Consider the following 57,671-nt stretch of genomic DNA (forward strand, 5'->3'; position numbering starts at 1 on the left):
ATGTCGCCTGCATTTCGTGAATCTCGGCGAGCAGCGACTCGGGATCGTCAACGTCGAGGGCGTCGGCTATCTTCTGCAGTTGGGAGGGATACGGCACAAACCTTCCGGTCTCGATCCAGGCGATGGTTCCCGCCTGCATGCCGGTTGCGCGGGCGAGATCCGAGCGGTTCATACCACGTGCTTCCCGATATTTCGAAAGCGCCGTCGGTGTCATTTCGCGCATCTTTTTTCCTTTCGACTCATACTTGCCATTGCGCTTGTACAGATACCATGGTAGAGTGATACGTAACCTAATACAAGGGTGTTTTACGGTTACACGCGACTTATTACGTTTGAGGTTACACGGTGGAAGAATCCAAGACACAGAATAATGAGCTTCCGGAATTCAACGATTACGTTGAACCCGAAGAGGTTCTTTTACGGCGCGTCGCGAACATCTATAACGACTTCAAACCCGTTCTGTGGAAGACGGGCAAGGTCGAGCTCCTGCGCGATGACGACGGAAACGTAATCGGGTTCTACCATTTTTGGAAGCCCTGGGCTCATGGGATTGATGTAAAGAGCTACCGCGACAGCCTGCCTCCCGAGATATTCAACCATCAACTCAAAGAGCTCGACGTTGATGACCCGGAAGCCGTTGCCGAGTTCATGACCGAATACGGAATGATATTCGATAGCTGGGCGGGCAACATTAGCGAGATGGCGCAGTACAACAGGTTCGTAAACGTTGAAAGCTACGGCCGCCCCTCGGTTGAGAGCATCGACGCAATGGCCAGGATCGAAGGTTCTTGGATTACGCCGAGGGCATGGTATACGGAAAACCGCTATAACACGAAGATGCTGTGGGAAGCCGAATACAAGAGAATGCGTGCCTGCGCGGAAAGCGACGACTGGTCTTCATTCGAGCCGAAGCAGTTTCTCGTGTCGTATGGCGAGGTCAAAGAGAATATCGGCTTGGTCTTCGAGATGGTTAAGCTTGCCAAGGCGGCATCTCAATACGAAGAAGAAGATCCGCTCGCCGAGGCGCTAGGGATCGATCGGAGCGGTCTTTTTGACGAGATCCTGTACCTCGACGAAATGCTCAATGGTCTCTTGCATGTATATCATCCCAAGGTTGGGTTCCAATACATACTTGACGGTGTACCGGGTAACCCGACATACCACTGCGATTTGTTTGATATCCACGATAGCGAAGGAGCGATGTCAGCGTCGTTTATGAACGCAGTCGCCCTGCAAATCCGCGACTTCAACATCCACCTGAGCGACGCGCATCAATGTGCTGAGTGCGGTGAAATTTTCATCGTTAAGCAAACCGCTCGTGCGACGAAGCGCGCCCATTCCGACAGCAAGTTCTGCTGTGATAAGTGCAAGAACAAGAACACCCAGCGCCGGCATCGCGAATCTGCCGGATACAAACAGAAGCAAGCGAAGAAGAAGGCTTCTATGAAGAAGCCCTCGAAAGACGACGCCACTCCCGCCCAATAGGGCGTGATGGATACATATTCCCTGTTCAAGTTGCGTATTGCCGGAAAGGAAGGTGATAAGAAATGGCAAATAATAGAGGAGATGGCAGCATCTACCAGGCTAAAGACAAGAATGGTAAGCCCATTCCGAACTGCTGGCGCATCAGCGTCTCATTCGGCAGCGCAGGCGGCGACCGTCAACGCGTGCAGTGCACCGTGCGCGGAACCAAGGCAGAGGCTAAGAAGAAGCGCGATGAGATCCGCCGTCAGCACGAGGAGGGTCTCGCAATCGACGCCGGCAAGGTAACGGTCTCGGAGTTCATCGAGACGTGGCTCGAAGCGCGCCAGACCACTGGCAAGGTCAGCGAGTTCACCATCAAGAACTACCACGCAAGGCTCAAGACCATCGAGCCCTACATCGGCAAGAAGAAGCTCAACAAGGTGACCGCCGCCGAGATCGAGCGCGCCTATGCTCAGCTCAAGGCGAAGAAGAGCCTGTCGGACACCACGCTCAACAAGCTCCATATCCTCCTGAAGTCGGTCTTCGAGAAGGCGTGCGACTACGACCTCATCCTGCGCAACCCGTGCAACAAGGTCGAGTCTCCCAGCGTCGATAAGCCTGACCGCAAGTCCCTCACCCAGGAAGAAGGCGCAACGCTCCTGCACAAGCTCGACCTGGAGGAGGCGCGCATCATCCAGGAAATGGACGAGAAGGAGGAGCGCCAGGTGAAGAAGGGCAACCAGTTCGGCCGCAGCTCGATTCGCGGCCTGGCCAACCTCGGCTTCACCATCGGCACGCGCATAGCGTTGGCAACCGGCCTCCACCGTGGCGAGGTCTTCGGCCTCACGTGGAAGAACGTGAACCTGCGGCAGAACACGATTACCGTAGCCCAAACGCTCACCAAAGAAGGCGAGATTAAAGATCCCAAGACCGGTGCCGGAAGGCGCACCATAAGCATCGACGAGAGCACGGCAGCCCACCTCAGGATGTGGCGCAAGCGCCAGCGCGAAGAGCTCGCGAAGCTGGCAATCAAGCTCGGAGACGCCACGCCCGTGTGCTGCAGCGAACGCGGCGAGTGGGTCAACCTCGCGAACTTCGAGCGTTGGTGGCGTTCCTTCCGCGATGACGCAGGTTTCGAAGGGCTTCGTTTTCACGAACTGCGTCACAGTCAGGCCACGTTGCTCCTGGCAAACGGAACCGACCTCAAGACGGTCCAGGACCGCATGGGCCACGCCAACGGCGCAATCACCTTGAACTGGTATGCGCACGCCATCCCCGAGAACGACCAGAAGGCAGCGCAGCTTGTTGGAAACCTCTTCGGGACGCCTTCGAAGCGGACACAACGCGGACAATCGAAAATCATCAACCTCGTCGAAAACTCTCCGCACGCAGAGACTTTTCGCGAAAAACCCGATGCGGTTGGCTTAGCTTTGGCTTAGCCGCCGCGATTCCTGGCCTCGGAGAAGCAAAAAGGCCAGCCACATAACGGGCTGACCAGGAGTTTCGTGGCGGGATGTACGAGACTTGAACTCGCGACCTCCGACGTGACAGGCCGGCGCTCTAACCAACTGAGCTAACACCCCGTTTCCGCCCCTTGCGAAGCAGCTTGCTTATAGTAACCAACCTTAAGCCTGAGCGCAAGAACCAATTTCCTGCTCACGAAAACCCGACAAGTCGCCTACTCGGCCCGCTGCGCGATGCGCATGAGCGACACCACATGAAGGCGCGTATCGGACCTTGCGGCACCGAGGTCGGTGTTCACCAAACCGTCTTCGGCTCCGTCAAGCATGGCGTTGACCAGCACGTCCGGTCGAAGCGACCCAGAAGGTTTGGCCTCCAGGGTGAATAGCATCTCGTTCCCGTTCTTCTCGAGGGCGCCCACCAAGAAGTCCGCCGGACGCAGCTGTTTCTCCTTCTTCTTGCGGATGACCGTAATCGAATCAGGCACTTGCAGGCCATCCACAGGACCGTCGAACACGGCCCGATAGGTGCCGAACGGATACGCGACGCTTGCAGCCTTCACCTCTCGTGTGATGTATTCCACCGATTCGGGCATCAGGTCGTATGGGCTCGCGTCCTGCAGGCGCCTGAGCGCCTCGTCTGGGTCGACGTATTCCGTCATGGTGACGTCGAAGATCTCGTGGTCGCCGCCCACGCCAACAGGAAGCGCAGCTCCGAAAGCCAGCTTCATATGGGGCGAGAAGCCCTGCGTGACGGCAAATGGCAGATCGGCACGGCGAACCGCTCGTTCCAACGCGCGCGCCACCTCGAGATGCGACAGCATGACAAGACGGCCCCGCATGGCATATGTCACGCGGATCTTGAATTCGCCTTCCATCATGAGCGCACCCCCTGCAACTGGATCTTGGAACCCAGGCCCATGCACACGCCGCACACCGTGCAGTGCTCATAGGTGCAATCCGGCGTGGTTTTGGCTTCGTCGGCAAGCTGGCGTTCCCGCTGGAAATACCGTGTCTGTATGCCCAAGGAAAGATGCGCCCAGGGCGGAATGTAATCAGTGTCGTAGGTGCGCTGCGCGGTGCCTTCGAAATCAACGCCGCACTCGGCACACGCTTCCTTCCACGCATCCAAGGAGAACTTCTCGGTCCACGCGTCGAAGTGCTCGCCTTTTCGCCAAGCCGCCTCAACGACATCGGCTACTTCCCTACCGCCGCGGCTCATCATGGCTTCCACCTGCGAGACATCGGGCGCGTGCCAATGGATGTCGATTGCACGGTACTTGACGGAGTTTCGAAGCAAGTTGATGCGGCGGATTGCCTCTTCGGGCGCAATCTGGCCGTCCCACTGAAACGGCGTCTGGGCCTTCGGCACGAACAGGGCGCATGATGCGCTCATGCGGATGTTGCCGCGCTGCCCTTCCGGCGTTGCCTGTTTGGCCACGTCATACGCTCGCTGCACCAGGCTGGCGATGCCTTTTATGTCGTCGTCGGTCTCCGTAGGAAGGCCGATCATGAAATAGAGCTTGCAGCGGCGCCATCCGGCTTCAAACGAAGCCCTTACAGCTGTGAACAGGTCCTCTTCCGTAACATTCTTGTTGATGACGTCGCGAAGACGCTGCGTGCCGGCCTCAGGGGCGAAAGTGAGTCCACCGCGCTTGCCGCCTGCCACAAGTTCGGCCATGTCCACGCCGAAGGAGTCCAGGCGCTGGCTCGGGATGCTCACGGAGATGCCCGTGCCTTCGAACGTCCTGTTCAAGCGGCGAAGGATATCCTCGATCTGGCTGTGGTCCGTGGTTGAAAGCGAGGTCAGGCTCACTTCGTCGTATCCCGTTTCGGAAAGGCCGCGGATTGCGGCGGCGACAATGTTGTCAGCCGAACGTTCGCGCACCGGACGGTACATCATGCCCGCCTGGCAGAAACGACAGCCGCGGGTGCAGCCGCGTAGAATCTCGATGTTCAAACGGTCGTGAATGAGCTCCGCGTAAGGTACGACCTGAGGCTCGTAGGCATCCGACGTGGCGAAACCCTCCCAGATCCGCTTCTCGATGACGGTTGGGATGTCGTCGTATTTCGGGACGATCCAGCTGCCGCGCTCCTGGGCTTCCGCTTCCGACACCACATCATAAAGAGAAGGCACGTACACGCCCGGCACCTTCGCCATGGCATGCAGCATATCGGCCCGGGACACGCCTTGGGCCAGCATGTCGCGGTGCATTCGCAGGAGCTCAGGCAGTACCTCCTCGCCTTCGCCGAGCATCAGCACGTCGAAAAACGGGGCGTAGGGCTCCGCGTTCAGCACACAGGGGCCGCCGCCCATGACGAGCGGATCGTTTTCTGTGCGGTTTTCAGTCCGAAGCGGAATTCCCGCCAGATCGAGCAGCTGCAGCACGTTGGTGGCGGCCAGCTCATGAGGAAGTGTGATACCCACAGCATCGAATTCGGCGATGGGCGCACAGCTTTCCATAGAGAACGCCGGAATGCCCGCCGCGCGCATGGCGTCCGCCATGTCGTCGGCAGGCACGTAGGCGCGTTCAGCCGCCATGCCTTCCACCAGGTTGACTCGGTTGCACAGGATGCGTACCGCCTGGTTGGCCTGGCCCAGCTCGTAAGTATCGGGATACACCATGCAGAAGCGGTATGCAGCGTCGGGCTTGTAGGTGCAGCCCCACTCATGATTCAAATAACGGGTAGGCCGCTCGATGGACCGGCCTGACTCGCGCAGCAGGCGCTCCACCTGCGGCCACAAATCGGTTGTCACTTAGTTGCCTCTCTTTTCCGGATTGGCAGCGTATTCGATGGAATCCAAAACGGACATGGCAACGGCGCGGACCGCTTCGACAGATTTGTCAGGAGCCTGCCTGACCACATCGACGGCCTTGTCCACGGCTGCCTTGCGGGCCTTGTTCCCCAAATCCGCGACGGCCGCCTTGAAGCCCCGTCCCGCCCGGGTGGACTCGACGGTTGCCATGGCCTTGTCTTTTGCGGTTGCCAGCGTGTTCATCAAGCCGGACACGGACCCGCCACCTTCGAAGTACTCGATGGCAGCCATACCCATGGCCTGCGTTCCGCCGTAGCCAACGGCGGCCTTGACGGCCCAGCCCAATGCTGGAACCGCCGTGCATATCTGCCGTGCGGCGGCGCGGCATGCGAATCCTCCAGCCACCACGGCGACCAATTCCTTCACACGTTCGCGGGTAAGCTCCTGGCCATATGCGGCGGCAATCTGGATGACCATCTTGGCCTGGTTCGCAGTCATGATGGGCATGTCGGCGCCGGGGATGAACACGACGAAGCCGACGCCGGCGTTTTGCAAAGCCGTCGCGTTGATGGCTTCACGCGAAAGCGGTTTGCGCACGAAATCGAAGGCCTGGGCGAAGGCGAGTTTCTTCTGCGGGAAGGCTGCAACCACCCATTCGCCCATACGGTAAGCAAGTTCCTTCTCCAAGGTCTTGTCCAAGATGTACGGTTCGAAGGAATGCTCCTTCATCGGGTCGTAATCCCCCACCGTCGCATCGACGCCGTCCTTGCTGGACACGGTCATGGTTTCCGGCAGCATCAGGATGTCGCCGTCATTGATGACCGGAGCGATCAGGTCGCCCTGGGGAATGTCGGTATCGTTCTCCTCAGCGATGCCCTTCACGGTTTCGGGCATGGTGGTTACGATCAAGGTGGGAATGCCCGCGAAGCGCAGGTCCTCGGCGATCTGGCCCACTTGGAAGGTGGGGCCTGCGGCGATGACCGCCATATCGCTTCTCGGATCGTACATGGCACGCCCGTCGCGGAAGTAGTTCACGGACACGCGGGCCTGCGGCGATGCACTGGCGAAACGGGACCGCACGAAGGCAATCAAGTCGTCGGGCGCGGCATCGTCCAGCAGCACCGAAACGCTCAACGGCACAGAACGTGCCGCCTCGACATCGGCGGTTTCCCGAATCAATGCCGAAACATCAACCGGCAGTTTCATACGAACACCTCACGAAATCCCAAGCGCCGCGGCGCGTTGTTGCCTTACACGTCCTGCTTGCTGCCCTTATGGGCGTAGACCGACCATACGACGCCGAGCAAGATGAAGTTCACCATCATGAACGATGTGCCGTAGCTCATGAACGGAAGCGGGATGCCTGTAATCGGCATAAGGCCGATGTCCATCCCGATGTTCTCAAGGATCTGGAACAGCCACATGCCGACAACGCACATTACGATGATAGTACCATGCAAATCGCCGGCATTGCGTGCAATGCTTATACATATGAAGATAAGGGCCAGATACAGCGCCAGAAGGAGCAGGGAACCGAAGAACCCGAACTGCTCGGCCAGCACGCAGAAGATGAAGTCGGTGGCCGACTCAGGCACGAAACCCAGGCTCGACTGCGTCGCGTTCATGTAGCCCTTGCCGAATAGACCGCCGGAGCCGATGGCGATCATGGCCTGCTGCAGGTTGTAACCGCTGCCCGAAGTGTCGGCCTCGGGGTCCAAGAACACCAGCAGGCGGTTGCGTTGGTACTGCTTGAGCAGCTTGTATTCGCCGGTGGAGTTTTTGATGAGCTCGTCGATGCCGAACATCACGGCGACCAGCATAACGCAAACGGCCAAGGTGATGAGCAGGTACCGCGTTTTCGCTCCGCCGATGACCAGCGCCACAGCGTCGATGAACAGGTATACCAGGCCCGTGCCCAGGTCGGGCTGGGTCATGATGCACAAAAACGGTATGGCCATGATGCCCAACACCTTCATGTATTCCCTGGGGTCGTCCAGGTTGGCACCGTAGCGGGCCATCAGGCTTGCATCCAGCAGGATGACCGTGACCTTGGCGAACTCGCCTGGCTGCAGCTGCATGCCCACATTGATCCAACTGGTGGCGCCGTGGCTGGTCACGCCGATGACAGGCAGGTGGGGCGACATGATAAGGACCACGTTCACGATCAACAGCATGATGGTGTAGCCCGCAAGCATCCGATAGTCGAACATGCGCACGATGAGCATGACCACGATGCCCATGGCGATGCCGACCAGCTGATGCGAGAAGGAGTAGTCCGAGTTGCTGGCCACAGCCGCATAGACCACCACCAGGCCGTAGCCCACAAGCGCCGTGACAATAAGAAGCAACGGTACTGGCACCGTACCGGTCTTCTTGGAGCCGCTTGGATTGGCGTGCTTCTGCGTCTGGGCACCAGACGGGCTGTCCACAGGCGTGCGCAGGAATGAAATCTGGTTGAAATCGGCCATGTTACTCACCACGCTCGCCGCTGTTCGTCGGAACGTATGCATGCCACGAGGTCACTTCGGGAATCACCGGCACGTCGTCGGTCAGTTCTCCGTCGCCGAACTTCAGGCAGGCGTCCATGACCTCCAAAGCCACAGGCACGCCTGCATCCACGCCGAAGCCGCCGTCCTCGATGACGCAGGTAACCACATACTTCGGGTTGTCGTAAGGCGCGTATACGGCGAACCAGGAATATGCGTCCCGGCCGTTGCCGGCCTCGCCGGAGCCGGTCTTGCACGCAGCCTGATAGCCGTATTCCTCAATCATCTTGGGTATGTCGCCGTCCTCCAACGCCACGCCCCGAAGCGCGTCGCGGATGGTGTCCATGACTTTGTCGTCGATGAGGCTCGTATCCAGGTCACGGGAAGAGCGTTCGCCTTCAAGGACGATTTCGCCTTCAGAGTTGCGGACCTCTTTGAGCAGGTTCGGCGTGAAAAGTTTGCCTGTGGCAATGCCGCCGTAAGCGACGGCAAGCTGGATGGGCGTGATGAGCACGTTGCCCTGTCCAATGGCCGTGTTGGTCATATCGCCAGGAACCCACTGGGCCTCTTCGGGCTGGTTGGAGTAGTACTCCTTCTTCCATTCCGGAGTAGGAACGACACCGGTGGCTTCGCCCGACAGCGGAATGCCGGTGGCCTGGCTGAATCCGAACAGTTTCACATATTCCTGCATGGCTGCGTCGCCGATTTCGTTCCGAGCGTAGTAGAACTGGGCCGCAATGTCGTAGAACACCACGTCGCAGGAATACACGATGCCTTCGCGGAAATTCAGGTATCCGTGGCCGTCGGTGTCCCAGCACTTCTGGGCGTAGTCGTCGCCGAAGCCCGTCCACTCGCCCGTGCAGTTCCATCCGGACCCTTCGGTCACGAAGCCGTAGTGGATGGCGGCAGCACCCGTAAACGACTTGAATGTGGAAGCAGCGGGGTAGGTGCCAGCTATGGCGCGGTTCATGAGCGGGCGATAACCGTCGTCGTCGTTGTAGCGGTCCCAGTCATCCTGCGAGATGCCGCCGATGAAGTTGGCAGGATTGAAGTTGGGGAAGTTGGCAAGGCACACCACATCGCCGTTGCTCAGGTCCATGCCCACGACCGCACCGGCCGTGCCGATGCCGTCACCGATGGTGCCGTAGGGTGCGATCAGCTTCGCCATGGCCTGCTCGGCCACAGCCTGAACCCGCGCAGAGATGGTGAGGTACACGTCGTTGCCCTGGGTGGGCCTGGTCTCGCTTTTCACCTCATGGACCGTGCCGTCCACGTCGGCCACCACGACCCTTTCGCCATGTGTTCCCGAAAGCAGGCTTTCATATGTGGCCTCTATGCCGGACTTGCCCACCTCGTCACCGCTCTGGTAGTCGGAGCCTTCCGGGGCGTTGTCCAGCTCTTCCTGCGACACGGTGCCCGCGTATCCCAGCAGCTGGCAGGCCAGCGCCTCGTACGGATACACACGGTGCGGACGGTCCTCGATGGAGATGCCGTTGAAGGCGTCGGGGTGTTCGGCGATGTAGGCAACGTCGCGTTCGCGCGGAGACGACGTGACCACGCGCTGGGCCTGGGCTCCGTTTGTGGAGTCCTGGATGCGCTGGCGAATCACGTTGTACGGAAGGCCGAGCAGCGCCGACAAGCGGACGATGACGTCGTGTTGGGACGCCACGTCGGCATCGGCGAGGATGGTCGCGTTGATCTGGTTTCTGACCAGTTCGATCCCTTCAGTATCGAAGATTCGCCCGCGTGATGCAGGGGTCTTGATGGTGGTGAGCAGGTTGTCCTGGGAGTCGGAAAGATACTTCTCCGAGTTCAAGACCTGCATGCTCCACAGCTTGGTGCCCAACGACCCGAAAATGGCTGCGATAAGCACGTACATGGCCATGAACCGCGGCCTGATGCGGTCATACGGCGAATGCCCCGTGCTCGTGCCCGAGGCGTTGTTGGTCTTGGTGCTCGAGCCGCCGCCCATGTCCAAGGGGGTCGCCGACCCGATGGAAGACACGTCGTCGCGTACGGAAACGGAACCGCGCCCGCGCATGCTGCGCACGACGAGCACCGTCACGACAATGACTATGGCAATGGCAAGGGCTATAAGCGCAGCAATCAGCATGGGCTACCCCAAGCGGAGGTTGGTCGACTGCGGAGTCGGATGGATGGTCGTGGTCGAGCCGAACACGCGCATGCAGATGGGCAGCACGATGAGCACCATAGCCGAATCGAACAGGGCGCAAGGCACGGACCTTTGGATAAGCGCGTCAAGCAACGACACATCGGAGCTCAGGGCCGTGTAAGCCATCGCCATGACAATCTCCACGAACATGGCCGTCAGGATGGACACGACCATGGGGATGAGCAGCGTGTCGTTGTTGAACGCCTCGAAGGCTTTGCTCGAAACGAAGGATGCGATCAGCAGCAACGCGGCAGTAAGGCCCAGATGCCCGTTGCAGAACAGGTCATACGCCAGACCCATGATGAACGCTAACCAGACGGAGCGGTTATCGCTGCGCAGCATGGAGACCACAACCACGTACACCATGATGATGTTTGGCTGTGCCCCGAAAATGGATATGTTGGGCGACACCACGATCTGTAGCACGATCGAGATGAGAGCGCCGATGATGATCTTGAATGTATCGGCCATGATCGCTTACGCCCCTTCCCCATCTGCTACGACTTCGTCGGAGCCTTCGGCCTCAAGGTCAGTCTCTCCGACTTCCGCCATCGACAGTATGATGCTCACTTCTTCAAGCGACCCCGTGCTTGCAAAGGGCGCTACGATGATGGTGCGGTCCGATGTGCCCGAAGACGCGTCGACATTCAGCACCGTTCCCACAGGCAAACCCGCATAGTAGGTTCCACCCATGCCGCTGGTCATGACCACATCGCCCACTTCAACGTTGACGGAGGGGTCGACGTTTTCCAGATAGAGAAGCCCCTCGAGCGAACCGCTGACGACGCCGGTTCCGCGGCTGGACTGCAACATGACGGAAACGCCGCTGGCCGGGTCGTCGAGCAAACGGATTTCGCAGGTCACAGGCGTGACGTCGATAACCTGCCCGATAAGCCCGCCCGGGCCGATGACGGGCATGCCCGCTTCGAGACCCTGCTTCGTGCCCACGTTGACCGTAATGACCCTGTCCCAGGCGTTCGGCACCGCGCCGATAATGCGCCCGGTGACCAGGTTGAAGGAATACATGTCTTGTAGCTCCAGCAGCCCCTGCAGGCGCTCGGCCTCGAGACGGTACTCTTCGGCTTCCGCCAACGCAGCGCGCAGCTCGGCGTTCTCCTGCTGAAGCTCCGTCAGGGATGAGGCATCTGCACGCGCGTCGGCGATGCTTTCGCCCGCCGCCTGTTCGGCCGAGCCAATAGCGCCGTTCATGTACGCGAAGGGGGTGGACGCCACCGCGAACACGTCTTGTACGTTATGCAGGATGCCTTCGTCGGACTCCCGGGCATACACGCTGGCGACCACCAGAGATAATGCCAAAAGGGCAACCATAAGAATGTTGCCCTTGGAAGATCCGCTCATGTGTTGGTTCGAGTTGCCGTATGGCATGCGGTTCCTTCAGTTTATTTGGAACGCAGCAGCGTCTGCTTGAGTGCGGAGGGAGTCTCCAGCACCTTCAAACAGCCCATAGCCACGTTCGTCAACGCCGTGTCGGACGTCCATACGGGGATTTCAAGACGGTTGGTGAGGAAGCGGTCCAAACCGGAAAGCAGGCCGCCGCCACCCGTCAGGAGGATGCCGTTGGAAATGATGTCCGACGCCAGGTCGGGGTTGGTTTTCTTGAACGTTTCCTTGATGTGCACGACCATCTCTTCAATTGGCGGCTGCAGAGCCGTGCGCACGTCTTCGGACTGGATGGTGACCTCGCGAGGCTGCTCGGTGACCACGTCCTGGCCGGAGATGATCATGTCCTTCTCGCGGCCGTCTTCGAACGGAAGGATGGAACCGATTTTAATCTTGATGATTTCAGCGGTGCGCTCGCCGACCTTGATGCCCAGCAGGTCACGCAGGTGCATGGCGATGGCTTCGTCCATCTTGTTGCCGGCCAGACGTAGGCTGGAGCTGGTCACGATGCCTCCAAGCGAGATGACGGCCACTTCCGTGGTGCCGCCGCCGATGTCCACCACCATCGAGCCCGTAGGCTCGGTAACGGGCAGATCGGCACCCATAGCTGCAGCCATGGGCTCTTCGATCAGATAGGCCTGACGGGCGCCGGACTGGATGGCCGCCTCGAACACGGCGCGCTTCTCGACGGAAGTTGCGCCGCAGGGGATGCAGATGACGATGCGGGGCTTGGCCTGCCACGGATAGCGGCGGTCGATGGCCTTGTTGATGAAGGCCGACAGCATAGCCTCGGTCACATCGTAGTCTGCAATCACGCCGTCGCGCAGCGGATGTTCCGCCGAAAACGCGTCAGGCGTGTGGTTGATCATCTGTTTCGCCTCATGGCCAACAGCCAGCACACGATGGGTGCTGCGCTCGATGGCGACGACGCTGGGCTCGTTCAAGACGACGCCCTGGCCGGTGACGGCCACCAAAGTATTAGCGGTGCCCAGGTCGATGGCGAGGTCGCTAGAAGTAGCGCCACCAAAGCCTCCGAGCAGGTTACCGAGAAAGTCTCCGATAGGCATGTTGCGTTTTATCCTTTTGTTAGAGCCTATACATAGGGAGTTTGATTCTATCACAAGCAGAATACCCATACCGAAAGAGTAGCCTGCTGCACACAATCCTACGAAATTTTCCAGCGTTGCCGAAATGCTCCCGCAACAAGCTGCTCCAAGGGGGTGAATCTTTTTGCGAACACATGCCCCACCGGTCCACCGGTCCACAACTTTTCCCGAAATGGCCCTTTCGCGCCAAAATAATCAAGTAGTGTACGACTTGTCAGAACCTCCGAATTCCACCTGACACATCGCAAGCTTCTGACCAGGGGTTATCTTTGACGCGCTTGTGAAGCCATTGAGGTGAGTTCAGCCGGCGTGTCGAAACCGAGTCCAGAAGGCCCAGGTACACGCCTTCGAGCAGGTCGCCTGCATGCGCTTCCTATGCGTGAGCCACGATGATGCGCGGACGCCCGGCCAGGTCTTTCGCTATTCGCACCTGGGTGTAGTGTGCCTCTTCGGCAAGCCGTGCTGCTTCCTCCAAGCAGGTCTCGTGCAACTCGCATGCAAGTATTCCGTCAGCTTTCAGGACGCGCTTGCCGTCGGCCAGCAGGCGTCGGTAGATGTCCAGTCCGTCCTCTCCCCCGTCCAGCGCCAGCCGCGGCTCGAAATCGGCAACCTCGGCCGGAATCTCGGAATCGACCACTGCGGTAGGAACGTAGGGCGGGTTCGAAACGATCAGGTCGGCCCAGGAGTCTTCCGCATCGGCAAGCAAATCGCACAGACGCACCTCGATACGGTCCCCCAAGCCCAGATCGGCCGCGTTCTCCCGGGCAAGCTCGACTGCGGTTTCGGAAACGTCCGTCGCTACAACTTGCGCGTTGGCGTGCTCGGATGCGATTGCGCAGGCGATGCAGCCAGACCCCGTGCAGGCGTCCACCACGTTGAAGGTCGGAATCTTGAACGCCTCGGCAGGAACGGGTTCTTCCCCGTCTACGGACATCGAGTCGCGGGCGGTGCGATGGGTAAACGCATCGGGCATGATGCTTTTCAGCTCACGCATGGCCTCATCCACCAGGACTTCCGTTTCAGGCCGGGGTATAAGCACGCCCGGGCGCACCTTCACCTCGATGAACCGGAAAGGCGCACTGCCCTGGATGTACTGCAGCGGCTCCCCGGATCCACGGCGGCGCAGCGCGTCGCGCAGGACGTCGCGCTCCTCGGTGGAAAGCGGCCGTTCGTAATTGGTGTAGATCTCGACGCGGGAAAGACCCGTTGCGTGGGACATGAGCCACTGCGCCGACAGACGCGGGTTCTCGTCGCCGTGGCGCTGCAGATACTCCTGGCACCAATCCAGCGTATTCTTCACTGTCCACACTTCAGGCATGATTCCTCCAGCTCCCCCGTGGATGTGTCAGTAGGGACGTTTCTTACTGACACATTTTCGTGTCAGTAGGGACACATCCGTCTGGAGTGCACTGCCTTCCGATCTACAAGACCTGTCCCTATTGACACATTTTTGTGTCAATAGGAAACGTCCCTACTGACACAAAATGGGACAAAGGGGACTGCCCCCTTTGTCCCACTCTAGCGATTTCGCAGGTTAGACGGCCTGCTCCAGCTTGCGGGCGCGGTCGGCGGCCTGCAAGGCCGTGATCAGGTCTCCCAAACCGTCGCCTAAAAGGACGCCGTTGTAGGTTCCGTTGTAGCCGATGCGATGGTCGGTCACGCGGTCCTGCGGAGCGTTGTAGGTGCGGATCTTCTCGGCGCGGTCGCCGGAACCGATCTGGGCCAGGCGCTCAGCGCCTTCGGCAGCCTGCTGTTCGGCCAGCATCTTCTCATACAGACGCGAACGCAGAACGGCCATGGCGGCAATCTTGTTCTGCAGCTGAGACTTCTGGTCCTGAGACTGCACTACCAAGCCAGAAGGAAGGTGCGTGATACGCACGGCGGAGTCGGTGGTGTTAACGCACTGTCCGCCAGGGCCGCCGGCGCGGTACACGTCGATACGCAGGTCGTTCTCGTTGATCTCGACGTCGATTTCATCGGCTTCAGGCAGAACAGCCACCGTGGCCGTGGAGGTGTGGATGCGCCCCTGGCTCTCGGTCTTGGGAACGCGCTGCACGCGATGCACGCCAGATTCAAACTTCATGAGCGAATAGACGTGATCGCCCTTCACCTTGAACTGGATCTCTTTGTATCCACCGGCTTCGGAGGCGGACACGTCCATGGTCTCGATCTTCCAACGCTGGCTCTCGCAGAATCGGGCGTACATCTTGTACAGGTCGCCTGCGAAGATGGCGGCCTCGTCGCCGCCGGCTGCGCCGCGGATCTCGACGATGATGTCCTTCTCATCGGCGGGGTCCTCGGGAATCAGCATGAACTTGATGTCTTCCTCCAACCCGGGAAGCTTCGCCTCGCACTCGGCGATGGTCTCCTGGGCGAACTCGCGCATGTCGGCATCACCCAACATGGACTTCGCGTCGTCGATGTCTTCGCATGCCTGCAGGTACTCGCGGGCCTTTTCAACCAGCGGACCCTGTTTGGAGTACTCCTTGGACAGACGCGTATATTCCTTTTGGTCTGCAAGCACCGCAGGATCGCCGAGCTTCTGCTCCAGCTCCTTGTAGCCTGCAACAATCTTCGAAAGTTTGTCTCGCATGTTCAATCCTTTATCGTGTATGCGACACTCAGCCGCACGGTTCCTAACGCACGAGCAGCAATGATACCATGCGAATCCGCATTGCCATTGCCACACAAAACGGGCGCGATAAAACTCTACGCGCCCGTCAAATACAGGGACCTGCGCGGCCCCTGCAATCCTATGTCAAGCTAAGCCATCGTGCCGGTTGCCTCATCGTAGGTCATGGCCGAGCTCAGATAGCCCTTCTCGAGCATCCAATCCAGCACCGGCTGAACCATGTCGGCCGTAGGATCGCTGGCTTCGGGATACGTGCAGATGGGATACGTGGAAACAATCTCGGCGTTCACGTTGCACTTGTCCACCAACAGATCGCGGAAGCTCTCGGGGTCGGAATTGATCGTAGAAACGGACTGGTTCCAGGCCTCTTCAACGGAAACCACTGCACCGGAACCGCCGCCGTTGGCGAAATCGGCGCGGACTACGAACACAGACTGGCTGATGTTGTCGCCCTGCGTGTCATCGGCAAGCAGCACCATGCCATTCGCTTCGCCCAGAGCCAGCAGGCTGGCAGGCAGCGCGGCAGCAGCGACCTTGTTGTTCGCCATGGATTCGAAACGGATGGGAAGCTTCTTGATTTCCTCGTTGACGATTTCGTCCTCAGTGAACCCGGCGTCCTCCATCAGCTTGTCCATCACATACTCGGGTACGGTGTTGGAGCCGACGCCCACAGGCACGCCTTTCAAATCCTCAAGGGAGGTGATGCCGCTGTTGGGCGAAGTCATGATACCGAAACGGCCCTGGGACGGATCGGTTCCCAGCGTGACCCACTCCAGTACGACGTCGGTGCCGGAAGTCTGCAGCGATGCCGCGGTCTGCACGTCGGTCATGGCGCCGTCGATGGTGCCGGCGGCAAACGCCGTGGCCAGCTCCTGAGCGCTCTGGAAGGTTTCGATGGTGACGGAGACGCCGCACGCGTCGAAGTAGGAGCGCTCCTGCGCAACCCAGAACGGAAGCGAGTCTTCCGTCGGCAGCGTGCCGATGGTCATGGTCAGCTCGCGGTTGGACCCGCCGCTTTCGGATTCGGCGTCCGAAGCGTCAGATGCGCATCCGACCAGCGCAAGCATCGCGGTTACAACGCATGCCACAGCCAGCATCCACTTCTTCATGTCATTCCTTCCTTTAAGACAATGTTGCCGAATCATTATACCTCAAATCGAGCTTGCCATGCGGCCATTCCTAGTCAGAAGTAGACCATACGAAGCCAAAAAACATCTGCCCTGCATGATTGATGCATTTAGGGAAAACGCCTGCCCCATCTCGCCTTCATGCCAGCGGTCCGAAAACAGAAAAACCCGCCATGCAGGCGGGCTTAATCTGAACCCGATCGGTTATTTGAACAGCGCGACAATCGCGTCTTCGGGCTGAGCGCCCACAGCGCGGTTCACAAGCTCGCCGTTCTTGAACGCCAGCAGCGTCGGGACGCTCATAACGCGGAACTTCTGCGCGATTTCGGGGGACTCGTCGACGTCTACCTTGTAGATGGAAACCTCATCTGCATGTTCGGCAGCAACCTTGTCAAGCGTGGGCGCCATTGCTTTGCAAGGGCCGCACCAGGTTGCGAACAGGTCCACGATAACGGGCTCGGTCGCTTTCAGTACTTTCTCTTCAAACTCAGCAGAGCTGATGACATCGGCCATGTTGGCCTCCTTTCGTATCCGCGAAACGATTGCCACGAATCTTTCGCTTCGCGCGTTGTTTATGTTCGTGAGCAGGATACCATGTGATGCAGACTCCCCTGAATAGCCGTTGTTGTTTCGTTGCCCTCGTCAAGAAGTGGCCACAAGCGTGTCGTTTCCCGCACGACCACCACAACGCCGTTCTCCAAATCAGGTGAAAACGTGGCGCGTATTGACGATTCGCCCCCGAACAACCAGTATTCATAACAGAAAGCGAGGCAAGGTATGAAGCTCATCGATACGGATTCAGTGCAGCTCAACGAGAAGGCTGCCTATGTAGGAAAACCCACCGTCAACGCAAACCTGGTTCTTGAAGGTGGCGCCATGCGCTGCATGTTCACGGCTGGCGTTCTAGATTATTTCATGGACAACGACCTGTGGTGCGAAACGGTCATCGGCGTGAGCGCAGGGGCCCTGAGCGGCTACAACTACGTGGCCGGCGAAGTCGGGCGCACCTGCTACCTGAACATGAAATACTGCAACGACCCCCAGTACCTCTCCATGCGCAACTTCGCCCTGACGGGCAACGCGATTCGCGAGGACTACATGTTCGACGAGATTCCCAACAATCTGGATCCGTTGAACTACAGCCACTTCGACGAATCCCCCATGAAACTCATCACGGTCGCAAGCAACATCGAGCTTGGCGAAGCCGACTACCATGTGATGGAAAACGGCCGCGACACCCGCTACCTGCTGGCAAGCGCGAGCATTCCCCTGGTATCGCAGATCATCGAGCTTGACGGAAAGAAGCTGCTGGACGGAGGCAGCTGCGACAGCGTGCCGGTCACCTATTCGCGCCTGCTAGGCAATACGGACAAGCACATCGTCGTTTTGACCCACCATGCCGACTTCGTGAAGCGCCCCAACCGGGTGATGCCGTTGGCAAACCGCGTGTACAGCGACTACCCGTTGTTCGTGGAGCGGTTGGAGTACCGCCATTACGAATACAACCGCCTGTACCGCATGATACGCCGCCTGCACGACGAGGGTGTCATCTTCGCAATCTTCCCGCCCGAACCGGTGGAGGTGGCGAACATGGAGAAGGATCCGGCCAAACTTTTCGCGTTGTATGAGCAAGGCTATGCCCATGCCGCCGAGCAGTGGGACGCGCTTTCGGCCTATCTTGCACGCTAACCGATCGGTATCTGCCAAGCTTGCATGAGGAGTATCCGCCGCTAACCGCTAGAACCAGTGCGCCCCGGTCATGACAAGCCAATAGTAATACACCCCGCCGATGAAGCATGCCAGAAGGAGCATGCAGCAGCCGAACACGGCTATTCGGCGGGTTTTGGACGCCTTCTCCCAGCCGCTAATCTGCTTCGCAAGAAGCACAAGGGAGCTTGTCCACAGAATCGCGCAGGCAATATAGTATCCCCACGCGAAGTTACCCGCATAGGTGCTCTTCCCCGTTTGGGCGAACAGCGCATATTCCGCTATTCCGAAGACGAAACAGAGCACCGGAAGAATGGCATACGGATTCTTCAGCTCCTCACGCCCGGAAAGCAAGTAAGCATACAGAGGAAAAGCAACCAGGCACAAAAGGGAATACGGGATGTTCTCGCTATAGTAACTCCAAACGAGCAGCGGGGCGATCACCACATGGGCCTCTCCCGCCGGGCCCTCGCCAAGCACGAAATAGTATCCGTACTGAATCACGAAGACAAGCATTGTCGGCACGACCATGAGAAACGATGCGATCATGGATTTCTTCGTTGCGCCCTTCGTCAAGATGAAGTCCGCTACCACCATGCAGAAGACCGCAGGCATGAAGACCTGGAAGAACGACGGCTTGGCCAAATTGCACACGACCAGCAGCAGCGATACGCAAACATACCCGATGGTGTCTTTACGGTCGAAGGCCCCTTCGGTGTCGTGCCTTCTGGATGTCGCATACACGAAAGCATACAGGAAGCAGGTCCAGAGCGCGAAAGGCTTCACGGTTGCATTCGTGGGGTTATGCCAGGTGACAGGCCCCCCTGTGCCAAGGTAATACGTCTCACGTATCCATGGTATATACAGTGATCCGGCGAAAATGGCCACGATCAAAGCCACGTCGACCAACCAGACGGGGACGGCCCCATCCGCCATTCGCAACATGGCCCATCGCATGATTACAACGGTCGCAAGTGCGAACACGCAAGCAGAAATGCTGGCGGCCACATTCAAAGGTAGCGAAAGCACCGCGTAAAAGAACCTGGTTGTCAAATGCCAGAGCGGATACATCATGACCGTGCCGTCAATGGACCACGTTGCATGAATTGCAAAATCCGAGTAGTAAACCCCCATCTGGCGCATGGTCATGAAATAAGTAGCGACAATCGCTATCGCATAAGCACCAATCGTTATGAAGCTCGTTCCCTGCACGACGAGCGGCGTATTCCTACTCCTGGAGTTCAAGAGCGAATCCTTCCGTTCAATTATTTACATAAGGCGATACAGCCTGAATCAATACCTGATGATGGAATGATACTACATGAATCACATGCCATTGCTTTTTCATGCAATACGCTCAGGACATGCCGATGGCAACGGTCAGCAACAAGCATCCGCACCCGATCATGTGGACTCCCCGACGCATCATGTTGTAGAATCACCGAATCTAGCAGCTCGTCAGCCAAAAGAGGCCTACACTCAAGCATCTTTTGCAACCCGAACCACGAAAGCAGACTATGGGAAACGAACGTACATCGACCACCGGAACAACGCCTGTTCACCGACGCGACCACGCCCTGGACTTCATCAAAGTTGTCGCCATCCTGCTTATCGTGTTCCACCATTACCAGCAGGATTCGGGTGCATACTTCGACTGGGGTATCAACTTCTACCACGGCAACTTCTATTTCGGGTACGTGGTCGAACTGTTCTTCATCCTTTCCGGCATGTTCATGCTCCCCTATATCAAGCGTATCGGCGATGGACTTACGCTCAAACGGTTTTACCTCAAGCGCGCGTTGCGTCTGCTTCCGCTTGTGGCGATTGCCGCCTGCGCCTATGAATTCATGGTGCTCATCTATTGGCATACGTTTCATGAGCGCCTCTTCGGCAAGACGTTTGACCTTTGGGGCATCGTCATCGATTCGCTGGGCGTGCAGGACGGCTGGGTGTTCGCCAACCCGGGCGTGAACAACCCGACGTGGTACGTGAGCGTTCTGCTGCTGTGCTATCTGGTTTTCTATCTGACGACGGCGCTGGCCCACCGCCTGAAGGTGAGTCCATACTACCTGTACGGTGCCGTGGTCCTGTGGGGCATCGCCATCAACACCTACGAACTGAATCTGCCTTTCATGACATACACTTCGGGCCGCGGATACTGCGCCTTCTTCACGGGCGTATTGCTGGCCGCAGCGTTCAAGGCCAGGCCGAATCTGCCGAAACCGCTGGTCGGGATCTGCGCTGTCATCCTCGTAGCGTTCCCTGCCCTCATCCATTTCCACCCGGACATCGAGAACCTGCGCTACCTGCTGGTCTTCATCTTCTACCCGTCGCTGATTGTCATCGCACGCGTGCCACAGGTGAACAGGCTTTTCGAATTCAAGTGGATCGAGACCCTGAGCAAGGTTTCCTTCGACGTCTACATCTGGCATGTGGTGTGCCTGCAGGCGGTTCTCTACGTCACGCGGCTGCTCAGCATAAACCCGCATTTCAGCTCGCATCTGACCATGCTTGCTTTCGCCGCGCTCACGTTCGCCGTCGGCGCCGTATCGTTCTATTGCATCGAACAGCCCATCACGAAGGCCATCAAAACGAAGACGCACCTGCTCGACTAGATGCCGAACGAATAGATGAAGATGCCCGACAGTATAAGGACGAGTGCGATGACCTTCTTCGCGGTTATCTTCTCGTGGAAGATGAGTACGCCGAAAACAGTAACGTACAAATAGCTTGTCGATTCGAGCACCGGGCCGAACGACAGAGGAACTACCTGATAAGCCACAATGCACATGAACGTCGTCAGGAAGAACAGTGCATACGCGAACATCACAGGGAAATTCAGGTATTCCTTCAGCTTGCTAGCGTGTTCCTTTTGGGCTTCCTTTTTCAGAATAACCTGCGAAACGGCGCTGATGAACGTCCCCAAAAGCATGATGCCGGAATACAGGAGCAAGGTGGTGTTCATCATGCATCGCCGTCCTGACCCGCTTCAGCCTGGTCCTGCTTGTGCAGCTCTCCGTCGGCAAAGGCGAACAGAATGACGCCCGAGATGATGAGGGCGGCTCCAACGATTTTCGGTAACGTGATGGATTCCCCGAACACGACAAGACCCCAGACGATGCCCCAGAACACCGTGATGGCCTTATTTGCGAAGGCCGATGTCAAAGGCATGCGCTTAAGCGCCTGCTGCCACCCGATGGCGTAGATGAAGAGAATGGCCAGAATGGCGGCATAGTACAGGCAGAAGCGCAGGCTCAGGAACTCGACGCCCGAAGCCAGTTTGCTGAAAATGCCGCTGCACGAGTATAGGACCAACAGCAGATGCAGTCCCAAAAGCGTTGTCGTTCTGCTTCCCATGCTACTTGCCGTCACCCAGGCGATTCGTTTCCGAAGCCTTCAACCGACCTTGCGAATACGTCTCATCGCCGCAGTTCAACGTGCTCTTTATGACGTATTGCGGGCTGTTGTTCAGCGAGATGTATATGCGGCCGATGTATTCTCCCAGCATGCCGAGCATTGCCAGAATCATACCTCCGATGATGAGCATAGCGGAAAACGTGGAAGCCCAGCCGATGGCCACCACCGGATTGATGAAGCGTCGGATGACAACGACGATGGCGCTTATGAAGCCGATGGCCGCGAACAGGGTGCCCACTACCGAACCCAGACGAAGCGGTTTGACGGAAAACGCCGTGAATCCGTTGAGCCACAGACCGACCAGCTTAACGAAGCTATAGCCCGACTCCCCTGCCAGGCGTTCGGAATGCTCCACATCCACGTTGGCGATGTTCTTCGTCGCGCGGAGCATAAGGCCTTCGACATAGGGATAGGGGTTCTGGTACCGGAGCGCCTCATCGATAAGGAACCGCTCCGCAGCGAAATAGCTGGACATGGTGATTTCTTTGGGCTTACCGATGAGCGACTGCGCCATCAGCTCGTTGAGCTGCGAACCCCAGTTGCGGATCAGCGAATGTTTCTTCGAGTGATACTTGGCATACACCAGGTCGTACCCTTCGCCGATCTTATCGACAAGCTTGAAGATTTCTTCCGGAGGCGTTTGGCCGTCGTCGTCCATGCACACGACAATGTCGCCGGTGACGAATGCAAAGCCCGCCATAAGGGCCGAGTGCTGGCCGAAGTTCCGTGCCATGTGAATCACTTTGACGTAAGGGCGCGCCGCGGCGATGTCGGAAAGCACTTTGTACGTATCGTCAGGCGAGCAGTCGTCGATAAGGATTATCTCGAAGTGCTCTTCATCCAAACGTTGCGTCAACGTTCCGACCAGTCGCTCGATAACGCCTTCGATCATATCCTGGGATCGGTAACATGGTATGACGACGGACAGTTTCTGTTCGGAATCCATGAAAGTCCACTTCCTTCTGCTCCTCCGCTTGTACATTCCGATTGATTATATACGTAGAGAATGTGCGCTGGAACTGTATTATGAGAGAAATCACGAACACTGGTCGGGTGGCATCAACGTCCGCATGGCATAATACTTTTAAAACGAAAGGAACTCGACATGATTTTTACGGACGCCTTCTGGGACACGCGCAATCTGGGCGTACGCACTGCGGAGCTCAAATTCGATGCCAATGAGACAGTTCCCGTGGATGAAATCGCACGCGCCATCGAAGGTTACGAATACATCGTAGCCAAGGTGCCGCAACAATCTCCGCTCACGCTGAAGCTGATGCAAGACGCGGGGTTCACCTTTTCGGAATGCCAAATCAACTTCCGTCATGATTTGCAGGACCTTCCGGAACGCCAGGTTCTGCCGACTGGGTCCATCATGACCCATCGGCTTACACGCAACGAAGACGTCATTCTCGAACAAGTGGGCAACGGCCTGTTCAACAGCGACCGGGTATTCCTCGATCCGGCTTTCTCGCAAGAAACTGCAGCCAAACGCTACGTGCACTGGATCGAAGACGAGCTCGAGCGCGGCAACCCGCTATTCGACGTTCTTGTAGACGATGAGCTGGTCGGGTTCTTCGCCTACAAGGAACCTGAAGAGCATGTTTCCTACCCCTACCTGATCGGCCTGTTCCCCGAGGCCCGCGGGCGCGGCCTTGGCAAAGCGCTGGTCATCGAATCGCTCATCGCTTCGAAAGAACAGGGATGCACGGCATCGTCCACCCATGTGTCCAGCAACAACCCGCCCATCATCCGCTGCCAGGAAAGCGTTGGCTCCCGCATTGCCGCCATGGATTACGTTTTCGTGAAACACCAATAACGCATGTTCGAACCCATGAAGGAGGCCCCGGAACCTGCAACCAGTTAGGTTTGCACGTCCCGGGACCTTCCGTTTGTAACGAAGCGAGAACCGCGCCGCGTTCTTACTGTGCGTAGAAGCCGTGGACGGCATCGCACACGCGATCCACGTCCTCGTCGGTCAAACCGTAGTACATAGGCAGTCGCGTGAGCCTGTTGCTTTCGCGGTCGGTAACCGACATGTCGGCCGCCGTGCGGCCGTAGCGCAAACCTGCCGGCGACGAGTGGAGCGGCACGTAGTGGAAGACCGACATGATGTCGCGATCACCCAAATAGGAGATCAGACTCGTACGCTCTTCCAGGTCTTTGCATTTGATATAGAACATGTGCGCATTGTGCCCGCATCCTTCGGGTATGAAGGGAAGCTCGATGCTGCCATCGGCGGCCAGATCCGCCAAGTTCTCGTTGTAGCGGTTCCAGGCGTGGATGCGGCTGTCGTTGATCTCGTCAGCCCGCTCCAGCTGCGCCAACAGGTACGCGGCGTTCATGTCGCTGGGCAGATAGCTGCTGCCGTACTCGACCCACGTGTATTTATCGACCTGTCCGCGCAGGAAACGCGAGCGGTTGGTGCCCTTTTCGCGAATGATCTCAGCACGCTCGTTGAAACGCTCGTCGTTGATCACCAACGCACCGCCTTCGCCCATGGAGTAGTTCTTCGTCTCGTGGAACGAGTAGCATCCGAAATCGCCTATCGTGCCGAGCGCTTTGCCCTTGTAGGTGCTCATAACACCTTGGGCGGCGTCTTCCACCACCAGCAGGTTGTGCCTGCGGGCGATGTCCATGATGGCGTCCATATCGCAGGCAACGCCGGCATAGTGAACCGGAACTATCACGCGAGTCTTGTCCGTGATTGCAGCCTCGATCTTCGTCTCGTCGATGTTCATGGTGTCGGGCCTGATGTCCACGAACACCAGTTTCGCACCTGCCAACACGAACGCCGTAGCGGTGGTCGAAAATGTGTAGCTGGGCAGGATGACCTCGTCACCGGGCTCGATTTCGCACAACAGGGCGGCCATCTCCAATGCAGTGGTGCCTGATGTGGTAAGCAGGGCCTTCTGCGCATGGAAGCGCTCCTGCATCCAAGCATGGCATTTCTTCGTGAAGGGTCCGTCGCCGCAGATCTTGCGGTTAACCTCCGCCGCCTCGCGTACGTAATCCATCTCATTGCCAACATAAGGCGGCCGATTAAACGGAATCATGCTCAATCCTCCTCCGAGTTTTCCTTCTTCGTATGGTCAGAACAACCGCAAGCGTAACGCCGATTATGGAAATGAGGGCTCCAGCCTTCAAACCGGGCGTGACGTAGTGCAGTTCAACATCGCAATGTTCATCACCGGGCAGCGCAACCGCCATGAAAGCGGTGTCGGCCCTCAGCACCTCGGCCGGTTCGCCGTTTACGGTTGCGGACCAGCCTTCGGAATACGGCACCGTGACGAGAGCGTACTTGCACTCCTGACAAGAATCCAGCTTAGCCCAAACGGCGTCGTTGCCGAGGACAATCGTCGGATTCGACAGAGAGAGCACATGCTCCGCCTGGTCCACCAAAGGTTCGACGGGCTGCTCCACAATCCGGATGCTGTCAAACGTGTATCGGCCCCATGCATCGAAGGTCAATGTGATTTCGGACGCGGGTTCGTCGCCGGAAACAGCACCCATGAACACCCAGTCATGCTTACCGCCATACGCGCTGCTGGTTGCATTGGCGATGCGAAGCTCTCGGGTGTTGCCCTGCGAACCTACGAGTATGAGGCCCTCGCTGGGCGCTTCCCAAACCCATTCCTTCCAACGGGTCTCCCATGTGACCGATTCGCCTTTCATTTCCGCGTATTCAGTCGGCGAGATGCCCTCGAAGTCCAACCCTTCGATGACCAGGTAGTATTCACAGTTGGGCTTGCCTTGGAACGTGAATTGCACGGGCAACCCGTTGTCAGAAACCGTGAATTCGCCGTCCGTCATCACGATGCCGTCATCCAGACCGATGTCGAAATCGACATCATGGGATTCGCCTGCGAAGTCCTTCAGCGTAGGGTCTGCTTCGCAATCGTTCAGCACGCAGGCATGAAGCAGCAGCTCCTGACGCTGGACCATGTCCAGCGACCGGTATGTGTCTTCGGATGCCGCTTCGTCGAAGCCCACCACCAAAGGCAGTGCGTACGGCGTTTCGCTTACGGTGTAGCGCGTATCCCCTTCGAACACCAGACTGCCCGTATCGACGGGTCTATACGTCAGCGGCGTGCGCCATGCGCCGTAATCGCTGGCGATGAAATACCTGCTGCCCGTAAGGCTGAGCAGTGCGAACCGAGAGTCCACACCTGTGAAGCTGTAGTTCAAGAAGTGGTCGGAAACTCCCAGCTCGGTACGGAAATCGTCCACATATTGGTTGTAGAAAGAAGAATAGAAGTTGTCCGACATGACGCCATGGGCAACGGTGGCGTTCTTCATGCCGTAGATGACCGGCGTGCTCACGCGTGACGGGTTTTCCTGCGAATCGCCGAGGCCCCGCAGGTCGTTGTCAATGGACACTCCGCCGGAATTCATCCCGTCAAGATTGCTGACCAGACGTCCGACGTTTTCATGGTGCATCTCGGTCCAAGGCTCATCCAAAGCCATGTATTCGGAAACGTAGTCGCCCTTGTTGGAGGAAAACATGCCTTCCAACATGGATGCCGTACCAACCAGAAGCGGCACCATCAGCATCACAACGACAGCGCGTTGCGACAACCCCGCATGCGCCGCATGGTTTCCGCCGCGCTTGATCCTCGTGCACGCAACTATACATCCGACCAGAACACACACGACGACAAAGCAGACAGCCCCTTGCTTGGCCCAAGGGTTCTTCCATCCGTAAGCGCCGGCGGCGAAGATCGCGCACAGCAGCAGACATACTGCAGCAACGCCGACGTAGTCCTTCCGCCGCAGCTTCCCGATCAGAGGGATGCCAGCCGCAACGCTGTAGGAAGTCAGAAAGCCGAATGCGAACATCCAGCGATCCGTGACGTACCCGAATCCGTTGAACGCCGAGCCGAATGCCGGCACAAGCATTGCCACAAGGCACAGGATAAATGCCGCCGTAATGAACTTCCAGGTCTTGTCCGCAAGACGGTTCCGACCCGCCAGAACCACCGTCAGCAGGATGACCAAGGGAAGCGGGCCGATGTAGGCGCCGCGCGGCGCAGCGCATCCCCCGACCCAGCTCAGCGGCAGATAAAGGTAGTATCCGAAATCATCGATGACGGGTATGACCCGCTCAAGACCGATGCGGCCCATCTGCGTCATGGTCAGCAGCACCGGCAGCCACAGCACGGCGGCTATGAGACCCGCCAAGACCAGCGGACCCGCTACTCGCACGAAGAACGAACCGAAGGCCCTCAGGCTTTTCGCATCTTCCTCAATACAGAACTTGAGCAGGCAATACGCAACAAGCACAAGGCACACCATATAGGAGTGATACAGAGAGAATCCGAAGAGCAGCGCTGCCGAAGCAACGAGCAGATACGCAGGCTTTCTGTCGAACACGCGGTCGATGCCCATCAACAGCAAAGGGAACAGGATGGCCACGTTCAAGAAACCGGGATGTCTGAGCACACCCCAGAACAGCACATATCCCGAGGTGGCATAGCAGATGCTTCCGATGAACGTCTGGCTTCTGGACAATCCCTTCGAGAAGCAGTATTCAGAAAACGCCGCACTCGCCAGCAGCAGACGGACCAGGATTAGCAGGACGAGCATATGGGCTGCATACCGGCTCGGGCAGATCGCCGACACCAGATTCAACGGGTCGCTTACCATGCCGTTCATGGCGACGAACATATCGGCGCCGTAACCCATATCGAAGCTGTAAGCCGGAAACGCCCAGCCCTGGCCGGATGCCAGGCTTGCGAATCCTTCGCGTAGCCATTCACCCTCGTAGATGAAGAAGTTCAGGTACAAAGGCAACGCATCGGTCTTCCACAGGACGGTTCGCCCGTGGAAATAGCGCATGTACAAGACAAACGCTGCGAAAGCGAATGTGATGAAAAAGAACAGCGCAACGTAATATGTCAGTTTTGACCTATTCACTCAAACCCGCTAGCTTTGTACGTTGTTCGTCATAGGCCGACCGGGCCCGCTTCCTCGCGAACAGAATCCCGATCACAACCGTGACCGCTATGCCAGCGATTGTGCAGGCAAGGCCTTCGAGCAGCAAGGGCGTTCGGTAGGTTAGCTGCACGTCGTGGACGCCTTCGCCCTGCAAACGCAGCGCCATGAACCCGACGTTCGCCTGAAGGATTTCAGCCGGTTTGCCATCGACGATAGCCGACCAGCCCTTAGAATACGGGACGGAAACGAACGCGTAATGGACGGCCTCATCCGATACCTCGAAACGAGCGTCGATCCGATTCTCACCCAGCTCCAACCGGCTGGCCGCAACGGCCTGCAACGCCTGGGCCTTCTCAGCCAGAGGCTCGCCGGGCTGAGCCAGCACATCCAACGTGTCGTAGGTATAGAAGCCTTTCTTGGAGAGCCATACCGTAATCGTCTCGGGAGCCTCCTCAGAGGTTCCCAGGTTGAACGCCCAATTCTCGCGTCCGCTGTATTGCTTGTTGAAATTATCGTACAGGCATAGGTACGTTTCGCGATCATCGGTGTACACGTATATTTCGGTGTATTCGTTGTTCTGGTTGCTGCACAGCCGCTTGATCTTGTTTTTAAGCGGCTCATCCACCGCCAGGCGTTCGGCCATGTCCTGCGGATCGGGAGCGTATTGCAGACCCGTGAAGCAGACCTCGGTCTCAAACGAGCCGGCCGGCACCTGCGTGCCTTCGGGAAGCACAAGGTCAAACGAAGCCTTGTCCTTAGATGCGTATATCATGCCGTCGCGGAATTCGATACCATCGGCGTCTTCGATTCGATACGGCAACGCTTCGCTCGTCAAATCCATGCTGCGACCGTCCTGGACATCGCCGCCCTCCAAGACGCATGCCGAAAGCATGGCTTCTTGACGCTGCGCCAGATTCAGCTGGTTGAATGCTTCAAGCGATAAGGAGTTATCGTACATGAATGCAAGCGGTGCGGCATGCGTCGTGACGTAGAACGAATACCCCTCGGCTGCGTCGATGCCCGTATCCTCGTATCCATAAGGAACGCGCCAATCGGTGCCGTCGGCCACGATGACGTATTTCGAACCGGTCAGGTACTCCAAGGCGGTACGACCGTCGTTGCCCGCGAAAATATAGCAAGAATCCTTGTCGGCAACGCCTAATGCACTGCGGAATGTATCCACATTCTGGTTGTAGTAGCTGCCGAAGAAATCGATGGCCATTACATCGTGGTAGAGGCTTGCGTTCCTCGGACCCTTACGGTCGACAGGACTCAGCCGCCAAAGACCTTGGCTTTCAAGATCGCTCGCCTTCCCCACGGCCGCATCATCGAGCTGGGGTACAGAAACGCCCGATGAGTTGAACTCTCCGAGATGATTTCCGCCCCAGGCCACCGTATACAAACAGCCCGTGGCCCCGGCGCCCACAAGCACGGCTGCAGCAAGGCAAAACGCATACGCGCCGTCGGGAATGCGCGTCGCCAGCGCCACAGAAGCCGCAACAACAAGCACAAAGCCGACACACATGATGAGAGCCCAGCGCGATTCGTACACAAAACCGTAGCTTCCAGATAGCACCAGAAGGATGCCGGACACCAAACACACACGGCCCCATTCCTGCTTAGATAGGCCTTTCACCACAGGAACAGCGCATACCGTTGCATAGGCCGCGACAAAATCGAATACGAACAGCCATCGGTCGCTCACATACGCGAAGCCGTTCGTGACCGAACCAAGCTTGGGCACGCAAACGATGACCAGGCTCACAATCAACGCCACAAGGACGATTCGCCAGGTGTTGCGATCAATGCGTTTGCGTCCGACCAGGAACACGATCAGACAGAAAGCGCCGACAGCGCCTATGCACAGGCCGCCGACGTAGGAGCTTCCGCCGATCAGATCCGTGGCGAAGCTCCAATACCTGCCGCCGTCGTAGAGAAGCGGTATAGACCGCTCGAGGCCTACACGGCTCATGCTTAACACGACGGACAAGCCGGGCAACACCGAAACGCCCGCGATGCAGAGCCCCAACAACGCGTAGCCGATGAACTGAGCCACAAGCTTCGCCAGGTCAGATAAGGATTTCTGCTCGCGTTCGAACACGTATTTCGCTATGCAGTACACGATAAGAGCCAACGCTACCATGTATGTGAAATAGAAGGTCGTGTACAGCGAGAACGCCAGGGCAAGAATATACATGATGGGCGATTTGCCCTCGAAGAGCCGGTCGGCTCCCAGCAGGACCAGCGGAAACACCAACGCGACGTTCACAAACGAAGCATGGTGCATGATGGCTTGGAATATGACATAACCGGAAAACGCGTAGACCAAGGCCCCGACGAAACAGGCCCAAGGTCCGTGCCCCTTGCTTTTCGCATACCAGACGAAAAAGGTTGCGCACAGGCCGATGCGCGCATACAAAAGCAGCTCGTAGGCGATTTCGGCATGCTGAGGCGGCCAGATTACCGAAAGCAGGTTGAAGGGGTCGTTCCAAAAGCCCATGACCGACCAAAAGACATCGGTACCGTAACCCAGGTTGTACGTGAACATGGGCGCCGTGAACTCCCCCGTGACGAGGCCGGCCAAGAAGGCGCGGATCCATTCGCCGGTATAGATGAAGAAGTTGATGTCCTGGGGCACGCTGTCATTGGCCCAGACATGCGTAAGCCCATGACGCATGAGCACGATAGAAGTGAGCGCCAGCCCCAACAGGCAGGCGCACCACAGCAATCCATAATAGAGTATTCGATTCGGTCGGCGATGTATGTCGGCCATGTCCTACCTTTCTGAATACATGTTCCTGTAATAGTTCATGTACTCGCCGGAAACGACGTTCGCTACCCAGTCCTGATTGTCCAGGTACCAGGCGATGGTCTTCTTGATGCCGTCTTCGAATTTCGTTTCAGGATACCAGCCCAGATCACGCTTGATCTTCTCGGGGTCGATGCCGTAGCGACGGTCGTGGCCCTTGCGGTCGGTCACGTGTTTGATCAACTGCTCCCCTACCTCAGGATCAACGTTGTTCTTCACATAGTCGATGATCGTCTCGACGATGAAGATGTTCGAGCGTTCGTTATGGCCGCCCACGTTGTACACCTCGCCCAGCACGCCGTCGTTGATGACCATGTCGATGGCCTTGCAGTGATCCTCCACATACAGCCAGTCACGAACCTGCATGCCGTCGCCGTATACCGGCAGGTCACGGTGCTGCAGGCAGTTGTTCAACATGAGCGGAATGAGCTTCTCAGGGAACTGGTACGGACCGTAGTTGTTGGAGCACCGCGTGATGTTGTAGGGCAGCTTGTACGTGTCGCCGAACGCCTTGACGAAGAAGTCGGCAGACGCCTTGGATGCGCTGTAGGGGCTGTGCGGATCCAACGGTCGGGTCTCGACGAAGAACTCGTCGGGGCGGTCCAATGAAAGCGTGCCGTACACCTCGTCGGTGGAGACCTGGAGGTATTTCACGCCGTCCTTATAGGTGTCGTCGCCGGTCAGCCACGCCTCCTTCGCGCACTGCAGCATGTTCACCGTACCGTCCACGTTGGTCTCCACGAATGCCTGGGGGTTCGCGATGGAGCGGTCCACATGGGATTCGGCGGCGAAATTCACAACGTAATCCACGTCGAATTCGTCAAACACGGCCTTCACAGCTTCACGGTCGCAGATGTCGACCTGACGGAACGCGTAGCGGGGATCGTCCTCGACGGACTTCAGATTCTCGAGGTTGCCTGCGTACGTCAGCTTGTCGACATTCACGATGCGGATGTCATCGTACTTTTTCAGCATATACAGCACGAAGTTGCTGCCGATGAATCCTGCACCACCTGTGACCAGGTACGTTTTAGCCATTAGTCACCTTCCTTGCTCATGAAAATGCGGTTCTGGGCAACACGCTTCAGGTGATGCCCGTAATTCGATTTGCCGTACTTCTCGGCGGCTTCGACGACCTGCTCCCTTCCGATCCAGCCCATGATGTAGGCGATTTCCTCAGGAACGGAAATGGCCAGACCCTGGCTCTTCTCGATAGTGCGCACGAATTCGCTGGCCTCGTACAGAGAGTCCATGGTGCCCGTGTCCAGCCAGGCGTAGCCGCGGCCCAACGTGACCACATTCAAGGTGCCGTCGGCGAGATACATCTGGTTCAATGTGGTAATCTCAAGCTCGCCGCGTTCAGAAGGTTTCACCTGCTTGGCGAATTCGCAGACCCGGCTGTCGTAGAAGTACAGGCCCGTAACCGCGTAGTTGCTCTTCGGATGTTCGGGCTTCTCCTCCAGCGACACGGCGTTGTTGTTCTCGTCGAATTCCACGATGCCGTAGCGCTCCGGGTCGTCGACCCAGTATCCGAAAACAGTGGCGCCCTTGCCGGACTCTGCGTCAGCAACCGCTTGCATCAGATGGCGGGAAATGCCGTTGCCGTAGAAGATGTTATCGCCCAGAATGAGCGCGCAGGGCTCGCCGTTGATGAAATCCTCGCCGATGATGAACGCCTGTGCCAAGCCCTCAGGCCTCTCCTGAACGGCATAGCTCAGCTCCAAGCCGAACTGCGAACCGTCGCCCAGCAGCGCTTCGAACCGCGGTAGGTCATCCGGCGTGGAGATGATGAGAATCTCGCGGATGCCTCCCAACATCAGCGTCGAAAGCGGATAGTAGATCATGGGCTTGTCGTAAATAGGCAGCAGCTGTTTGGAAGTGACACGGGTCAACGGATACAGCCGCGTACCGGAACCGCCCGCCAAAATTATGCCTTTCATGGTGGTCCTTTCAGTCGTATGTGGCACGGCGTTAATGCCCTGCCGGTAGCTGGTTGCCGAACAGAAGGTTCTCACCTTCGCCGTTTAAGAACTTCACATCGCGGTACAGATCCGCCGTAACGACGTCGAGCGCCTTGCGGGTATCCGCCGTGATGTAGATGCGCGCAGCATAGGGCATGGCTCCGGCCCCGCGCAGCGCACGCTCCCCTTCCGCATAATACGACAGGGACTCGTCCAAGGTGACCTCGCCGATATCCTCCGACGGCATGCCGAGAATCTTCGCGATGTCACCCTCGTGCGCATGGAAATACAGCCCGGCGCTGTGACGACGACCTTCAAGCTGCAGCCCGGAAAGCCGTTCTTTCATGGCTTCCCGGTCGTACACGTAATCGATGAGCAGTTCCTCGATGGAGAAGCCGTAGGCGTTCTGCACCAGCTCATGCTCGTATCCGAAAAGCCGGCCTGCGGCTTCGCACACCGTGATGCCTCGCTTCTCGTCGTAGAAGAACTGCATGGACAAAGGCCCGGTCTCAATGCCGATGTATGCGGCGATCTTCTCGGCCATGGCGCACACGTCGTCCTGCACCGCACGAAGGTGCTTGGATGGCTGGATGATGCGGCTCACATGGGGAATGGCATGGGCCAGCTCCACGGACTTTTCGCGGTCGGCCAATCCGATGACCGTCGCCTTCCCGTCGCATACCCAGGTCATGGCGTTGATTTCATCACCTTGCACGTACTCTTCGACGATGATGTAGCCGCGGTTCGAATAGGCCTCCACCTCGTCGAAGCATTCACGCACCTCTTCGGCGGTATCCAGCACGTACACGCCGCGGGACCCGTACGAATCCACGGGTTTCGTCACACAGGGAAACGTTATGCCGGAAAGGTCGTCCTCGAGCGTGTCCTTATGCACCTGCACAGATTTCGCGTGGGGAATGCCCAGCTCGTCGAACATCCCTTTCATCAGGGTTTTATCGCGAACATATGCGAACCTGTCTGGCTTCGCGTAGCACGGCAGCCCCGCAGCGTCGGCGATGTTCACCAGGCATTCCGCCAGCAGATCGGAAAACGATGCGATGATTCCGTCGACCCGCTGCTCTTGGCACAGCTTCGCGATTGCCTGCGTGTCGCGCACGTCAATATTGAAAGACGCATCGGCTATGGCTTTTGCTAAGCCGTTGGGATACCCATCGCAAGATATGACGTAGATTCCCCGGGCCTGGGCCCTGCGTACCAGCTCGATGAACTCCTGGGCAGACCCCAGAACCATGAGTCGATGCTGCGTTTCGTTATTCGTCATGGTCGGCCTTATCATCAAGAACCTCTTTTACAACGTACTGCGGCGCTTTGTTCATGGTCATGAACAAGCGTCCCAGGTATTCACCGATGAGCCCCAAGAACATGATGATGGCACCCGAGCACACAAGCATGGTGACCATAAGCGAGCTCCAGCCCATGGCCACAGTCGGATCCAGCAAACGCCTGATAATGAGCGCGATGGCGCCGATCAGGCCGATCGAGCCGAGCGCCGCGCCCACGATTGCCGCCGCCCGAAGCGGCGCCATGGAGAAGTTCAGCACGATGGACCACAAGCGGACCAGGCTTTTCAGGTTGTATCCCGACACGCCGCTCTCACGGTCGAAATGCTCGACCGGCACATTCGTCATGTTATGCGTGATGCGGAACAGGATGCCCTGCACGTATACGTAGGGACCTTCGTATTTGGCGGCTTCTTTGGCGATGTAGTCGCGCATGACGAAGAAGTTGCTGGACTCGACACCCTTTGGACGGTGCTGCAACGTGCGCATGGTCCACATGGTGAAAGCGGATCCCATACGTCGCCACCAGGCCTCATGCTGCTCGGGGAACTCGGCGAACACCACGTCCCAACCGTTTTCCATCTCACGGACCAGCTTCAGGCATTGCGAAGGATGGGTCTGCATGTCGTCATCCATCAGCATGACGTAGTCGCCGGTCGTGCGGCCCAATCCGGCCATGATGGCGTTATGCTGGCCGAAGTTCTTCGCCAGGTTAACACCGATGATCTTCGGGTCTTCTTCATGAAGAGAGCGGATGACGTCGAACGTGCCGTCGGTGGAACCGTCGTTTACCAGGACGAATTCGTAGTCGTATCCCGCACCCGTCAGCTCGGCCCGGGTCAGGGCAACCACTTTCCCAATCATGTCCTTCGAGTAATAACACGGTATGACAACCGAAACGCACGTCAAAACAATCAGTCCCTATCCTGGCCCGTCAATATCAAGGCATAAGTATACCGCGACCGCACTCAGAACATGTAAAACGTGCGTCTAATATCGCTAATCATTCGCAGAATAGTCGTACACGGAAACCCAGTAGGCCTTGTCGTTTCCGATGTTCACCTCATCCACAACCTGCATGGTGGCATTCGGGTAGTAATGCTCCTGAAGATGCAGCAGCACGCCGTCGGCAATATCGGGATTGTGCGTAACCAGCACCGTTCTGTCGTCTTCAACCAAGGACTTGATGGTGTTGTCGATTCCGATGTTCTCCAAAGAGGAATTGGACATGGGCGAATTGATGGTCCAGCCGCCTAAGAACTGGTTGCTCTCGAGGAAGTCCTTGCTGGGAATGTACCGGTACTCGAATCCCTGCTCGATGCGGGTGTAGGCCTTGACATCCCAGATGCGGATGACATCGGGGTCGCTTGCGAACTGCAGGGACGCCTTCTCCATAACGGGCTCGTCCGACATGACGAAGGTGTCTATCTTGGCGGGGTTGAACGCAGGCACAAGATGCGCGACCACGAACAGTGTGGCCAGCACCCATACGACGCCCGATGCCCCCGAAACCACCATGGCCCTTGCCTGGGCTTTGGCCTCTTTTTCCGACGTAGTTCGTCCGCCCTCCCTCGAAGCCAGCATAATGCCGATCACGACGAAGAGCCATACGGTGTGCTCGACACGGTTAGGGAATCTACCGATAAACACCAGCACAATGGCGACAAGGGCCATCATGCCTATCAGTCCGTACACCATGCGTCGTCCGCGTTTGCCGTTGGCCATGAGCAACCCGCCGATGGTAACCGCAAGGATGCCCAAGAAGAACGTCCGGTCGTGGATGAGCAGCGTGGATGCGAACCATTTTGCGGTGTCAAGGGGCGTGCGCAACGTGCCGTGACCTACGCTCACGATGTCTTCAAGCTTTTCGCTCGTGAAATACTCAGGGTCGGCGGTAACCCAACTGTCAGCCAAAACGTAGTCGTTTTTCGATACGCCCAGAGCCTGAAGCTGGTCTTCGGCCTCATCGTATTCGGGCATGAGGAAGTCCGAGATGTTCGAACGCCAATGGTTGTATTCCCGCCAATCCTGCCAGCCGTCCAACTCCCACTGGGCAGTCGTATAGGCATATGCGCACCCACACAGGACGAGTGCAACCACGGTAGGAAGAAGCCGGCGGACCCATTCCTTCCCCTCAAGCGCAAATCCACTGGTCCAGATGTCAACGAAGATAATCAAGGCCGTAAGGCCGATGAACGGAAGACTGATGAAGAACACCTCGTAGCGCCATTCGAGACCGAACACGCACAACAGCACGGCCGTAACCTGCGCCCAGACAGGGACCTTGTCGCCCCTGAACGTGGCGAGCAGCGTGAGCCATCCGGCGGCTGTTACGAGGCCTGATACATAGGAGAAATTGGACGCATGCGAAACACCGGAAAAGAGGAAGAACTCGATGAAGCAAAGACCGATGGCGGCCGCGCCCAAACGGGTGCTTCCCAACGCGATGTACACGAACAGAACAAAGGCCACCAGCGCCATAAATCGCTCGGCGATCAGAAACCAGTTAAGCCCCACGATATGGGTGTTCAGCCAGTACACCAGATGAGCCAATGTGGATCCGATGAAAAGACAGTTTCCGCCTACGTCGTAATGGCCGCTCAACAGAACGCCCATGGTCCAGTCGTCATTGGGACCGTAGTATTTATTTGTCAGGCAACCCAGGGCGAACAGGAACAAACCGAACAGCGCAGCAAAAAGAAACCTTCGTACGGGGCTTGCCGCAAACCTGTCAACGGCAGCCTCCATTGCCGCGCATTTCGGCTGCAAACGAGTGATGACGCCGTTGATGGACATGGAGCAGCACCTTCCTGCACTCTGCAGCGCCGCCCGCTGCACCTCTTGAAACGTAGATATCTTACCCTATCCACGCGCCGTTGGAGGCGAAGCGATAAGTTTTTCCACCTATCGTCTGCGTGCCGGTTCGCATGGCGCCGTCGCCGCCGAAATAGAACCACGTGTCAGCTCCCGCATACCTGATCTTCTTCCATCCGGTGGCCATCGTGGCGTCGCCGTTAAAGTAATACCACCTGGTAGACGACCCATACGCCAGCTTCTGCCAACCGGTTACACCGGCACCGTCGCCTCCGAAGTAGTACCAATGCCCGCCGGCCTTCTGCCAGCCAGTGACCATGACGCCCGAACCGTCGAAATAGAACACCTTGTCAGAACCGCCGTATCGTATAGTCTGCAACCCGGTCAGCATCTTGCAGTCACCGTTGAAATAGAACCATTTCGAAGAGCCTCCGTAGGACAGCTTCTGCCACCCCGTAAGCGCAGCTCCGTTGCTTCCAAGGTAGTACCAGCCGCCACCGGATTTAAGCCAGCGGTTCTTCTGCATGTGCCCGCTGCTGTCGAAGTGATACCAGTACGAACCCACTTTCTCCCATTCGCTGGCAGCCGCGCGCCCATCGGACTTAAAGTAATACCAGTACCCGTCGATTCTCTTCCATGCGTTGCAAACGGGGCTGTCGTTCACATAATAGTACTGGCCCCCGTCTTCGAGGACCCAGCCCTCCCGGCTCACGTGGCCTCCCATAGCATTCAGCTGCTTGGCCGCCGCGTTGAAGTTGATAACGCCGTAGCCGTAATAGATGTCGTACCCCGAAGCACCCAAATCGGTGCTGGTCGACCTGATGAACTTCTTGAATTCGGAGACCGTCATGCTGCCGTCGACGGATTTGCACATGGCGGCAAGAGCACTCACCATAGGCGCAGCGTAGGACGTTCCGCTTCCTGCGGAATACGCAGACTTATTCGCTATTGCCGTGCTGAGAATGTTTTGGCCAGGCGCCACGCAATAAACGCTATCGTTGAACTCGGATGACGGATAGTGGTCTAGGCTTCCCTGCGAAACGCCGCCTACACCCACAACGTTGCTGAACCCTGCAGGGTACATGAGGGGATTTGACCCGGTGCCGTAGTTGCCGACAGCCGCAACCATAAGCACGTTTTTGGATGCCGCATAATCGACGGCCGCCTGCAACGGCGAGATGCTGTGGTTCTCAAAGTACATTTCGGACACACCCACGCTGAGGTTCATGACATTTGCACCCGTATAGTCGACACCAGCATAAATACCGGCTATAAGGTTACTCACGCTCGTGCTGCCCGAATCGCCGAAGATCATTACGGGAGCCATAGCGGCATCGGGCACCAGGCCTGCTATGCCCTTGCCGTTGTTCTGTTCGGCACCGATTATGCCGGCGCACATGGTGCCGTGACGAGACACCGGTGCGGTATCGTACGAACCTGCGACGACGTTCCAGCCAGCTACAACGTTGCCATAATTGATGTCTTCATGCTTTACGGAAGAAGACCCCGTTCCGCACAATCCCGTGTCGACGATCGCGACCAGCGGTCTGACGCCCTTAGCAGATTCGCTGACCGCACCGGTGTATCCCGCCGCCCACGCTGCGGAGGCATTTGTAGATGTAAGGTACCATTGCTCCGATATGCGCGGATCGTTGTACCCCTTGATCGCTTGCGTCTCCACCGGCTCTTCCGAGGTTTCGTCCGTCTCTTCTGACTCAGGCTGCGCTTCAGACTTCGCAGCTTCGGAAACGTCAGCAGATTCGTCCGTATCAGGCTCCGAGGATTCGTCGGAAGCGTCTGCTTCGTGCGTATCCGATGTAACGGCGTCGCCCATCACTTCCGTGTCGGATGCGGTTTCAGGAGCCTGATCAAGGCCGCTTTCCGACTCCAGCACTGGACGCACATCGGGAACAATGCCTTCGTCCGATCCATCGTCAAACGCCTCGACATAGTAATCAGGCTCAATCGACTCGACCATGTCGGCATGAATAGTTCCGGGGAGGCTCCTGTAATCGTTGCAGGTGTAGAAGTTGCCCGCTACAGGTGTCAGCACTCCAGCATCGACAGCGGCTTCGAGCTCCATTGCGAATTGGAAGTCTGCCAACCGCTCTTCGTCAACGGAGACGATGTAGCCATCATACGCGTCTGTTGGCACATCGGCGACGGTGCCTGATTCCCCGGAGCCGCCCACGAGCAGCTGCTCGAAATCCTCTATCTCGCTATCGGGTAGTCCCGGCTCATCCGACGCTTCTACAACCGAGTCGGTACCCTTGGTGACAGCTGGATCGGCGAGTGGTTCATAAACATCGGATTCATTTGAGTCTCCCTCATCGACAACCTGCAAAGCGGCATCGTCGATAGTGTCAAAAGATATATCGCTCGGATTATAATCTTGCTGTACAGAACATCCGCCCAGTACAACGAGCATGCACAGCCAAACCAGACAGACGCACATCTTCTGGATCGGGGCGCCTATGTAGTGTATTGCGGGCTTCATTCAGGCAGCACCTTACGGATTAGTTGACAGGTCTGCACCTTACCATGCTTTCCGTGAGGATACAGCCGCATTCACCATTAACCCAGAACGCCACAGACGTAGCAACCAGTAAAAAAGGGCGCCCCGAAGAGCGCCCCTGTTTCATTAGTAGATGTACACCTTTGTGCCATATGGAATGTTGTTCTGAATCCATTTAGCACGCTCGATCGGCATACGAACGCAACCGTGCGAGATGTTCATGCCCATGCGTCCGTCCTTCACGTCATCTGCGGAAGGCCTGCTGTAGTACAGGATGGAGTGCATCAGGTAGTCGTTGAAGAACTGCGTGTAGTAGTAGCACTGATAGTACTGGTTGCCGAAGGAGTAACCCTTGCTGCCTACGGTGAATTCTCCCTTCACGGTAGGCGTCGCGGCGGCTCCGGTGGAAACGCGCCAGTAATCATACAGGTAACGGTTGCCGTTGGGACCCTTGTAGATGTAAATCCAATTCTTATGGGTGTCGATAATGACCACCCAATTCGTAGCGCTGTACAGGGAGTTCGCCTTGGCAAGGTTCGTGTCCTTAACCCACTTTCCGTTAGCATTCACATAGTAATTGCCCACGTAGGTGTTGGATGCCATGGCACCGCTGGAGTAGAAGTAGTACCAGTCGTTCTTCACCTTCAGCCACTGGCTGTTCACCATGCGGCCGCTGTCGCGGAAGTAGTACCAAGAGCCTTTGATCTGCTTCCAGCCCTTCTGCATGGCGCCGCTCGCAGCGAAATGGTACCAATCGCTGCCGTCCTGAATCCACTGGTCGTAAGCCATGCGGCCAGACCCCTTGAAGTAGTACCAGGTGGTTCCTTCTTTCATCCAGCCGGTCTTCATGGTGCCGTCGCCATTCATGAAGTAATAGTCGGAGCCGTCATGTACCCAACCGGTCGATGCGGCGCCGCTCTTGGAATCGAAGTGGTACCACGAACCGTCGACCTTCTTCCAGCCGGTCTGCATGGCGCCGCTGCCGTTCATATAATACGTTTTGCCATTGACGGAGATAAGGCCCTTCTGCATAACGCCGGAAGGGGAATCCATGTAGTACCAAAGACCCTTGTCCTTAACCCAGCCGGTCTTCATGGCTCCATCGGGATCGCTCATGAAGTACCACTTGGAACCGCTCTTCACCCAACCGGTCTTCATGATGCCGGTCTTAGTATCGAGGTAGTACCACGTGCCGGCATCGTCCAGCCAGCCGGTCTTCATGATGGCGGTCTCGGTGTCGAAGTAGTAGCGCTTGCCGTCGATGTCCTGCCAGCCCTTGGCCTTCGTCTTGTCCTCAAGCACGTAGAACTTTCCGGTGCCGTCTTCGGTGTCGTGCCAACCAGGGGTAAGCTCTTCCTCTTCGGGATCTGTGAGGGTTTGTACGGTATCTTCAGACCCATCTTCCTCAACAGCGGCTTCGGCAGGAGCCTCAACCTCAGGTTCCTGGACGGCATCGGCATCTTCAGCGTTTTCGATGTCGGCTACAACGCCTTCGGCATCTTCGCCAACCATGCCGGCTTCGGTCTCAAGCGTCCCTTCAGCAGGCTCCGCAGCTTCGTCGAGAGTGGCTTCGGCAGCAAGGTCCGTTTGGCCGTCGGCAGCGACTTCATCGGCAAAAGCCTGAACAGAAGTCATGCCGCAGACGAACGCAACCGCCACAGTCGCGAGAAGAGAAGCCAAAGCCAAACGAAGCGCAACGTTGGCGTTCTGTTGCTTCACGTACATGATTTACCCTTTCCATCTTAGTGCGAACTGCTTCAGTATAGGCCAAATCGACATAGACATCTGTCTAAAACTGCCAACGGCCCTTAACTGTAATATTCGCAGATATACCTATGCTGCCTTTGGCGCAACGGCCACCTGCGACTTTAAGACGCCGTTGCTGTCGAACGTGCACTTCATGTCATTGATGGTCACAACGCCAGTGACCATGCGTCCTTCAGGCGTGAAGAAGAATTTCTCGTTCTTGCCGTTGTAGGCAATGGTCTGCCACCCGGTCAGCATGGTGCCGTTCGAAGCGAACCTGAACCAGCTGGTTCTTCCGTTAAGAGCAAGCTTCTGCCAGCCGGTCTGCATGGCTCCGTTCGCGTTGAAATAGAACGTCTTCTCAACACCCCCGTATACAATCTTCTGGAAGCCTGTCAGCATCTTTCCCTCGGTATCGAAGAAATACCATTTGGCAGAGGTTCCAGAGCCCACCTTCTGCCACCCGGTCTGCATGACGCCTTCGGTGTTGAAATAGTACCAGGTGCCGTCAAGACTCTTCCAGCCGATGGCTGCGGCACCGTTGGCGTTGAAGTAATACCGCTTCACGACGCCGTTCGATTCGATCTGCCGCCAGCCCGTGAGCATCTTGCCCGCGTCGTTGAAGTAATAGTATCTGGAGGTAGACCCGGACGTGATCTTCTGCAGGCCCGTCTGCATGATGCCTGCTGAGTTGAAGTAGTACCAGACACCCGACAGCTTCTTCCACTCTGTGGCCATGGCACCCGTGGAGTCGAAATAGAACGTACTGGTTGCGCCCTTGTACAGCAGTTTTTGGAATCCGGTCAGCATCACGCCGCTATCGGGATCGAGGTAATACCACTTCCCCTTCACGTCGCCCTTGTCGAGCTTCTGCCAACCCTTTTGCATGATGCCGGCGCTGTCGAAGTAAAACTGTGCCCCGTCATCTATGGTCTGCCAACCGGTCAGCATCTTCCCGCTTGCGCTGAAGTAGAACCTTTGGTCCACACCGTTGTAGGTGATGGTCTGCCAACCGGTCAGCATCCTGCCGCTGGCATTCATGTAATACCACGAGCCGTTGACCTTGCACCATCCGGTGACCATGGCGCCCGAGCTCTTGAAGTAATACCAGGAGCCGTTCACTTTCGCCCAGCTATTAGCATACATTTTGCCGTTGGCGTCGAAACGGTACCAGGTGCTGCCCGATTTCCACCAGCAACTTGTCAGAGCGTAGCCGTTGGCATCGAAACGGTACCAATACCCGTCAGCGAAGCCCCAAGCGTTCTTCACGTAGGACCCGCCTTCCTTCAGCATGATATGGCCGTTTACCACCTCGATGGTGCCCAGATAGTTCTCGCAGTCTTTCAGCTCGTTGCGGTACCTGTTTTGCCAGCCTTGATGGTATTGAGGCTGGCTCGGATAGAAGTATGCCACGTTGTTAACCACGTAGTTGCAGAGCACCGTGACGAATTGCCTGTCCGACATGGACTTCTTAAGCCCAGCACCAGGGTTGTTACCGTAGTAGTAGCCGCCCACGAACTGACGCCACCCTCCGGATCCGAACAGATTGCACATACCCCAGCAAAGGCCTTTTACACAATCGGCGCGGTTCTTGATGGGAACTCCGATGCTGGTCATGTGCGCTTCCGCGATAATGTAATAGTTCTTGTAGGCCCAGCCGTCCTGAAGCGCCGCGAATTCCTTGGGATTGGCCTTGTAGGCGGCGTGCCAGGAAGCGTTCAGCGTGGCGCCCACAGACGTCAGACCGCCGTCGTACATGGCGTTCCAGGCTTTGAATTTGCTTTCCGTCATCGTGGTGTACGACTTGAACATGGAATAGGTCTTCGGATTGTAGTTGTAGCAGGCGATCAGGAACTCAAGCAGGTCGTAGCGGTTGTCGAACTGATAGTATCCGACGGCGTGGTATCCGTCGAAGTAGCTCAACCCCTGGTCATAGTTCTGATTGCTCTCGTATTTTGCGAAGTATTTCATCTCATCGGAGAGATACATCGGTGTTACTGTGGGTTCAGCCAGAGTTCTCACCTGGCCGTCTTCGTCGGAAGCTTCGGCATAGAAGTCCATCTTGTCGTAACCGGAAGGCTCCGGCACGGACGTGTCGACCACCTCGTATGGATCCTCCTCCGCCTGCTCATCCGCAGACTCGACAGATTGAGAAGCAGCTTCTTCCTCGTCTAGGGCAGCAAGCAGCTCCTCGACCATTTCGTCCTGCTCGGCAGCTTGCGTTTCATTTTCTGCATCCTGCACTGCGGCAGAATCAGCGTCTTCGGTTGTAGTTTCAAGAGCCTGGTTTGCATCCGCGTCAACGGTCTCGTCTGCGAAGGCCTCGGGAACGATCCCCATGGTGCAAAGGGCAACGGTCACCAGGCAAACAAGTGTTGTTTTTAAGGCGTGTTTCATAGGTCAATCCTCGTTTGTCGGTCTGAACAGCCATTTTACACGAGGTGCCAAATTGTTACGGTTGGAAGAACCCTGAATGGCCCCATAACACGTATAATCGATACAGCAAAAACACGAATACGACGAATAAACGGACATAGTATGCACATCTCATTCACAACTCACAAAGGTACACGCGCATTCGCAGGCCTGCTGACAGCCGCCTGCTTGACCTCGATGCTTCTCCTGTCGGGAGCCGCCTATGCCGACGACACGGTTTCGCCTGATGCGGGCCTGAACGCAACGGAGCAGAGCACGCCGGACGGGAACACCGCCGTGACCGGCGACACCGAATCGAACGGCACGGGCGAGTCGGAAGCCGTCGACGCATCCGACGAAGCACCCGATGCCGAATCCGGAGCAAACGACGGCAACGCCGCAGACGGCGACTCGGACAGCCAGGACGGAAACCCCGCGCCGGACGACCAAGGAGGACAGGGCGCCGATTCCACAGATGACCCGGGCACCGAGCCCGACCCTCCTGTGGACCCCGACCCGGTCGACCCCGATCCTGAAGAAGACCCCACGCCGCCCGACGGATGGTTCGAAGACAACGCCGGATGGCACTATCGCCAAAACGGGAAACTGAAAACCGGCTGGCTCGTGTACAAAAACAAGTACTACCTGCTCAACTCCAAAGGCGTCATGCTGACCGGATGGCAGCAGAGGTCTGGTTCCTGGTATCACTTCAACGGTTCCGGCGCCATGGAGACCGGCTGGAAGAAACTGTCTTGGGACTCGAAGAAAGCCTGGTACTACCTGGGCGGCAACGGCAAGATGCGCACCGGATGGCTGAAATACGACGGCCATTGGTATTACCTGGGCAAAGACGGCGCCATGCGCACCGGCTGGCTGAAAGATGACGGCTATTGGTTCTACCTGGGCAGGAACGGCGCCGTGCGCACAGGCTGGCAGTCGATCGACTACAACGGCGCCAAAACGTGGTTCCGCTTCGACGGCGGCGGCCGCATGTACACGGGCTGGACGAAATCCGGCGGCTTCTGGTATTACCTCGGCGGCAACGGCGCCATGCGCACCGGCTGGCAGGCCGTGGGTGGCGAATGGTATTACCTGTCCGATAACGGCAAGATGGACACCGGGTGGCTGAAATACAAAGGCTCCTGGTACTACCTTCTGTCCAACGGCATGATGGTAAGCGATACCTGGCTACGCATCGGTGGCGTCTACTACTACTTCAAGCCGCACGGAGACGTCCCGTCGGTAAATTATCCTACCGAGGGATCCCTGACCAGCAAGCAGCAATCGGTGCTGAAATACACCTCCAAGACCCCCTGGCCTGGTCCCGGCTATTGTGCAGGTTGGGTCAACACCGTGTTCAGCAACGCTTTCGGTTCCAAGAAATACCCGGCGTTGGGAAATGCTGACGACATGTACTACGGCTGGGGCGATTCCGGCAATTTGAACAACCTTCGAACGGGCATGATTATTGCCGTGCCCTCGCATACGCATACGTGGGCGGGATACTACTACGGACACGTCGGCATCTACGCAGGCAACGGCAAGGTCGTCGACAGCGCCAGTGCAGGTCTGCGTACAGTCGACCTGGGATCATGGATGTACTGGTACGGGATTACCCACACGCCGAAATGGGGCTGGCTGAACAACATATCTTTACGGTAAATGCAATGCCAACAAACGCACATATAGCATGACAATCGCTTATAATCGTTGCGTACATATGCAGGACTACCGAGGATATTAATATGGCCACACCCTTGCAGAAGAAACTGCTCGATTTAGTGCGCGAATTCGACAGCGAGTGCGCGCAACAGCACGTGCCCTATGCCCTTTTCGGGCAGACAGACATGCTGGCTCGCAATCACAAAGAATTTCGCAACTCAACCTACGAATTCCACGTCATGATGCCGGCCAACAAGGTCCATTCCGTTTTGGATGCGCTACTCAAGCAGGGCGGCGACCAGCGCGAAGTTGAAAGCCTGGCAACCAATCCCCTGCTCCGCTGGAACACGTACCGCTACGTGCACGCAGGAACCACGCTGGTGAACCGCGATGATTTCCTGCATTTCAAATGCCGCGGCGTGGCGCTGGAAATCCATCCCGTGTACAGCAAGGGACCTTCCAAAATCCGGGCGGCGCTTTCGCTCGGCAACCATGCAGCCCATTTGAAGCCGTCCGTGTCTTTCAAATTCAAGAACGAAAAACAGGAAACGGCATACGGGTATTACAGGAAAACCGTACAGTACCTCGGCGAACAACGCGTCGCGAATTACCTTGAGGGCTTCTGCAAAAAGAGCGGATCGCTTAAAGCCGGCCGCGGATGCTTGGAAACCCTCGACGGCGCCATCAAGACCGTTGAGAAACTGGATTTAACGAACACGAAGAAGGTTTCGTTCGAAGGCCTGGACCTGCCCGTTCTGGTTTCTTACGAGAGTTATCTCAAGGCCTATTTCGGCAGCAAATGGAAAGAAGAGAGCAAGAAGAAGCAGCGCCCCGCAAATACATCCGCAGTCATCTCCTCCGCAACGCGCCCGTATAAAGAGTCGATCGAGGCATTCAAGGGTATTGGAGTGGATTTCGACGACTTGGACGCCAGATATGTCAAGTACGAAGACCTGCTGCGCGACGTGCTTCCTGTCTCGAAAAAGAACACGGATCACGATTACCACATTGCCACGCTATGCGGGCATCGCATCGATACGTATGCCGAGCTCCGTGGTAAAGAGGACGAGCTTCATCGCTTGATTGCTGCAGGAAACTTCACACAGGCCAAAGCCATCATGCACAGTTACCTCGAATACACCGACAAGTATTTGAAAATGGGGCTCGGATTCTTCGTTTCGCAGGAATTGCACGATATTGCTGCTGCCATCTGGGAACATGACGGAGATAAAGAAAAGGGAGCCAAGGTTTTAAGCTGCGTGCCCCCCGCTTTGAAAACCCGCAATCTCGACGAAACCGTCGGTGCTTTTCTGGCCGAAAGGAGCGAGAAGTAATCATGACCCCCACTCAAGAACATCTGCTCAAGCTCCTGCTCGAAATCGACGAGATTTGCAGAAGGCATGACATCACATATTTCCTAGAAGCCGGCACGCTGCTCGGCGCCGTGCGTCACAACGGATTCATCCCCTGGGACAATGACCTCGACATCACCATGAAAGAGGCCGATTACAACCGGTTTGTGGAAGTGTGCCAGCAAGAGCTCGACCCGACGAAACGCGTCATGGCCGACAATCGCCGCAACCGCGAATATCCCAGCGTATTCGGTCGTTACATCGACCGTGAAACCTGCCGCATCAACAACACCACGTTGTTCTGGGACGACTACATCGGACAGAGCATCGATGTGTTCTGCATGGTCGAACTGCCCGCCGATCCGGAAGACATCTACGAGGCAGAGGTCCGCTACAACGCTTACGACGAGGTGGTCAACCGGAGCTTCCGCCATTTGCGCCGTAAGCGCAGCTACACCATGGATCGGTACAACGAATACCTCAAAGCGTACGAGACCGACCGCGACGCTTTCTTGGCGGAGGTTGAGCCTAAAATCTTCGGCCACACCTATGAAGGCTCCCAATGGTACATGGTGACCAGCGCCAACGGATACAACATCCTGCCTCGCGCACCTTTCGAAAAGGTCGCATACGTGTCCTTCGAGGGACACATGGTTCCGATTCCGGAAGACTACTTCGACTTGATGGTGTATTACTACGGCGATACGTTTGGGCTCATTCCCGACAAAAAGCAGATCCATACGGAGATGTCCCACAACCACATCCCCTGCAAATACTATTCAGATGAGTTCCGCGCGTGCATCGACATGCCGGAGTTTTTGGGCAAGCGCGCCACCTGGAAAAACAACATGATGCAGGAAGGCGCCATGTGGACCGATGCCTATCTCGACTACACGTCCTGCCTCGGCCTCATGTTGAAGATGGACATCGAAGACGAGATCGCCGAAAAGAACATCGACGTCATGGACCTTGTGAACAACCCCACTCCAGAGGGTGACGAAGTACTCCGCAATTTGTTCAATCTGTATATCGAGCGGCAGACCTCCTCGACGGTGGTCTATGCCAAATGCCATCTTGCCCTCGGCGAGGATCTTGAGTACGCAGCGCTATACACAGCCTTGTTGCTAAAAGGAGACAGAGCCGCCTTCGACGATATGATCTCAGTAAGGACCGTCAACCGCGTTCCCATGACGGACCGTATTCAGAACCTGGTTGATTACGCCCGTCATTACCGCGCCGCAAAGAAGTTCATCCTGTATCGCGAATTCGCTAAATCCCAGGAGCACATCGACTGGTGTGTCGAGCGCCACGGTACGAACAGCAACTTCAAAACAATGCAACTTATGGTTGACAGCGGACTGGCGGAAACAGCCGATGATTGGCAATCCGTTCTGAACTCTGCAGAAGAGATACTGGTCGAAAGCCCCGACAACGAATACGCATGGGAAGCCAAGGCCGATGCGCTTCGGTTCATGGGCGAAAGAGAACAGGCGAACGAGATCTATGTCAGGCTTCGAGATACGGCCGTTGACGGTTTCGTCATGAACCGTGCCATCCAACAGGTCGGACCGTCCGAAACGCCGCGTTTCTCAACCACCAAGGAGTAGCACGGCTGCATGGGCTCGCTCAAGTCGACATTGAAGTTCTTGGCCGCGGATGCCGTGTATGGGCACATGCTTCCGAACGCTTATCGGAAGGCATGTGCCCAGTATCCCATGGTCAAGGGTCGTGTCGTTTTTGTCGAGAACAACGGGTCCACCCTGTCCGAGAACTTCAGCCTCATCAGCCAGCGTTTGGAAAAGCATCCCGAATACTCTCAGGAGGCCGTGTTTCTGCATGAAACCACAGCAGGCTTGAAGGGCCGTCTGGACAACTCGAAGGCTTCCATGAGGGTTTTGGCGGAAGCGGAATACATCTTCCTCAACGACGCCTCGCAGCTGGTAAGCTGCTTGCCGCTGCGTGACGGCACGCGCGCCTTCCAGCTGTGGCATGCGTGCGGTGCATTCAAGAAATGGGGCTTGAGCTGCGTCGACCTGAAATACGGTGCCGACGCCCGCATGTTCAAGAAACACCCGTACTATGCCAATCTTTCTCTGGTCAGCGTGTCTTCCCCGGATGTTTCCTGGGCATATCAGGAGGCCATGGGCATCGCCGATGCGTCCACCATCAAGCCCTTAGGTGTAAGCCGCACCGATGTGTTCTTCAATCAAGGCTTCCTTGTCCGGTCGAAGGAGAAGCTCGCAAGGCTCTTCCCTGCCGCAGACGGGAAACAAGTCATTCTGTACGCGCCCACGTTCAGGGGCCGTCCCGCAACGGCAGCAACGCCCCATGATCTTGACATCCAATTGCTCAAGGAGCGTTTCGCAGACACCCATGTGCTCATCATCAAGCAGCATCCTTTCGTGAAGGACCCTTACGCCATTCCCGTAGAATGCGCATCGTTCGCATACGAGGTTTCGGGCGAGCTTTCGATTTCGGAGCTTCTGGCTTGCGCCGACGTCTGCATCACGGACTATTCTTCCATCGTATTCGAATACAGCCTGCTCGACCGGCCGATCTGCTTTTTCGCCACCGACCTGGAAGACTACCGATCGTGGCGTGATTTCTATTACGACTTCGAAGAGATGACGCCGGGCCCCGTATTCACGACCTCTGAAGACGTCGTGAACTGGGTCGATGCAACCGCGCATCGGTTCTCGAATGACCGCATCGCGGAGTTCCGCGACAAGTTCATGCGCGCCTGCGATGGCCACAGCACCGACCGCATCTGCACCGAGGTATTCGGCTCTACGCTCGAGTAAAGAATCGCCTGCAACGTAAAACGCCCGCTCAACTGAACCGTCTCCCATTTCTTGGACATGAGAAATGGGAGACTTCTTTATGGATGGAAGAGTGCTTTATGACGAGACGACGCGGCGGCGGGCTGTAGCCCTTTTCGAAAAGGGCATGGGCTACAAGGCTGTCGCCAGCCTGCTGGACATTCCGCGTGAAACCGTGAGAAAATGGCTAGACGTATACAGATCCGTTGGCATCGAGGTCCTGGCCATGATGGGAAAGAAGCACACCACCTACTCGTTCGAGACGAAGCTGGCCGCCGTCAGGGCGGTCGTGGACGAGGGCATGACGAGGCCCGAGGCCATGGCCAAGTTCGGGATAGCCTCGCCAAGCTCCTTCAAGAAATGGCTGAAGGCGTACAGGGAGGAGGGCCCCGAGGCGCTCAAGCCGAAGCCCAAGGGGAGGCCGAGGGGGTCCGGCTCCCCGCCTAAAGAGCTAACGCGCGAGCAGGAGCTAGAACGTCGGATACAGAAGCTCGAAGCGGAGAACGCGTACCTAAAAAAATCGATAGCCCTGAAGGCGGAGAAGCGCTCTCGAACCGCGAGAAAGCCGCGGCCGTGAGCGAGCTTTCGGGGCGATACCCCCTCGCCGACCTGCTGGAATGCGCCGATCTTGCCAGGTCGAGCTACTACTACGCGCTGTCGCACCCGAAGGCCCCGACCAGGCCGGAGCTCTGGGAGGCCGCCGCCGAGATATTCTCGCGCACCGCCAACGGCTGCGGCCACAGGCAGATCGCCATGTGCCTGCGCGCCGAGCAGGGCGTGCGCATAGCCGACAAGACCGTGCTCAAGATGATGCACGAGATGGGGATCAGCTGCGGGATCCGCCGCGAGACCGACTACCACAGGTACAACTCGTACAGGGGCGCAGTCGGCAAGACCTTCGAGAACATCATCGGCCGCGACTTCGCAGCCGACGGGCCGTGGGAGAAGATGGGCACCGACGTCACCGAGTTCAAGCAGCCCTGGGGCAAGGCCTACTTCGCGCCGGTCTACGACTTCGGCAGCAAGGAGATCGTCGCCTGGTCGACGTCGCTGCACCCCAACATGGCCCAGCAGCACGAGCTGCTCGACCAGCTGCTTTCCAAGAAGCCGGAGGGTTGTGCCCCAATACTGCATTCCAATATGGGCTGGCAATACCAGCAGGCCGGGTGGTGCAACAGGCTGAAGGAGGCCGGCATCGTGCAGAGCATGTCCAGGAAGGGCAACTGCATCGACAACGGCGCGACGGAGCAGGTGTTCGGCCATCTGAAAGACGAATTCTTCCGGAACCAGACATGGCCAAGCTTCGAAGAGTTCAGGCGCGACCTAGATGCATACATCGTCCACTGGAACACGAGGAGGCGTCAGGTTAAACTGAAGGGACTGACCCCGGAGGAATTCCGGAATCAGTCCCTACGTGCGGCGTAGGCCGTTTATTAGCCCGTCCAGGAACTGGGGTGCAGTTCAAACCGAGCGGGCGTTTTGGTGTTTATGCGTTGGCACCTAGACGAACAGGCGCATGCAGCCGCGCGGAACGCCGTGCGCCCAGATGCTTGCGATGCGAACGTTACCCGAGACAGTGGTCGCTTCGATCATCTGGTCGTTACCGATGTAGATGCCTACATGGCCGTTCCAGGAAAGGATGTCGCCGCGCTGCCTATCAGCCAGAGCCACGTGCTTCACACTGCCGTAGTTCCAGAAATTGTTGGCGTCGTGGCTGTGCCAACCGTTCGGACCTGTGGCGTAGTGGTTATAGGGGTTGAACTCCCCCAGGTCCATGCCGCAGGCATAGGCGCATTGGTACACCAGGCCGATGCAGTCGACGCCCACGCCGGGCTGCAGCGAGTAGTTCCACATGTACGGCGTGCCCAGGTATTGGTACGCGCGTGCGATGAACACGTCGACACATTCGGAACGCGTCGCCTTACGTGTGATGCGGCTCGGCGTGACGTAATCGAAATTGGTTCCGTGGCCGTCCACATACACGTTTTTGCTGCTGACCTGGTAGTATTGCGACGGGTTTTGATAGCCGGCCTTGTACGTGGTCGAGTAGCTCGAATACGCACCGTTAGGCATGACGTAGTAGTCGCCAATCCAAGTATCCGTGGCCATCTTGCCGCCCTTGTAAGAGTAGTACCAGGTGGAATCAACCTTGTACCAACCGGTCAGCATGGCACCGTTCGTGCCCAGCCTGTAGTAATAACCGTCTTCCTTCAGCCAGCCGGTCTTCATTTTTCCGTTGCTGTTGAAGTAATACCATTTGCCAGATACTTTCTGCCATCCTGTAGCCATGCTGCCCGATTCGCGCATGTAGTACCAGCAGTTGGTGCCCTTCAGCCAGCCAGTGGCCATGTCGCCGCCGGACTTGAGGTAATACCACTTGCCGTCAATCTGCTTCCAGCCTTTGACCAGCGTAAAGTCCGAAGCAAGATAATAGTACTTGCCGTTGTAGGACGCCCACCCGGATTTCTGAACCATCTTGCAATTGGCCCGCATAAGGTACGTCTTGCCATCGACCGTCGTCGGCCCGACGGCGGCCGCACCGTTATCCTTCAGGTAGTACTTTTCGCCATCAAGGGTAAGCCAGCCGGTACGCATCCTGCCGGAGTTGGCAAAGTAGTACCAGGCATCGTCGATCTTCTGCCAGCCCTTGGACATGGATCCGCCTGGCTTCATGTAGTACGTGCCATCTTCGAGCTTCAGCCATCCCGTCTGCATGGCGCCGCTTTTCGCCATGTAATACCAGGTTCCGTTGACTTTCTGCCAGCCCGTGGTCATTTTTCCATCGGAATCCATGTAGTACCAGACGTTTTTCACCTTCTGCCAGCCTGTGGTCATGGCACCGGTATTCTCGTCGAAGTAATACCAGATGCCATCGATCTTCAGCCATCCACGCACATACTCGCCGTTCTGGCCGTAGTATTTGGCACCGTCAACCTCTTGCCAGCCATCTGCAATGGCAGGTTCTTCGGGAGTCTCGCCAGTATCCTGGTCGTCCCCGTCTGCAAGCGTCTCCGCTTCGGCCTCATCAGGTTCTGCGGCATCAGGAGCAATGGAAGGCTCTTCACCGCCCGTAGCTTCGGACTCGACCGCAGAATCACCATCCGCAACCGGCACATCGGCATCTGCAACGGCACTATCGGACGCATCGTCGGCAGGTTGCTCTTGGCCGACGGCTTCTGCATCCATTGCATCCGCCGCAACCGTATCGTCAGCAAAAGCCACTCCGCCCGAAAGGAAGACGAGCAAAACCACTGCCGCAACCATCATGGCGATGGGCAGAAAACGAGCTTCGCATTTCACGCTATGCATATGTTTCATCCTTTCGCAAAAGGCATGGGACATGCCCATGCCTTCATGCTTCTTTACTCTTCGCCAGCGTTGTTCTCGCCTGAGAAGAAGTCGTTTTCAGCCTCACGGCCTCCTCCGACGCCTTCCGCATCGGCCCAGAATAACAAATCATGGCCGACTCGTTGATGCGGATACGGCGGAACCATGTAGTCACCGTATTGCATGCGCAGGAACTTCTCAGGGTTCTTCGGAAGCATGATTTCGATGCCGTCGAATTCAACACGCTGGGCCGGATAGAGATCTTCCACCTTCGCCATCGTGTAAGACGGAACGAAACTGGCCACGTATTCCAGACCTTCTTCTTCGGCCACATCGTTGTAGCAGGTAACCGTCTCGTCGTAGTCCTTCTGGGTCTCATCCAACGAAATGCCCCAGTAGTGCTTGGCCAGAATCTTGCCGTTGTTCTGGGCAATCATCCAGTCCAGATTCTTGCGGTCCGTGGGCATCTCTTCGGCCTGTGCTTTCGGATACTGACGGTTGACCACGCGATGATGCGCCTTGGCCTTACCGCGGACCTTGCTCTTGAACGAACGCTGCTCGGCGAAATCATTCGGAATGTAGTCGAACGGGAACACATCCACGCAGATGCCCTTGTGGAACGGGCGGAACTTGTTGTAGTCAGTAATGTATTCCGTATCGTTCATGCGAACCTTCGAGAACAGGTACGGAATGTTCGGGTCGCTCTCGCGAGTCTGCAGGAAGAAGCGATCGCCGTCAAGAATTGCACCGGCTTCGGCCTTGAACCGCTCGTAGTCGGCGCGCAGCATGCCGATATCGATGTCGTCGTCCCAGGGAATGAAGCCGCCGTGGCGGACATATCCCAGCATAGTGCCGCCGCAGGCGAAGTACTGGATGCCCAGCTCCTGGCAGACGCGGTCGATCTCGACCACGATCTCCTTCGCGTCGTTCTGCAGACGGCGCAGTTCAGGGGTGGTTTCCAGAATGGGCTCCTTGCCCCAGATGTCAGGACGGTCGGGGCAGCGCACCATAAGGCCGGCAAGGTTCATGCGCTGGATTTCGCCGATGTCGGATTTCGGCACCGTGTATGAACGCCAGCTGAGCATGCGGGTCACATTGCTCATGCCGCGGCCCTGATACCGCTTGGCCAGATGGTGGATGCGCCAGGACGCCAGACGCAAAGGCATGATCTTGTATCGCAGCATATGGCGGTCGATGATGGCGCCGTAACCGTCTTCATAGTTCGCCTCGTTCATGTGGCGGCAAGCGATGGTGCGCCTGAACGTGACGCTGCGGCGCTTCATCTGGCGGTAAAACTTCTTACGGGTGAAGAAGTCGTCGGGCACCTCATCGAACACCGTGGCCTGGATCATGCCGCGGATGACCATGGGCAACGTGTTGTCACCGTACAGGATGTCCAAATCATCTTCAACGTACGTGTATTCGATGGCGTCGATGTGCGCATAGATTCGGCGGATGTTCTTGTACCGTTTATCCGTGAAGAACGGGTTGTACTTGAATCCCAGCTCTTCAATCTGCTCATCGGTCAGCGCGTTGAACGCCGCCTCGAACTTATCCATCTCAGGACGGAGGAATCCAAGGTCGATGCGGGAATAGCCAGGCAGGAAGTCCTGGTATGCAACAATGCCGGCAAGGGTTTTGCCGTACACGAAGTACTTGATGCCGTGCTCTTCGCAGAACGCGTCGATCTTGCGCATCAGCTCAAGGTTGGCCTCTCGCGTCGCTTTGAGCAGAAGCGTGTCACGGTACGTGACATACGACTGGTGCTCTAAGAAGCTCGACCCCATCACGTCTTCGATGAGGTCGAGTTCTTTTTGCGTTCTGGCCGTTTTGATGTCCGCCATAATGCAAAAACTTTCTATTCGAACGTGTAGTTACCCCTCAGCGTTCATTATCGCGGTTCCATGGGGATTTCGGGAGCCCCCATTCCGCAATAATCGGTAGCGCGCAGGTAGCCGTCGATGCTGTCGCCAATGTGGTCCCAGATGATATCGGCAGCTTCGTTGCGAATTTCGCCACGACGTACACGATAATACTGAATGGGCAAGAATTGGCTGAGCATGCAGTGCGGAATGACATTTCCGCTCAGATTCTCAACAAGTTTGTTACGCGCGGCTTTGATTTCGGGCTTAGCGAAATAGTAGCGGCAACGGTCGTAGAAGCTGTACGCACGCGCGATGCGCTGCTCGTTGGGCGTACCCTGATAATAGGATTCCCAGGAGGACGGGTCGTCCATCATGACCTTTTCCAGCGTGTCGCGGTAGTTGGACCACACTTCGGGGGTCTCGGCGTAAATCTCGCGCTCGATGTTCTCCAGGGCGAACAGGGATTCGCGCAGGGCGAACGTCAGAGCCGGGCCCACCTTGAGGATGGCCACGCCGTCTTCAACCATACGGCCCAGGTTCTTTTGAGTCTGGTAGTCGGTGGAGTGACCCTCGATGCACAGCGGCTCCTCGCGCATAGCGGCAACGGTTTCGGCAGCGCGCGGGCGGTTGTACTCGTCCAGATGGAACTCGTGGAACTCGACGCCCATCTCGATGACGATACCGACGACGCGGTCGAACACGTCATGCAGGCCATGGCGCTCGAAGGCTTCCCTGTAAATGCGGATGGTGTTGGTGGCGTCGCTGGCCGTGGTCACACCCATCTCGCCGGCGTTGAAGTCGCCGCCGGGAACGGGAACCTCGCTGCCGATGACGTACACGGGCTGCACTGCGTCAGGATGGCTCTTCTTGTACTCCTTGAAGGCCTCTTCAGCGGCCTGGCACATACGGGCACCGCGCTCGGCGCAGGTGGCGGTCAGGAAAGGCTGGTCGGGGTCGTCGGAGGCGACGCGCATGCTGGTGTCCAGGTGGATCTTCTCATAACCCGCAAGCACGCAGTCTGCTGCCAGGCGGCAGGCATTCTCCATGGCCTCGTCTTCGTTCAGGTTCGTCCAAGGCAGCGGGCCCAGATGGTCGCCGCCCAAAATGACCTGGGAGAACGGAACGCAGAGTTCCTCGGCCAGGCCCTTGACGAAATCAGCGAAATCAAACGGGGTCATGCCCGTGTAGCCGCCCATCTGGTTCACCTGGTTGGAGGTGGACTCGATCAGGGCCGGCGTGCCGGTCTTGTAGGCACGCAGCAGCGCCGCACGGATGACGTCCTCGTTTGCCGAGCAGCACGAATAGATGCCGACACGACGTCCAGACTTGTTCTTCTGGACAATTTCCTGCATGGTATGCATTAGTTGACCTCTTTCCATGAGTCAATGAGGATCTTGCCACGGACCTTTTCCGTCCCGACGAAGCGGTCGAAAGCCGTAGCCGTCTCCTGCAATTTATAAACACCATCAATCATCTCGGGCACCACGCGCATGATGCCCCGGTTGAAGAAATCGTCTACGTTTACCCATTCGACACCGGGCCACGGTGCGGAATAGGACATCCACGAACCGATCAGGGTAAGTTCCTTGCGATTGAGCATCTCCCATTCGCGGATGGTGAAGGCCACATCGTCTTTTGGCGTGCCGACGAACACCACCGTGCCCTTGCTGCCCGCGACGGCCATCGCATCGATGATGGTCTTGGGCGTGCCGGCAGTATCGAACACGTAATCAAAGCCCTTGCCGCCGTTGAAAGCCTTGGCGGTTTCCAGCCAGCCCTCTTCAGAAGTGTTGACCAGGTTTTCCAGCCCTGCCGCCTTCGCAGCGTCGAGTCGCACCTGGGAGTGGTTCGAAACCACCACAACACCTGCGCCGTAACCGGACAGGGCCTGTCCCAGCAGAATGCCGATGGTGCCGGCGCCGATGACGATAGCCGAGGCGCCTTCACGGAAATTCGCCAGCTCGATGCCGTGGAGGGCAACCGTGGCCGGCTCGTAGAGCGCGCCTTCCATGTCGGTCACTTTCTCACCCAGCGGAAAGACGTTCTCGACAGGCAGGACCACGTATTCGGCCATGCTGCCCTGAGAACGGGAGCCGACGAAGCCGTAATGGCCGCACAAGGAGAAGTTTCCGTTCTTGCAGTCCTCGCATTCGCCGCAGGGCTCCAGAGGAATGCCCGAAACGCGGGTGCCGACCAGAGAAGCGTCGACGCCCTGGCCCACCGCGGTGATTTCGCCGGAGAACTCGTGGCCTAAAACCAGCGGGAAGTTATGGACAGCGCCTTTATGGAAGCGCGGCACGTCCGATCCGCAGATGCCCGTGAAGTGCACGCGCACCTGCACCTGGCCGGCACCCGGCTCAGGCGTCGGCAGTTCCAGGTATTCCATTGTCTTCGTGTCTTGCAGCTGAGCGGCAAACATCTAAAGCACTCCTAGAAGTAGTAGTTATGGAACAGCTCCCTGAAGGCGTCCATGTCGTGGCGGTACGTAATCTTCAGGTTGATGAGGTCGGTCGGAACGATCTTCATCTTGATGTCGTGGGCCAATGCCAAAGCACCGGCCGACGTGTACAATTCAAGATGCTCCTCGTCCATCTCTTTATAGATGGGCCAGATCAGACCGAATTTAAAAGCCTCGGGGCTTGCGCCGGTCACCACGGTCTGACGTGGGATAACGCTTACGAGCTCCTTGCTTTCGGGATCCATGCCATACACGGTGTCGTACTGGCATTCGGCCATGGTCGCTCCGCCGAAGTTCGCCGCAGCGGAGGACAGGTCACCCAAATGGGCGGCATCCACATAAGGATGCGTGGTGTCGTGGATGAATACGATGTCGTCGTCGGTTGCCATTTCGGCCACCTTGGTCAAGCCGTTTTTGACAGATTCCGAGCGGCTGGAGCCACCTGGGACCACGCAGTAATCGAAGCCTTCAAGCCCAAGGTCCGCAATCCACTTGTCCGTGAAGTCGACCCATTTGCGATGGCAGACGATAACGGTGTAGTCGGCGAAACCAAGCTCGGCATACTTCTCCACGAGGTAGCTGAACGTGGGCTTTCCCTCAACTTCAACAAACTGTTTGGGCACGTCAGCACCGAAACGCGTACCGGAGCCGCCCATCATGAGCAGCAAGTACTTCTTATAACGTGTCGTCAAAACGAGCTCCTTAAAGTGAAATTGCCTGAAAACATGTGTTTGTCCACTATAGACATATCTCTACTTGTTTTGGGAGTTCCTGACCAAAATCACGTTATCTTAAAAATTAGCCTTGGTTAATTTCCATAATTCATTTCGTTATGACATCGTACGGAGGCATAAAACACGAAGGTGCATTTTAGTTCGCATAGGCGATCCGACACGATACCCCGCCTGGATAACGCAAAATCAGACACGCATACGCAACAGGCAATCCGCAATAGGGCC

The 57,671-nt window shown here is 57.2% G+C and carries 44 protein-coding genes, 1 tRNA gene and 2 pseudogenes (1 of these 47 cut by a window edge); 11 read left to right on the forward strand and 36 right to left on the reverse strand.

Annotated elements, in window-relative coordinates:
- Positions 1-223 carry the 5' portion of a helix-turn-helix domain-containing protein gene (locus tag SHEL_RS06915; RefSeq protein WP_012798536.1) on the reverse strand. 5 nt of this gene lie to the left of the window's left edge, so the window shows 223 of its 228 coding nt (coding positions 1-223); it begins with the start codon at positions 221-223; the stop codon falls past the left edge of the window.
- Positions 224-345: 122 nt separating this feature from the next.
- On the opposite strand from SHEL_RS06915, the gene SHEL_RS06920 reads away from it, so the two are divergent.
- Together SHEL_RS06920 and SHEL_RS06925 are read left to right on the forward strand one after the other, a co-directional pair.
- The gene (locus tag SHEL_RS06920; protein WP_012798537.1) at positions 346-1,485 is read left to right on the forward strand and encodes a hypothetical protein; all 1,140 of its coding nucleotides are present in this window, start codon (positions 346-348) and stop codon (positions 1,483-1,485) included.
- Between the two features lie 62 nt (positions 1,486-1,547).
- The gene (locus SHEL_RS06925; protein ID WP_012798538.1) at positions 1,548-2,903 is read left to right on the forward strand and encodes a tyrosine-type recombinase/integrase; all 1,356 of its coding nucleotides are present in this window, start codon (positions 1,548-1,550) and stop codon (positions 2,901-2,903) included.
- Between the two features lie 67 nt (positions 2,904-2,970).
- On the opposite strand, the gene SHEL_RS06930 is transcribed toward SHEL_RS06925, so the two are convergent.
- The 13 genes from SHEL_RS06930 to trxA form a co-directional block, all read right to left on the reverse strand.
- Positions 2,971-3,047: transfer RNA gene (locus SHEL_RS06930), tRNA-Asp, on the reverse strand.
- Positions 3,048-3,142: 95 nt separating this feature from the next.
- Complete coding sequence (locus tag SHEL_RS06935; RefSeq protein WP_012798539.1) at positions 3,143-3,805, reverse strand: TIGR03936 family radical SAM-associated protein; 663 nt, start codon at positions 3,803-3,805, stop codon at positions 3,143-3,145.
- The gene (locus tag SHEL_RS06940) at positions 3,802-5,682 is read right to left on the reverse strand and encodes a TIGR03960 family B12-binding radical SAM protein (RefSeq protein WP_012798540.1); all 1,881 of its coding nucleotides are present in this window, start codon (positions 5,680-5,682) and stop codon (positions 3,802-3,804) included. The genes SHEL_RS06935 and SHEL_RS06940 overlap by 4 nt, the downstream gene beginning before the upstream one ends.
- Complete coding sequence (locus SHEL_RS06945; RefSeq protein ID WP_012798541.1) at positions 5,683-6,888, reverse strand: YcjF family protein; 1,206 nt, start codon at positions 6,886-6,888, stop codon at positions 5,683-5,685.
- Between the two features lie 44 nt (positions 6,889-6,932).
- The gene (rodA, locus tag SHEL_RS06950; RefSeq protein ID WP_012798542.1) at positions 6,933-8,150 is read right to left on the reverse strand and encodes a rod shape-determining protein RodA; all 1,218 of its coding nucleotides are present in this window, start codon (positions 8,148-8,150) and stop codon (positions 6,933-6,935) included.
- 1 nt (position 8,151) lies between these two features.
- On the reverse strand, positions 8,152-10,281 hold the full coding sequence (mrdA, locus tag SHEL_RS06955) for a penicillin-binding protein 2 (protein ID WP_012798543.1): 2,130 nt from the start codon (positions 10,279-10,281) through the stop codon (positions 8,152-8,154).
- A 3-nt stretch (positions 10,282-10,284) separates the two neighbouring features.
- The gene (gene mreD, locus SHEL_RS06960; RefSeq protein ID WP_012798544.1) at positions 10,285-10,812 is read right to left on the reverse strand and encodes a rod shape-determining protein MreD; all 528 of its coding nucleotides are present in this window, start codon (positions 10,810-10,812) and stop codon (positions 10,285-10,287) included.
- Between the two features lie 6 nt (positions 10,813-10,818).
- Entirely contained in the window at positions 10,819-11,727 is a 909-nt protein-coding gene (gene mreC, locus SHEL_RS06965; RefSeq protein ID WP_012798545.1) for a rod shape-determining protein MreC, read from the reverse strand.
- 14 nt (positions 11,728-11,741) lie between these two features.
- Entirely contained in the window at positions 11,742-12,809 is a 1,068-nt protein-coding gene (mreB, locus tag SHEL_RS06970; protein ID WP_012798546.1) for a rod shape-determining protein, read from the reverse strand.
- 412 nt (positions 12,810-13,221) lie between these two features.
- Positions 13,222-14,166 (reverse strand): peptide chain release factor N(5)-glutamine methyltransferase, encoded by a 945-nt coding sequence (gene prmC / locus SHEL_RS06975; RefSeq protein WP_012798547.1) that lies wholly within the window; start codon positions 14,164-14,166, stop codon positions 13,222-13,224.
- A 216-nt stretch (positions 14,167-14,382) separates the two neighbouring features.
- On the reverse strand, positions 14,383-15,441 hold the full coding sequence (gene prfA / locus SHEL_RS06980) for a peptide chain release factor 1 (RefSeq protein WP_012798548.1): 1,059 nt from the start codon (positions 15,439-15,441) through the stop codon (positions 14,383-14,385).
- Between the two features lie 170 nt (positions 15,442-15,611).
- Positions 15,612-16,589 carry an ABC transporter substrate-binding protein gene (locus SHEL_RS06985; protein WP_012798549.1) on the reverse strand — a complete coding sequence of 326 codons (978 nt, stop codon included), beginning with the start codon at positions 16,587-16,589 and terminating at the stop codon, positions 15,612-15,614.
- 222 nt (positions 16,590-16,811) lie between these two features.
- Entirely contained in the window at positions 16,812-17,120 is a 309-nt protein-coding gene (trxA, locus tag SHEL_RS06990; protein WP_012798550.1) for a thioredoxin, read from the reverse strand.
- 264 nt (positions 17,121-17,384) lie between these two features.
- Between trxA and SHEL_RS06995 the strand changes: the two genes are divergently transcribed.
- Entirely contained in the window at positions 17,385-18,296 is a 912-nt protein-coding gene (locus SHEL_RS06995) for a patatin-like phospholipase family protein (RefSeq protein ID WP_012798551.1), read from the forward strand.
- Between the two features lie 48 nt (positions 18,297-18,344).
- Here the strand turns inward: SHEL_RS06995 and SHEL_RS07000 are convergent, their stop codons facing one another.
- The gene (locus SHEL_RS07000; RefSeq protein ID WP_126513770.1) at positions 18,345-19,100 is read right to left on the reverse strand and encodes a hypothetical protein; all 756 of its coding nucleotides are present in this window, start codon (positions 19,098-19,100) and stop codon (positions 18,345-18,347) included.
- Between the two features lie 731 nt (positions 19,101-19,831).
- On the opposite strand from SHEL_RS07000, the gene SHEL_RS07005 reads away from it, so the two are divergent.
- Positions 19,832-20,929, forward strand: a complete 1,098-nt coding sequence (locus SHEL_RS07005; RefSeq protein WP_012798553.1) for an acyltransferase family protein — start codon at positions 19,832-19,834, stop codon at positions 20,927-20,929.
- Here the strand turns inward: SHEL_RS07005 and SHEL_RS07010 are convergent.
- Genes SHEL_RS07010 through SHEL_RS07020 form a run of 3 tightly spaced genes read right to left on the reverse strand, consistent with a single transcriptional unit; the run spans position 20,926 to position 22,677 of the window.
- Positions 20,926-21,282, reverse strand: a complete 357-nt coding sequence (locus tag SHEL_RS07010) for an EamA family transporter (RefSeq protein ID WP_197720378.1) — start codon at positions 21,280-21,282, stop codon at positions 20,926-20,928. The genes SHEL_RS07005 and SHEL_RS07010 overlap by 4 nt on opposite strands.
- Positions 21,279-21,671, reverse strand: coding sequence for a transporter (locus SHEL_RS07015; protein WP_041422515.1), 393 nt, complete (start codon positions 21,669-21,671; stop codon positions 21,279-21,281). The genes SHEL_RS07010 and SHEL_RS07015 overlap by 4 nt, the downstream gene beginning before the upstream one ends.
- 1 nt (position 21,672) lies before the next feature.
- Entirely contained in the window at positions 21,673-22,677 is a 1,005-nt protein-coding gene (locus SHEL_RS07020) for a glycosyltransferase (RefSeq protein ID WP_012798556.1), read from the reverse strand.
- Between the two features lie 159 nt (positions 22,678-22,836).
- Here SHEL_RS07020 and SHEL_RS07025 point away from each other — a divergent pair, with 159 nt between their 5' ends.
- The gene (locus tag SHEL_RS07025; RefSeq protein ID WP_012798557.1) at positions 22,837-23,550 is read left to right on the forward strand and encodes a GNAT family N-acetyltransferase; all 714 of its coding nucleotides are present in this window, start codon (positions 22,837-22,839) and stop codon (positions 23,548-23,550) included.
- Positions 23,551-23,653: 103 nt separating this feature from the next.
- On the opposite strand, the gene rffA is transcribed toward SHEL_RS07025, so the two are convergent.
- The 13 genes and pseudogenes from rffA to SHEL_RS15885 all read right to left on the reverse strand — a co-directional run.
- Complete coding sequence (gene rffA, locus SHEL_RS07030; protein WP_012798558.1) at positions 23,654-24,787, reverse strand: dTDP-4-amino-4,6-dideoxygalactose transaminase; 1,134 nt, start codon at positions 24,785-24,787, stop codon at positions 23,654-23,656.
- The gene (locus SHEL_RS07035; protein WP_012798559.1) at positions 24,774-27,647 is read right to left on the reverse strand and encodes a YfhO family protein; all 2,874 of its coding nucleotides are present in this window, start codon (positions 27,645-27,647) and stop codon (positions 24,774-24,776) included. Before SHEL_RS07035 ends, rffA begins: the two co-directional genes overlap by 14 nt.
- The gene (locus SHEL_RS07040) at positions 27,640-30,441 is read right to left on the reverse strand and encodes a YfhO family protein (protein WP_012798560.1); all 2,802 of its coding nucleotides are present in this window, start codon (positions 30,439-30,441) and stop codon (positions 27,640-27,642) included. The genes SHEL_RS07035 and SHEL_RS07040 overlap by 8 nt, the downstream gene beginning before the upstream one ends.
- Before the next feature lie 3 nt (positions 30,442-30,444).
- The gene (gene rfbB / locus SHEL_RS07045; protein ID WP_012798561.1) at positions 30,445-31,515 is read right to left on the reverse strand and encodes a dTDP-glucose 4,6-dehydratase; all 1,071 of its coding nucleotides are present in this window, start codon (positions 31,513-31,515) and stop codon (positions 30,445-30,447) included.
- A complete protein-coding gene (gene rfbA, locus SHEL_RS07050) occupies positions 31,515-32,417 on the reverse strand; it encodes a glucose-1-phosphate thymidylyltransferase RfbA (RefSeq protein WP_012798562.1) in 903 nt (300 codons plus the stop codon). The genes rfbB and rfbA overlap by 1 nt, the downstream gene beginning before the upstream one ends.
- Before the next feature lie 31 nt (positions 32,418-32,448).
- Positions 32,449-33,720: an ATP-grasp domain-containing protein gene (locus SHEL_RS07055; RefSeq protein ID WP_012798563.1), complete on the reverse strand. Its 1,272-nt coding sequence runs from the start codon at positions 33,718-33,720 to the stop codon at positions 32,449-32,451.
- A complete protein-coding gene (locus SHEL_RS07060) occupies positions 33,710-34,648 on the reverse strand; it encodes a glycosyltransferase family 2 protein (protein WP_269471197.1) in 939 nt (312 codons plus the stop codon). The genes SHEL_RS07055 and SHEL_RS07060 overlap by 11 nt, the downstream gene beginning before the upstream one ends.
- Before the next feature lie 90 nt (positions 34,649-34,738).
- Entirely contained in the window at positions 34,739-36,535 is a 1,797-nt protein-coding gene (locus SHEL_RS07065; protein ID WP_012798565.1) for a hypothetical protein, read from the reverse strand.
- Between the two features lie 61 nt (positions 36,536-36,596).
- Positions 36,597-38,897, reverse strand: a complete 2,301-nt coding sequence (locus tag SHEL_RS14365) for an N-acetylmuramoyl-L-alanine amidase family protein (protein WP_169304512.1) — start codon at positions 38,895-38,897, stop codon at positions 36,597-36,599.
- A gap of 297 nt (positions 38,898-39,194) precedes the next feature.
- Positions 39,195-40,793, reverse strand: a complete 1,599-nt coding sequence (locus tag SHEL_RS07075; RefSeq protein ID WP_012798567.1) for a L,D-transpeptidase family protein — start codon at positions 40,791-40,793, stop codon at positions 39,195-39,197.
- Positions 40,794-40,901: 108 nt separating this feature from the next.
- Entirely contained in the window at positions 40,902-41,765 is an 864-nt protein-coding gene (locus tag SHEL_RS15875) for an N-acetylmuramoyl-L-alanine amidase family protein (protein WP_475908227.1), read from the reverse strand.
- 3 nt (positions 41,766-41,768) lie between these two features.
- Positions 41,769-41,969: pseudogene (locus SHEL_RS15880) on the reverse strand (hypothetical protein); the annotation flags it as partial.
- A gap of 204 nt (positions 41,970-42,173) precedes the next feature.
- Positions 42,174-43,211 (reverse strand): annotated as a pseudogene (locus tag SHEL_RS15885) (VgrG-related protein); the annotation flags it as partial.
- Positions 43,212-43,427: 216 nt separating this feature from the next.
- Between SHEL_RS15885 and SHEL_RS07085 the strand changes: the two are divergent.
- The 6 genes from SHEL_RS07085 (at position 43,428) to SHEL_RS07110 (ending at position 50,487) form a co-directional block, all read left to right on the forward strand.
- On the forward strand, positions 43,428-44,891 hold the full coding sequence (locus SHEL_RS07085; RefSeq protein WP_232001649.1) for a hypothetical protein: 1,464 nt from the start codon (positions 43,428-43,430) through the stop codon (positions 44,889-44,891).
- A gap of 83 nt (positions 44,892-44,974) precedes the next feature.
- The gene (locus SHEL_RS07090; RefSeq protein ID WP_050749550.1) at positions 44,975-46,225 is read left to right on the forward strand and encodes a hypothetical protein; all 1,251 of its coding nucleotides are present in this window, start codon (positions 44,975-44,977) and stop codon (positions 46,223-46,225) included.
- Positions 46,226-46,227: 2 nt separating this feature from the next.
- Complete coding sequence (locus SHEL_RS07095; RefSeq protein ID WP_012798571.1) at positions 46,228-47,850, forward strand: LicD family protein; 1,623 nt, start codon at positions 46,228-46,230, stop codon at positions 47,848-47,850.
- Between the two features lie 9 nt (positions 47,851-47,859).
- The gene (locus SHEL_RS07100; protein ID WP_012798572.1) at positions 47,860-49,044 is read left to right on the forward strand and encodes a CDP-glycerol glycerophosphotransferase family protein; all 1,185 of its coding nucleotides are present in this window, start codon (positions 47,860-47,862) and stop codon (positions 49,042-49,044) included.
- Positions 49,045-49,108: 64 nt separating this feature from the next.
- On the forward strand, positions 49,109-49,639 hold the full coding sequence (locus SHEL_RS07105; RefSeq protein WP_254303240.1) for a helix-turn-helix domain-containing protein: 531 nt from the start codon (positions 49,109-49,111) through the stop codon (positions 49,637-49,639).
- Positions 49,636-50,487, forward strand: a complete 852-nt coding sequence (locus SHEL_RS07110) for an IS3 family transposase (RefSeq protein WP_012798574.1) — start codon at positions 49,636-49,638, stop codon at positions 50,485-50,487. Before SHEL_RS07105 ends, SHEL_RS07110 begins: the two co-directional genes overlap by 4 nt.
- 75 nt (positions 50,488-50,562) lie before the next feature.
- On the opposite strand, the gene SHEL_RS07115 is transcribed toward SHEL_RS07110, so the two are convergent.
- Genes SHEL_RS07115 through SHEL_RS07135 form a run of 5 tightly spaced genes read right to left on the reverse strand, consistent with a single transcriptional unit; the run spans position 50,563 to position 57,404 of the window.
- Entirely contained in the window at positions 50,563-52,371 is a 1,809-nt protein-coding gene (locus SHEL_RS07115) for an NlpC/P60 family protein (RefSeq protein WP_012798575.1), read from the reverse strand.
- A gap of 53 nt (positions 52,372-52,424) precedes the next feature.
- Positions 52,425-54,233, reverse strand: a complete 1,809-nt coding sequence (locus tag SHEL_RS07120; protein ID WP_012798576.1) for a LicD family protein — start codon at positions 54,231-54,233, stop codon at positions 52,425-52,427.
- Between the two features lie 47 nt (positions 54,234-54,280).
- Positions 54,281-55,615: a class II D-tagatose-bisphosphate aldolase, non-catalytic subunit gene (locus SHEL_RS07125; protein ID WP_012798577.1), complete on the reverse strand. Its 1,335-nt coding sequence runs from the start codon at positions 55,613-55,615 to the stop codon at positions 54,281-54,283.
- On the reverse strand, positions 55,615-56,673 hold the full coding sequence (locus SHEL_RS07130) for a galactitol-1-phosphate 5-dehydrogenase (protein ID WP_012798578.1): 1,059 nt from the start codon (positions 56,671-56,673) through the stop codon (positions 55,615-55,617). The genes SHEL_RS07125 and SHEL_RS07130 overlap by 1 nt, the downstream gene beginning before the upstream one ends.
- 11 nt (positions 56,674-56,684) lie before the next feature.
- Positions 56,685-57,404, reverse strand: a complete 720-nt coding sequence (locus SHEL_RS07135; protein ID WP_012798579.1) for an IspD/TarI family cytidylyltransferase — start codon at positions 57,402-57,404, stop codon at positions 56,685-56,687.
- Positions 57,405-57,671: the final 267 nt, after the last annotated feature.

Source organism: Slackia heliotrinireducens DSM 20476 (assembly GCF_000023885.1).
Classification (GTDB): Bacteria; Actinomycetota; Coriobacteriia; order Coriobacteriales; family Eggerthellaceae; genus Slackia; species Slackia heliotrinireducens.

What these genes read in the sequence shown, in the direction of transcription:
- SHEL_RS06925 (WP_012798538.1), top strand. Translation starts at nt 1,548, where the DNA reads ATGGCAAATAATAGAGGAGATGGCAGCATCTACCAGGCTAAAGACAAG.
- SHEL_RS06935 (WP_012798539.1), bottom strand. Translation starts at nt 3,805, where the DNA reads ATGATGGAAGGCGAATTCAAGATCCGCGTGACATATGCCATGCGGGGC.
- SHEL_RS06945 (WP_012798541.1), bottom strand. Translation starts at nt 6,888, where the DNA reads ATGAAACTGCCGGTTGATGTTTCGGCATTGATTCGGGAAACCGCCGAT.
- rodA (WP_012798542.1), bottom strand. Translation starts at nt 8,150, where the DNA reads ATGGCCGATTTCAACCAGATTTCATTCCTGCGCACGCCTGTGGACAGC.
- mrdA (WP_012798543.1), bottom strand. Translation starts at nt 10,281, where the DNA reads ATGCTGATTGCTGCGCTTATAGCCCTTGCCATTGCCATAGTCATTGTC.
- mreD (WP_012798544.1), bottom strand. Translation starts at nt 10,812, where the DNA reads ATGGCCGATACATTCAAGATCATCATCGGCGCTCTCATCTCGATCGTG.
- mreC (WP_012798545.1), bottom strand. Translation starts at nt 11,727, where the DNA reads ATGCCATACGGCAACTCGAACCAACACATGAGCGGATCTTCCAAGGGC.
- mreB (WP_012798546.1), bottom strand. Translation starts at nt 12,809, where the DNA reads ATGCCTATCGGAGACTTTCTCGGTAACCTGCTCGGAGGCTTTGGTGGC.
- prmC (WP_012798547.1), bottom strand. Translation starts at nt 14,166, where the DNA reads ATGCCTGAAGTGTGGACAGTGAAGAATACGCTGGATTGGTGCCAGGAG.
- prfA (WP_012798548.1), bottom strand. Translation starts at nt 15,441, where the DNA reads ATGCGAGACAAACTTTCGAAGATTGTTGCAGGCTACAAGGAGCTGGAG.
- SHEL_RS06985 (WP_012798549.1), bottom strand. Translation starts at nt 16,589, where the DNA reads ATGAAGAAGTGGATGCTGGCTGTGGCATGCGTTGTAACCGCGATGCTT.
- trxA (WP_012798550.1), bottom strand. Translation starts at nt 17,120, where the DNA reads ATGGCCGATGTCATCAGCTCTGCTGAGTTTGAAGAGAAAGTACTGAAA.
- SHEL_RS06995 (WP_012798551.1), top strand. Translation starts at nt 17,385, where the DNA reads ATGAAGCTCATCGATACGGATTCAGTGCAGCTCAACGAGAAGGCTGCC.
- SHEL_RS07005 (WP_012798553.1), top strand. Translation starts at nt 19,832, where the DNA reads ATGGGAAACGAACGTACATCGACCACCGGAACAACGCCTGTTCACCGA.
- SHEL_RS07010 (WP_197720378.1), bottom strand. Translation starts at nt 21,282, where the DNA reads ATGATGAACACCACCTTGCTCCTGTATTCCGGCATCATGCTTTTGGGG.
- SHEL_RS07015 (WP_041422515.1), bottom strand. Translation starts at nt 21,671, where the DNA reads ATGGGAAGCAGAACGACAACGCTTTTGGGACTGCATCTGCTGTTGGTC.
- SHEL_RS07020 (WP_012798556.1), bottom strand. Translation starts at nt 22,677, where the DNA reads ATGGATTCCGAACAGAAACTGTCCGTCGTCATACCATGTTACCGATCC.
- SHEL_RS07025 (WP_012798557.1), top strand. Translation starts at nt 22,837, where the DNA reads ATGATTTTTACGGACGCCTTCTGGGACACGCGCAATCTGGGCGTACGC.
- rffA (WP_012798558.1), bottom strand. Translation starts at nt 24,787, where the DNA reads ATGATTCCGTTTAATCGGCCGCCTTATGTTGGCAATGAGATGGATTAC.
- SHEL_RS07040 (WP_012798560.1), bottom strand. Translation starts at nt 30,441, where the DNA reads ATGGCCGACATACATCGCCGACCGAATCGAATACTCTATTATGGATTG.
- rfbB (WP_012798561.1), bottom strand. Translation starts at nt 31,515, where the DNA reads ATGGCTAAAACGTACCTGGTCACAGGTGGTGCAGGATTCATCGGCAGC.
- rfbA (WP_012798562.1), bottom strand. Translation starts at nt 32,417, where the DNA reads ATGAAAGGCATAATTTTGGCGGGCGGTTCCGGTACGCGGCTGTATCCG.
- SHEL_RS07055 (WP_012798563.1), bottom strand. Translation starts at nt 33,720, where the DNA reads ATGACGAATAACGAAACGCAGCATCGACTCATGGTTCTGGGGTCTGCC.
- SHEL_RS07065 (WP_012798565.1), bottom strand. Translation starts at nt 36,535, where the DNA reads ATGTCCATCAACGGCGTCATCACTCGTTTGCAGCCGAAATGCGCGGCA.
- SHEL_RS07075 (WP_012798567.1), bottom strand. Translation starts at nt 40,793, where the DNA reads ATGTACGTGAAGCAACAGAACGCCAACGTTGCGCTTCGTTTGGCTTTG.
- SHEL_RS15875 (WP_475908227.1), bottom strand. Translation starts at nt 41,765, where the DNA reads ATGCTGACCGGTTGGCAGACCATAGATGACGGGGCACAGTTTTACTTC.
- SHEL_RS07085 (WP_232001649.1), top strand. Translation starts at nt 43,428, where the DNA reads ATGCTTCTCCTGTCGGGAGCCGCCTATGCCGACGACACGGTTTCGCCT.
- SHEL_RS07090 (WP_050749550.1), top strand. Translation starts at nt 44,975, where the DNA reads ATGGCCACACCCTTGCAGAAGAAACTGCTCGATTTAGTGCGCGAATTC.
- SHEL_RS07095 (WP_012798571.1), top strand. Translation starts at nt 46,228, where the DNA reads ATGACCCCCACTCAAGAACATCTGCTCAAGCTCCTGCTCGAAATCGAC.
- SHEL_RS07100 (WP_012798572.1), top strand. Translation starts at nt 47,860, where the DNA reads ATGGGCTCGCTCAAGTCGACATTGAAGTTCTTGGCCGCGGATGCCGTG.
- SHEL_RS07105 (WP_254303240.1), top strand. Translation starts at nt 49,109, where the DNA reads ATGGGAGACTTCTTTATGGATGGAAGAGTGCTTTATGACGAGACGACG.
- SHEL_RS07115 (WP_012798575.1), bottom strand. Translation starts at nt 52,371, where the DNA reads ATGCATAGCGTGAAATGCGAAGCTCGTTTTCTGCCCATCGCCATGATG.
- SHEL_RS07120 (WP_012798576.1), bottom strand. Translation starts at nt 54,233, where the DNA reads ATGGCGGACATCAAAACGGCCAGAACGCAAAAAGAACTCGACCTCATC.
- SHEL_RS07125 (WP_012798577.1), bottom strand. Translation starts at nt 55,615, where the DNA reads ATGCATACCATGCAGGAAATTGTCCAGAAGAACAAGTCTGGACGTCGT.
- SHEL_RS07130 (WP_012798578.1), bottom strand. Translation starts at nt 56,673, where the DNA reads ATGTTTGCCGCTCAGCTGCAAGACACGAAGACAATGGAATACCTGGAA.